Genomic DNA, 57,420 nt, shown 5'->3' with positions numbered 1-57,420 from the left:
TGTCGCCATGCCAGTCCAGGTGGTCCTGCGTGATGTTCAGCACCGCGCCGGCGCTCGGCTCGAAGCCCTTGACGCCGTCGAGCTGGAAGCTGGAGAGCTCCAGCACCCAGACCTGCGGCAGGACCTCGAACTCGGCCGGCTTCGGCGGCGGGGGCTTGATCGGCAGCGGCTGCTCGTCGAGCAGCTCGGCGACGGTCTCGAGCGCGCCGCGCTCGTCGGCGGCCGCGGCCGCGTCGACGACGGGTTCGTCGACCGGCGCCAGCAGCACCTCGGCGTTCGGCTCGGCGTCGTTCGATGTCGCCGCTTCCCGCGTGTCCGCCTCGGGCGCGTCGACCGAAGCCGCCGCGTCCGTGGTGGCGTCCGCCGCCATCGCGGACTCGACCCCCGGTTCGTCCGTGGGAGCCACCGCCTCGACGGCCAGGTCGACGATCGCCTCCTCGGCGGGATCGACCTCGAGCGCCGCGTCGGCGACACCCTCGTCCTTCGGCTGCGGCATCGGCTCCTTGTCGAGCGCGTCGCTCAAGGTGCCCAGCAGCGTCGGGCCGATGTTGCCGGCCATCGCGACGCGGCGGCCGGCGCGCTCGACCAGCAGCGCGGTCATGCTGGTGGTCGTCGTCTTGCCGTTGGTGCCGGTGATCGCCAGCACGCCCGGCTCATAGCGGTACAGCGTCTTCAGCTCCGCCAGCGCCTGCGCGAACAGCTCGAGCTCGCCGCGCACGCGCAGGCCGATCTCCTCGGCCCGCGCCAGCAGCGGCTTCAGCCGCGCGTCCAGCGGCGACAGGCCGGGGCTCTTCAGCAGCACCCAGCTGTGGTCGATCGTGTCCAGCAGCGCCGGCGCGAACTCGCCATGCACGAAGGCCGCGTCGGGCAGGCGCTCGCGCAGCGCGGCGAGCTGCGGCGGCTGCTCGCGGCTGTCCCACACGGTCACGCGCGCGCCCAGCCGCGCGGCCCAGGCCGCCATCGCCAGGCCGGAGTCGCCCAGGCCGAGCACGAGCGCGTGCCGGTCCTGGTAGAGCGCGGGGAACTGGAGGGAGCTCATCGTCGTCGCGTCCCGCTCAGCGCAGCTTCAGGCTGGCCAGGCCGACCAGGCACAGCAGCATCGTGATGATCCAGAACCGGATGACGACCTGCGTCTCCTTCCAGCCCGACTTCTCGAAGTGGTGGTGCAGCGGCGCCATCTTGAAGATGCGCCGGCCCTCGCCGTACTTCTTCTTCGTGTACTTGAACCAGGTCACCTGGAGCATCACCGACAGCACCTCGGCGACGAACACGCCGCCCATGATGCCCAGCACGATCTCCTGGCGCGTGATCACCGCCAGCGTGCCCAGCCCGCCGCCCAGCGCCAGCGCGCCGACGTCGCCCATGAACACCTGCGCCGGATGCGCGTTGAACCACAGGAACGCGAGGCCCGCGCCCGCGAGCGCGGCGCAGAAGATCAGCAGCTCGCCCGCGCCCGGGATGTAGGGGAACAGCAGGTAGCGGCTGTAGACCGACGAGCCGGTCACGTAGGCGAAGACGCCCAGCGCCGAGCCCACCATCACCACCGGCATGATCGCCAGCCCGTCCAGGCCGTCGGTGAAGTTCACCGCGTTGCTGGTGCCGACGATGACCAGGTAGGACAGGCCGATGAAGCCGAACACGCCCAGCGGGTAGCTGATCGACTTGAAGAACGGCAGCATCAGGTCGGCCTTGGGCGGCAGCTCGGTCGAGAAGCCGCTCGTGACCCAGCGGAAGAACAGCTGCACCACGCCCAGGAAGCTGGTCTCCGACACGCTGAAGGCCAGGTAGATCGCCGCGATCAGGCCGATGATCGACTGCCACAGGAACTTCTCGCGCGAGCGCATGCCCTCGGGGTCCTTGTTGACGACCTTGCGGTAGTCGTCGACCCAGCCGATCAGGCCGAAGCCCATCGTCACCAGCATCACCACCCAGACGAAGCGGTTGGACCAGTCGAACCACAGCAGCGTCGACACGCCGATGCCGATCAGCACCAGCACGCCGCCCATCGTGGGCGTGCCGCTCTTGGCCAGGTGCTGCTGCACGCCGTACTCGCGGATCGGCTGGCCGATCTTGAGCTCGGTCAGGCGGCGGATCACCCACGGGCCGAAGGCCAGGCCGATCAGCAGCGCCGTCAGCGCCGCCATCACCGCGCGGAAGGTGATGTACTGGAAGACGCGCAGGAACCCCAGTTCAGGGAAATAGGTCTGCAGCCACTGGGCCAGACTAAGCAGCATGGGGGTCTCCTGGGCCGCCGGACAGCAAGGCGGCCACGATCTGTTCCATCTTCATGAAGCGCGAACCCTTGACCAGGATGTTCTGCACTTGCGGCGCGTCCTTCAGCGCGGCGATCAGCTCGCCGACGGTGTCGAACGCGCGGGCGCCCGCGCCGTAGGCGGACGCGGCGTCGCGGGCGGCGGCGCCGGCGGTCCACAGCGCCGACAGGCCCTGGTCGGCCGCGTGCGCGCCGACCTCCTGGTGGAAGGCCGGGCCCTGCTCGCCGACCTCGCCCATGTCGCCCAGCACCAGCCAGGACGCGCCCGGCAGCTCGGCCAGCACGTCGATGGCGGCGCGGACGCTGTCGGGGTTGGCGTTGTAGCTGTCGTCGATGAGCGTGACGCGGCGGCCCTGCCACACCGCCGTCTGCAGCGCGGAGCGGCCCTTGACCGCCTTGAACGCCTGCAGGCCGTCGCGGATCGCGGCCAGCGGCGCGCCGGCGGCCAGCGTGCAGGCCGCGGCGGCCAGCGCGTTGCGCACGTTGTGCTGGCCGGCCATCGCCAGCGCGACCGGGATCGCGCCCGCGGGCGTCAGGATCTCGATCGCCCAGTGGCCGGCGGCGCCCTGCGCGGCGCTCGCGTCGGTCGGCGCGACCCATTGCGCGCGGCCCATCACGTCGGCCTGGCCCTGCAGCGCGAAGCTCAGCGTCGCGCGGCCGGCGGCCTGCTCCTGCCACACCGGCGCGCAGGGGTCCTCGGCCGGGAACACCGCCACGCCGGCCGTGCCCAGCGCGCCGATCACCGCGCCGTTCTCGCGCGCCACCGCCTCGACGGTGTGCATGAACTCCTGGTGCTCGCGCTGCGCGTTGTTGACCAGCGCCACCGTCGGCTGCGTCATCGCGGCCAGCGGCGCGATCTCGCCGGGGTGGTTCATGCCGAGCTCGACGACCGCGGCGCGGTGCCAGGCGGCCTCGTCCTGGCGCAGGCGCAGCAGCGTCAGCGGCACGCCGATCTCGTTGTTGAAGTTGCCTTCGGTGGCCAGCATCGCGGCCTCGCCCAGCCAGGCGCGCAGGATGGCCGCGATCATCTGCGTGACCGTGGTCTTGCCGTTGCTGCCGGTCACGGCGATCACCGGCAGGTGATGCCGCTCGCGCCAGGCCTGCGACAGCAGGCCCAGCGCCGCCTTCGCGTCCGGCACCAGCAGACCGGGCAGGCCGGCCTCGGCCAGGCCGCGTTCGGCGAGCGCCGCGGCCGCGCCGGCCGCCTTGGCCTGGGCCAGGAAGTCGTTGGCGTCGAAACGATCGCCGCGCAGCGCGACGAACAGGTCGCCCGCGCGCAGCGAGCGCGTGTCGGTGTGCACGCGCGACAGCACCGTCGCCGGATCGCCGACCAGCGCGACCGCCGGCAGCAGCGGCTGCAGCAGTTCATGCGCGCGGCCGAGCGTCATCAGCGGCGCCTCGGCCCCGCCCGCGGCGATCGACGGCGTGATGGTGTCGCTCACAGCCCCGCCCTCTCGATCAGCGCGGCACGCGCCGCCTGCACGTCGGAGAACGCGCGGCGCTCGCCGCGGATCTCCTGGTAGTCCTCGTGGCCCTTGCCGGCGACCAGCACCACGTCGCGCGCGCCGGCCTGGTCGACGGCCCGGGCGATCGCCTCGGCGCGGTCGGCGATGACCTCGCGCGCGGCGCCGGCGGGCAGGCCGGCCTCGATGTCGGCCAGGATCTTCGCCGGGTCCTCGGTGCGCGGGTTGTCGCTGGTCAGCACGACATGCGCCGCGAGCTTCGCGGCGATCGCGCCCATCAGCGGGCGCTTGCCCGGGTCGCGGTCGCCGCCGCAGCCGAAGACCACGCGCAGCTCGCCGCCGCGCGCGGCCGCCAACGGCTTCAGCGCGCCCAGCGCCTTCTCCAGCGCGTCGGGCGTGTGGGCGTAGTCGACGACCAGCTGCGGCAGCTCGCGGCCGCTGCCCACGCGCTGCATGCGGCCCGGCACCGGCGTGACCAGCGCGGCGACGCGCGCGATGTCCTCCAGGCCATGGCCCAGCGCCCGCAGCCCGGCGATCACGCCCAGCAGGTTGGACACGTTGTAGTCGCCGATCAGGCCGGTCTGCACCGCCACCGACGCGCCGCCCTCGCGCAGCGTGAAGGCCAGGCCGTGCGCGTCATGGCGCAGGTCGGTCGCGCTCAGCCGCGCGTCGTCGCGGTCCAGGCCGTAGGTCCAGAGGTCGAGCCGGCCGGCCGCGGCCAGTTCGGCGGCGAGCTCGGCGCCCTTCGCGTCGTCGATGTTGACGACCGCGGCCTTCAGGCCGTCCCAGTCGAACAGCTTGCGCTTGGCCACCCAGTAGGCGTCCATGCCGCCGTGGTAGTCGAGGTGGTCCTGCGTGAAGTTGGTGAACAGCGCGACCCGGATCGTCGTGCCGGTCAGCCGGTGTTCCTCGATGCCGATCGACGAGGCCTCGATCGCGCACGCGCCGAAGCCGTCGTCGGCCATGCGCTTGAACGCTTCCTGCAGGCGCACCGGATCGGGCGTGGTCAGGCCGGTGGCCTCGATCGAGGCGTTCGTCGTCGCGCCCGGCACCGGCGGCTGGCCGACGCCCAGCGTGCCGATCACGCCGCAGCGCGATCCGAGCAGCGTCAGCGCCTGCGCGATCCACCAGGCGCTGGAGGTCTTGCCGTTCGTGCCGGTCACCGCCAGCACGCTCAGGCGCTGGCTGGGCTCGCCATAGAAGGCCGAGGCGATGCGGCCGCAATTGGCCTTCAGGTCGGGCAGCGAGGCGATGCGCGCGTCGGTGAAGCCATGCTCGGCCGCGCCGGCGTGCTCGACCAGCGCGGTCGCGGCGCCCGCGGCCAGCGCGCCGGCGACGAACTGCCGCGCGTCCTTGGCATAGCCGGGCCAGGCGATGAAGGCGTCGCCGGCGCCGACGGCGCGGCTGTCCGTGCGCAGCTGGCCGCTCGGCGTCCATTCCAGCAGCCAGCGGGCAGCGGCTTCGGGGGATTTCAGGTGCATCAACATGGTTCGTGCCCGCTCAGAAACTCTCGTCCACGGCCTGCAGCTTCTGCTGCGCCACGATCTGCGGCTTGACCTCCAGGTCCGGCGGCTCGCCGATCAGGCGCAGCGTCTGCGCCACCACCTGGCTGAAGACCGGCCCGGCGACGGCGCCGCCGAAGTACTGGCCGTTCTTCGGCTCGTCGACCATCACCGCCACGATGATGCGCGGCCTGGAGATCGGCGCGATGCCCACGAACCAGGAACGGTATTTGTGGCTCGCGTAGCCCTTGCCTTCCTGCTTGTGCGCCGTGCCGGACTTGCCGCCGACGCTGTAGCCCGGGACCATCGCCTGCGGCGCGGTGCCGCCGGGGCCGGCGGCCATCTGCAGCATCGTGCGGATGTCCGCGGCCACCTTCGGGCTGAAGACCTTGATGCCGGTCACCGGCTGGTCCGCCGGGTGCTTGGTCATCGTGATCGGGATGATGTCGCCGTCGCGCGCGAACACCGTGTAGGCGCGCGCCAGCTGCAGCAGCGACGCCGACAGGCCGTAGCCGTAGCTCATCGTCGCCTGCTCGATCGGGCGCCAGCTCTTCCACGGCCGCAGCTTGCCGGTCACCGCGCCGGGGAAGTCGATCTGCGGGCGCTGGCCCAGGCCGATCGCGGTGAACATCTCGTGCATCTCGCGCGGCTGCATCATCAGCGCCATCCGGGCCGCGCCGATGTTGCTGGACTTCTGGATCACCTGCTGCACCGTCAGGTCGCCGTGCGCATGCGCGTCGGTCGGCGACCAGCCGGCGATGACCACGCTGCGCGGGCCGGTGCTCAGCAGCGTGTCCGGACGCACGCGGCCGGTCTCCAGCGCCAGCGCGGTGGTGAAGGGCTTCATCGTCGAGCCGGGCTCGAAGACGTCGGTCAGCGCGCGGTTGCGCAGCTGCTCGCCCGACAGGTTCTGGCGGTGGCCCGGGTCGTAGCTCGGGTAGTTGGCCAGCGCCAGCACCTCGCCGGTGTGCGCGTCCAGCACCACGACCGAGCCGGCCTTGGCGTTGTTGTCGGCCACCGCGTCGCGCACGCGCTGGTAGGCGAAGAACTGGACCTTGGCGTCGATGGACAGTTCGATGTCCTTGCCGTTGGCCGCGGGGATGCGCTCGCCCATGTCCTCGACGACGCGGCCCAGCCGGTCGCGCACCACCGCGCGCGAGCCGTCGCGACCCTGCAGGTCCTTCTGGAACGCGAGCTCGATGCCTTCCTGGCCCTGTTCCTCGATGTTGGTGAAGCCGACGATGTGCGCGGCGGCCTCGCCCTCGGGGTACTGGCGCTTGTACTCGCGGTCCTGGAACACGCCCTTCAGGCCGAGTTCCTTGATCTTGCGGGCGGTCTCGTCGTCGGCCTGGCGGCGCAGGAACACGAAGCGGTTGGCCGGGTCCAGGCGCTTGTCGAGCTCGGCGCGCGACATGTCCAGCAGCTTGGCGAGCTGGCGGCGCTTCTCGGGGTCGGTGTCGACCTCCTTCGGGAAGGCCCAGATCGACGGCACCGCGACGCTGGCGGCCAGCACCTGACCGCTGCGGTCGCTGATCTTGCCGCGCGAGGCCGGCAGCTCCATCTTGTGGGCGTAGCGGGCCTCGCCCTGGCGCTGGAAGAAGTCCTCGCCGATCAGCTGGATGTAGGCCGCGCGCGCCAGCAGCCCGGTGAAGGCCAGGCCCACCAGCGCGACCAGGAAGCGCGAGCGCCACGGCGGCGTCTTGGACGCCAGCAGCGGGCTGCTCGAGTAGCTGACGCCGCGCGTGGGCGCGTTGCGGGAGCCCTTGCGGAGCTTGCCGATCATCGGGCGGCTCCTGGCGCCGTGGCGCGGCCGCGCACCGCGCTGGCCTCGACCGCGGGCGCGTCGGGGTTGAAGGTGATGGCCGGCGAGATCGGGCGCATCTTCAGCCGCTCGCGCGCGACCTGCTCGACGCGCAGGTTGGTCGCCTGCGCCTGGCGGTCGGCCATCAGGCGCTGGTAGTCGGCCTCGAGCCGGCGGCCCTCGGTCTGCGCGCGGTCGAGCTCGGTGAACAGCCGGCGCGACTCGTAGGCGCTGCGCACCATGTAGATGCCGGACACCAGCACCGCCAGGATCAGCAGCAGGTTCAGGCGGCCGATCATCGACGGCCTCCCTTCTTCTGCTTGCCGCCGGCTTCCGGCGCGGGCGGGGGCAGCGGCGCGTCGGTGCGTTCGGCCACGCGCAGGATCGCGGAGCGCGAGCGCGGGTTGCCCTGCACCTCGGCCTCGCTGGGCTTGACGCGCGCGATGGCGCGCAGCGGCTGCGGCCGGGGCGCGGCGAACGGGGCGCGGCGGTCGAACTCTTCCTTGCTGTGCGCGGCGATGAAGTTCTTGACGATGCGGTCTTCCAGCGAATGGAAGCTGATCACCGCCAGCCGGCCGCCCGGCTTGAGCTTGGACAGCGCGGCGTTCAGCCCCTGCTGCAGCTCTTCAAGCTCGGCGTTGACGAATATCCGTAGAGCCTGAAATGTGCGCGTTGCAGGGTTCTGGCCCGCTTCGCGGGTTTTGACTGCACCAGCCACGACTTGGGAAAGCTCGGCGGTTGTCCGGACAGGGCGCCCGCTTTCCCGGCGAGCCACAAGCGCCTTTGCAATCGGGAGAGCAAACCGTTCTTCGCCATAGTCGCGGATCACCTGAGCGAGTTGAGACACCTCCGCGCGCGCGATGAAGTCCGCCGCGCTTTCGCCGCGGGTGGTGTCCATGCGCATGTCCAGGGGGCCGTCGAACCGGAAGCTGAAGCCGCGTTCCGGGTTGTCGATCTGCGGGCTGGACACGCCCAGGTCCAGCAGGATGCCGTCGACCTGGTCGACGCCCAGCGCGTCGAGCTGCGCCGCCATGTCGGCGAACGCGCTGTGGCAAATGTGGAAACGCGGGTCGTCGACCCGCGTCTGTCCGGACGTCGCGGCCGCGACCGCCTCGGGGTCGCGGTCGATGGCGATCAACCGCCCTTTCTCGCCGAGCCGCGAGAGCAGCAACCGCGAATGGCCGCCGCGGCCGAAGGTGCCGTCGACGTAGATGCCGTCGGGCGTCGTGAACGCGCCGTCCACCGTCTCGTGCAGCAGCACGGTCGTGTGGGTGAAGGCGGGGGTGGACGGCTCGGTGCTCATGGCGCTCAGAAGCTGAAGTCCTGCAGGGCCGCGGGCATCTCGGACTGCATGATGGCGGCCTCGTGGGCGGCGTAGGCCTGGGCGTCCCAGAGCTCGAAATGGCTGCCCATGCCCAGCAGCATGGTGTCCTTCTGCAGCCCGGCCGAGGCGCGCAGCTCGGGCGCGATCAGCACGCGGGCGGCGCCGTCGATCTCGACGTCCTGGGCGTTGCCCAGGAACACGCGCTTCCAGCCGGCCGCCGACATCGGCAGCGCGGCGACCTTGTCGCGGAACTGTTCCCACGCGGGACGGGGGAAGACCATCAGGCAGCCTTCCGGGTGCTTGGTCAGCGTGAGCTGGCCGCCGCACAGCGCCTGCAGGACCTCGCGGTGCCGTGCAGGGACGGTCAAGCGCCCCTTGGCGTCCAACGCCAAGGCACTCGCCCCCTGAAACACGACATTCGCCACTTTGCCCCACCGAATTGCACTTTCTCCCACTTTAATGGCGGGAGGCTGTCCGGTCAAGGAAATTTGGCGTTTTTCCCAATCAAATCAATTACTTAGCTCCTATATTGGAGTCATCATGCCAAAAAAAAGTTGTTCAAAATGAAGGACTTAACAACTGGTGTGGAAGTGATGGATCAACTCAAACCGATGGTCGTACCCACCTGAAACCGGGACACGCGCGCCGCGCCCGATGCCGCGATCAGTCCCCCCGGCGGTGGGCCGCAGGCCCCCAAATGGGCCGAAAACGTGCCCAGGGTGGTGGAAAAGTGGGAGGAATGCAAAAAGCCCGGCAGGGCCGGGCTCGGTGGGGGGAGATGGCGCGGCCAGGCCGCGCCCGTCATCGGGGTGGCGTCAGGGCGTCGCGGCCGAGGGCGCCGCGTTCGGCGGCAGCGGCGCGGCGGATCCGGCGCCTTCGGCGGCCCACCACTGCGGCGTCGCGCCCGGCTGCTCGATCGCCAGCGGCGCGCCGATCACCGGCGTCACCAGTTCCACGTTGCGCAGCCGCGCCAGCGCGCTGATGCGCTCGAACGGGTCCTGCCAGCGGTGCATCGCCAGGTCGAAGGTACCGTTGTGGATCGGCAGCAGCCGCTTGCCGTTCAGGTCGACGTGCGCCTGCATCGTCTGCTCCGGCTGCATGTGCACATAGGGCCAGCGCGGGTCGTAGGCGCCGGTCTCCATCAGCGTCAGGTCGAAGGGGCCGAAGCGCTCGCCGATCGTCTTGAAGCCGTCGAAGTAACCGGTGTCGCCGCTGAAGAAGATCTTCAACCCGTCGTCGACCAGCACCCACGACGCCCACAGCGTCGAGTTGCGGTCGCTCAGCCCGCGGCCGGAGAAATGCTGCGCCGGCGTGGCCGTCAGCTGCAGCCCGGCGATCGTCGTGCCCTGCCACCAGTCGAACTGCTGCACCTTGGCCGCCGGCACGCCCCAGTCGACCAGGCGCTGCCCCACGCCCAGCGGCGTCACGAAGTGGCGCACCTTGGGCGCCAGCGCCAGCACCGTGTCGTGGTCGAGGTGGTCGTAATGGTCGTGCGACAGGATCACGGCCTCGATCTCCGGCAGCTCGTCGAGCGCGATCGGCGGCGCGTGGAAGCGCTTCGGGCCCATCCAGGAGAACGGCGAGGCGCGCTCCGAGAACACCGGGTCGGTCAGCCAGAAGCGGCCGCGCAGCTTGAGCAGCACCGTCGAATGGCCCAGCCGGAACAGCGTCCGGTCGGGCGCCGCCAGCAGCTGGTCGCGCGTCAGCGCCCTCACCTCGATCGGCTGGTCCGGCGTCGTGCCCTTGGGCTTGTGGAACAGGAAGTCCCACATGATCCCGGCCGTCTTCCAGAAGCCCTGGTCGGGCTCCACCGCCGGGTTGTGGAACTTGCCGTCCGCCCATTGGGGCGAGGACTCGAGCGCCGGCTGGGTACCCTCCGGCGCGGGGGAGGACGAGCCCGAAGCCCCCGGAACGGGCAGCGGCGCGGGGGAGGACATCACGCGGGAAGCGGTCATGGCAAGGGCTCCAACAATCAGGACGGCGACCACGCCGCTCAGCGCGGTCAGCGACAGGCTCATCAGCGAGCGACGGGGGATCGAGCGGGCAGTCGGCATTTGAAAACTTGCACTACACGGTGTAGTTTTGACGCAGTGTAGACACCAGGAACGGAAAAGTAAACTCCCCGGTGTAAGATTGCATCCCATGACTTCCGACGTCCCCGCCCGCGCCCCCGCCGACACCCTGCCCTTGCCCGAGACCGCGCCTGGCGCCGCCTTGGACGATGAGGTGGAGGGGGCCGCCGCCGCGGACGCCGGCGGCGAGGCCGAACCGCTGCGCCTGACCGACCGCAAGCGCCAGGCGATCGTCGACGCGGCGATCGCGGAGTTCCGCGAGCACGGCTTCGAGGTCGCCAACATGGACCGCATCGCCGGGCGCGCGCAGGTCTCCAAGCGCACCGTCTACAACCACTTCAAGGGGAAGGACGCGTTGTTCGACGCGATCCTGGAGCGCCTGTGGGCCGCGACCGAGGCGCTGGTCAAGCTGCCCTACCGGGCCGACCGGCCGCTGCGGGAACAGCTGCTGACGCTGATCGAGCAGAAGCTCGCGATGAGCGGCGATCCGCAGTTCCTGGACCTGGCGCGGGTGTTGATCGCCGAGGCGATCCATGCGCCGCAGCGCGCGCGGGACATGCTGTGCCGGCTGGGCGGGCGCGAGGAGGGCCTGACCGTCTGGATCCGCGCGGCGATGGCGGATGGGCGGCTCAAGACCAGCGATCCGGCCTTCGCGGCGGCGCAGCTGCAGGCGCTGGTGAAGGGCTTCGCGTTCTGGCCGCAGATCACGATGGGCCAGCCGCCGCTGGACGCGGCGCAGCAGCGCCAGGTGGCGGACTCCGCCGCCGACATGTTCCTGTGTTTCCACGCCGCGGCCTGAACCGCGGCGCCGGCGTCAGCCCTGGCCGCCGCTGAGGCGGAAGGTGCCGACGACGTCGGCCAGCTTCTGCGCCTGGTCCTTCAGGCTCTCGGCCGCGGCGGCCGATTCCTCGACCAGCGACGCGTTCTGCTGCGTCACCTGGTCCAGCTGCGCGACCGCCACGTTCACCTGCCCGATGCCGTGGCTCTGCTCCTGCGCGGTGTGGCTGATCTCGCCGATCATCTGCGCCACGCGCTGCACGCTGCCCACGACCTCGTTCATCGTCTCGCCAGCGGTCGACACCTGGCGGGTGCCGGTCTCCACGCGCTCGACGCTGGCGGTGATCAGCGACTTGATCTCCTTGGCCGCGCCGGCCGAGCGCTGCGCCAGCGCCCGCACCTCGCCGGCCACGACCGCGAAGCCGCGGCCCTGCTCGCCCGCCCGCGCCGCCTCCACCGCGGCGTTCAGCGCCAGGATGTTGGTCTGGAAGGCGATCCCGTCGATCGTGCCGATGATGTCGGCGATCTGGCGCGAGCTCGCGCTGATCTCCTGCATCGTCGAGACCACCTGGCCCATCGCCTGGCCGCCGTCGCGCGCGACGCGGCTGGCGGTGTCGGCCAGCTGGCGCGCCTGGTCGGCGTTGGCGGCGCTGTTGGCCACGGTGCTGTTGAGCTCCTCCATCGAGCTGGCCGTCTCCTGCAGGTTGCTGGCCGTCTCCTCGGTGCGCTGGCTCAGGTCATGGTTGCCCGCGGCGATCTGGCGCGACGCCACCGCGATCGACTGGCTGGTCTCGCGCACCTGCAGCATCACCTGCTCGATCTTGTGGATGAACTGGTTGAAGCCGCGCGAGATGTCGGCGATCTCGTCCTCGCCGCGCACCTGCAGGCGCTGGCTCAGGTCGCCCTCGCCGGCGCCGATGTCGTTCATCGCGCGCTTGATGCCGGCCAGGCCCTGGAGCAGCGCGCCCACCGCGGCGGCCGCGACCAGCGCCGCCACCGCCGTCACGACGAGCATCGTCAGCCCGGCATTGCGCAGCACGTCCGACAGCGCGGCCAGCGCCTCGTTGCGCTCGGCCGCGGCGACCAGCACCCAGTCGGTGCCCGGCACGTCGATGGCCTTGAGGAAGAAGCGGTGATCGCCGACCTCGGCCAGCGTCGGCTCGTCGCCGTGCGCGGTGGCCAGCAAGGCGTCGTCGATGGCCGCCGACAGGTCCTTCACCGGCTTGAGCGTCAGCGCCGCGTCCGGATGGGCGATCACGGTGCCCTGCTTGTCCAGCAGCATCGCGAAGCCGCTGGCGGTGGGCTTGATCGACTTCATCGTCGCGACGATGTCGTCCAGCGCGACGTCGGTGCCGGTGACGGCCTTGAGCTCGCCGCCGGCGCGCACCGCGCTGGCGAAGGTCACGACCAGCTTCTTGCTCGACGCCGCCACGTACGGCGCGGTGATCACCGGCCGGTCCGAACCGGAGGCCAGCTTGTACCAGCCGCGGCCGGTGGGGTCGTAGTCCGACGGGCGCTGGCGGTCGGGGATCGAGATCATCCGCTTGTCCGCGCCGCCGACGTAGGCCAGGTCCAGCCGGCCCGACTGCTGCGCCTGCGTCAGCATGGCGCGCGGGTCCTCGAGCGTGGCCGCCGGGGCCATCGCGGCGACCACGTCCTTCTGCGTCTTCACCCAGGCGGCGACGCCCGAGGCGTTGGCGGTGGCGAGGTCGGTCAGCTGCGCCTGCACCTGGCGGCGCGCGTGATCGCGCACGGCCCAGTAGCTGGCGAAGGTGGCGAGCGCGACGGCCGCGACCACGATCAGGATGCTGATCGCGATCAGGCGCGACTTGATGGTCTTCAACACGATGGGGATTCCTGGGGGAGTTTTTGCGCGCACGTCCTTGACCAAGCTCAAGGCAAGCACCGGTCCCACGTGCGGCGGCGAGGATTTTGACGGCCCCGCGGCCCCAAACCAAGGGTTTCCACCAAGAAGAAGGCCGGTGCCGTGACGATCGTCACGGGCACCGGCCCAAAGCGGAAAACAGGATTCCCGCGGCTCAGTCGTCGCGCGCGAAGGCCCTCAGCGGGCCGTCGGCGGGCCCATGGCGGGCCTCAGTTCGATTCCTTGATCAGGCGGCCGGACTGCGCCTGCAGCGGCCGCGCGTTCATCGGGTACAGGTGCGAGAACACCGAGATCTGCTGGCCCGACACCGGCACCGGCTGGCGGAACACCATCCACAGCACGCCCTCGGTGCAGGGCGGCGTCGTCATCGAGCCCATGTAGGAGAAGTAGGCGCGGTCCTTGGGCAACAACTGGTTCAGGTCGATCGGCACCGGCGCGGCGTAGGTGTCGCCGCGTTCCAGCGGCAGGTGGTTCCAGACCGTCTGGATCAGCGCCTGGTCCTGGCCCCGCTCCAGCAGCACCGCCACCGTCGCCTGGCGGCCTTCGGCGTCCTTGTGGACCAGGTGGGCGACCATGTCGTACTGGCGGCCGTTGATGCGTTCCTCGCTGGGGCGATGGAAGTGGAACTGCTGCAGCTCGTAGCGGCGGCCCATCACCTGGATCGTGTTGCCCGGCGCGACGTTCACCTGGATCGTGTGGCCGGTGTCGACGACCGAGAAGCTGCTCGCCTTGTAGTCGAACTGGATCGCCTCCTGGTCGACCTTGATCGTGTCGCGCAGGTCGATCGGGCTCTGGCGGGTACCGATCGCGCATTGGCGGAACTCGGGCTGCAACTGGCCCCAGCGGTCGGGCGCGCCGTCGCCGGCGTAGGACCAGGGCGTGGCCGATTTCGCCGCGGAGGCCGCCGCCGCCGGCTTGGCCACGGCGCGGCGGGCGCGCAGGTCCACCGGGTTGCTGGTGCGCACGTCCTCCGGCGCCTTCTTCAGCTTGAGCGTCGCGGTGTCGTCCTTTAGGCGCTCGGCCAGGCGGTCGCGCAACTGCTCGGGGGCCTCGCCCTTGGGAGCGGGCGCGGGCGCGGACGCGGGCGGCTCGGCCGCGCGGGCGGCGCCGGCCAGCAGCAGGGACAGGCAAAGGGCGGCCGGCAGCAAGGCGCCGAGGCCGGGACGGTGAGGCATGGAACGGGCTCCGGGGCGGAAGGGAGAGCGGGCGGCAGCCGCGCGGGGCGCGGGCTCGTCCTGTCTATTTCGGAGCCTGGCGACGGTTCTTGAGCCCGGCGGCCGGGTCAGGCAGCGCGGACCGCACGCCGACCGTGACGGATCCGGCGCGCCCGCGGGCGGAGCGCGGAGCGCCGATTCAGGCGGCGGGCGCGGGCGGCGCCGGGATGTCGCGCTTGACCCAGGTCCAGGACACCAGCCCGATGCACATCATCGCGGCCGAGGCCAGCGCCAGCGTGACCGTCGAGTGCATCACCAGCGGCACCAGCACGCCGGCCACCAGGCCGTTGGCGGCGCTGCCGATGCAGGCCTGCAGCGAGGACGCCATGCCGCGGCGCTCGGGCGCCTGGTCCAGCACCAGCAGCGTCACCACCGGCACCATCAGCGCCCAGCCGAAGGCGAAGCTGCTGATCAGCGGGAAGGCCCAGTACGGGCTGGGCGCCAGCGTCAGGTTGCACGCGACGTTGGCGATCGAGGTGACGCCCATGATCAGGAAGCCGCGCCGGATCTGCTTGCGCGGCGTGATGTTGCCGGCCAGGCGGCCGCTGAGCCAGGCGCCGCCCATGATCCCGCCGATGCTGAACAGGAAGAAGATGAAGAACTGGGTCGGCTGCAGCGCCAGGTGCTCGCCCAGGAACACCGGCGCGGCCAGCACGTACAGGAACATGCCGTTGAACGGGATGCCGCTGGCCAGCGCCAGCAGCAGGAAGCGGCGGCTGCCCACCAGCGAGCGGTAGCCGCGCAGCAGCGAGCCGACGTGGAAGGGCTGGCGGTGGTCGCGGTGCAGCGTCTCGGGCATCAGGCGCCAGGTGACGGCGAACAGCAGCGCGCCGACAAAGACCAGGAACCAGAAGATCGCGTGCCAGTCGGCATGCACGTACAGGAAGCCGCCGATCATCGGCGCGATCGCCGGCGCCAGGCCGAAGAAGATCGTCACCTGCGACATCACCCGCTGCGCCTCCGACGGCGGGAACATGTCGCGGATGATCGCGCGCGACACGACCACGCCGGCGCCCGCCGACAGGCCCTGCACCGTGCGCCAGAACACCAGCTGGCCGATGCTGCCGGCCAGCGCGCAGCCCAGCGACGACAGCGCAAAGACCGCCATGCCCCACAGCACCACCGGGCGGCGGCCGAAGCTGTCCGACAGCGCGCCGTGGAACAGGTTCATCACCGCGAAGCCCAGCAGGTAGCCCGACAGCGTCTGCTGCATCTGCACCGGCGTGGCGTCCAGCGCCTTGGCGATGCCGGCGAAGGCCGGGATGTAGGTGTCGATGGAGAACGGCCCCACCGTGGCCAGCGCGGCCAGCAGGATGGCGAGGGCCCAGCGCGGCGCGCGCCACAGTTGGCTGGCTTCGGGATTCATGCGTGCGATGCGAGCGTGCGAGGAAGCCGCCGACGATACCCCCGGCGGGCCGCCGCGGCGACGGTCATGGCGGCCGGGAACGCCGCTTGCGAGGATCGCGTGCGCGGGTCGCCCGGTGCCGCCGGACGGCGTCGGCCAGTGTGGCGGGGCCCCTACACTGCGAAGCTTTGCGAACTTCGGGCGGAGACGGCGGTGCCAGGCGTGTTGAGCATTGGGGTGGTGGGACTCGGCGTGATGGGCCAGCGGATGCTGGCGCGGCTGGCCGGGCACGCGCGCCTGCGGGTCACCCGCGTCTGGGACGAGAACCCCGAGGTGCTGGCGCGGGCGCTGGCGCATTACCCGCTGCTGCGGGCCGCCACCGGCGCCGAGGCGCTGATCCGCGAGCCGGGCCTGCACGGCCTGTACATCGCCACGCCGCCGGGGCCGCACATCGCGCTGACCGAGCGCGCCTTCGACGCCGGGCTGGCGGTGCTGTGCGAGAAGCCGCTGACCACCGACTTCGCCGCCGCGCGCGCCTGCATCGAGCGCATCGGCCGGGAGCAGCGGCGCGCGGCGGTGAATTACTCGCTGGCGTCGTCGACCGGGCTGGCGCAGCTGCAGCTGGCCTTCGGCGCGGCCTCGCGCCGGCCGCTGGGCGCGCTCAACGAGGTCAGCATCGAGCTGCGCTTCGCCGCCTGGCCGCGGCCGTGGCAGGCCGGCGCGGGCGCCTGGCTCTCGCAGCGGGCCGAGGGCGGCTTCGCGCGCGAGGTGCTGTCGCACTTCATCTTCGTGCTGCAGCGGGTGCTGGGCCCGGCGCAGGTCGTGCGCAGCCAGGTCGACTATCCGGAGGACGGCATCGGCTCGGAGCGCGCGCTCGAGGCCGAGCTGGTCGCCGCGGGCGTGCCGGTGACGATCCGGGCGTCGCTGGGCGGCGATCGCGCCGACGACAACCGCATGCTGTGGCGCGCCAGCGAGGGCGAGATCGAGTTGCGCGACTGGTTCGGCGTCACCCAGCAGCGCCAGGGCGAGCGGGTGCAGAGCCTGGGCGACGCGGAGACGCTGCGCATGAACGGCATGACCGACCAGCTCTACCACTGGGCCGCGATGCTGGAGGGCCGATCGCACAGCCTGCCCGGTTTCGCCGAGGCGCTGGCGGTGCAGACGACGATCGAGGCGCTGCTGGTCGGGTAGACTCCCGCCCCGTGAAGCAAGCCAGACCGCCGCTGGTGCGATCGTGGAAACACGGCACTGGAGGAAGGTCCGGACTGCATAGAGCGGCGTAGCAGCTAACGGCTGCCCGGCGAAAGCCGAGGATCAGAGCAACAGAGACGAGTCGGAGCGGGCGCAAGCCCGCTCCGGGTGAAACGGGCAATCTCTACGCGCAGCAACACCAAGTAGGCCAGCGTCGATGCGGCTCGCAGAGCTGGCGGGTAGGTGGCACCGAGCCGGGCAGCGATGCCCGGCCCAGAGGAATGGCGGTCACGCGGGGAATCGCAAGAGGACCCGCGCACAGAATCCGGCCTATCGGCTTGCTTCACCCTTATGACGATTTGCAAGCGAACATTGGCTTGCAACCCCTTGCAGGACGTCGAGGACCGCTGGGCACATCGGTTGCTACCTTCGGGATCATGCAGATCCAACCCCTCGACCCCCGCAGCCCCGCCGCGATGTCCCTGCTGGCGCAATCGGACGCGTACCTGGCGGCCCTTCATCCGAACGGCAACCCCGCCCTCGAGGACCCGCACGCGCTGGCCCAGCCGCAGGTGCGCTTCATAGGCGTGTGGCTGGCCGAATGGCTGGCCGGATGCGCCGCGGTCAAGGTCGTGGACGGCGACGACGGCGCCTACGGCGAGATCCAGCGGATGTTCGTTCAGCCACAGTTCCGGGGACGTGGCCTGTCCAAGGTCCTGATGGAGGAGCTCGAGTCCCACTTGCGCGCGCGCGGCATCGAAACGGCGCGGCTGGAGACCGGCGTGCACCAGCCCGAGGCGCTCAGGCTCTACGAAACGCTCGGCTACGACCGCCGCGCGCCGTTCCGCGGCGACCCCGCGGACCCGTCGGCCGTCTTCATGGAAAAACGACTGACGGCCAACTGACCCGGCCGATTCCGACCGATTCCTGCCGCATCCCCGCGCCATTCCGGCGCCATTGCGGCGGTCTTGCGCCAGGTGCGGACGGCCCGCGAACGCGGTCGTCACGCGGTCGCCGCGCGGGCTGTCCCCTGGAAGGGTTCCCTCGTCCCAGGGGCCGTGCGGCGAGCGCACCGCGCGGCGGCGGCTTAACGTGCTGGCCTGCCCAGGCTCGCCGACCGCCTCCGCGCCATGCCCCCGACCCCCGACCACGCCCCGAAGCTGGCCTCGATCGAGGCCGCCCGCGCGCTCGCCGCGCTGGCGGTGGTGCTCATGCATGCGACGCACCTGATGCGGGTGCCGCAGTTCTCGGGACATGTCGCGCTGGGCGGGGTGTTCGACTTCGGTTACGTCGGTGTCGATTTCTTCTTCGTCCTGAGCGGATTCATCATCACCTACGTCCACCACGCGGAACTGGGACGCGGCGCGGCGCGCTGCCCCGGCTACCTGTGGAAGCGGTTCGTGCGCGTGTTCCCGATCTACTGGATGGTGCTGGCGATGACGGCGGCGCCGTCGATCGCCTCGCGCTGGCTGGCGGGACGCACGCCGGTGTCGACGCTGGGCGCGGACGACATCCCCGGCACGCTGCTGCTGTGGATCGGCGGGCAGGCGCCGGAGTACGTCGGCGTCGCCTGGTCGCTGCAGTACGAGGTGCTCTTCTACCTGAGCTTCTGCGTGCTGCTGCTCCATCTGCGGGCCGGGCTGGCGCTGTACGGCGCCTGGGCGGTGCTGGTGGTGGCGCAGGCCTTCGGCACCCTGCCCGGCCCGTTGCCGCTCAAGCTGGGCGATCCGCACTGCCTGCAATTCCTGATCGGCGTGGCCACCGGGCTCGTCGCGCGCCGCGGTCTGCTGCCGCTGGTGCAGCGTCAGGGGTGGCTGGTCGCGGCGGCCTTCGTCGCGGCCGTGATCCTGGAGCGCAGCGGGCCGTTCGGCGCGCATGGCTTCGGCGGCCGCGTGGCGCTGGGCCTGGCCTCTTCGGCGGTGCTGCTGACGCTGGTGGCGATGGAGCAGCGCCGCGCCGCGCGCACGCCGGCGTGGCTGTCGCGGCTGGGCGCGGTGTCGTACTCGCTCTACCTCGGCCACTGCCTGCTGATCAACGTGGTGCTGGGGCTGCTGGCCAAGGCCGGCCTCTACCGCGCGTTGCCGGAGGTCGTGGTCTTCGCGATCGCGGTCGCGGCGGCGGTGCTGGGCGGCTGGCTGATCGGCCGCTGCATCGAACTGCCGGTGGTCGCCTGGCTGCGCCGGCGCACCGCACCCCGGCGGGTCACGGCGCCGGCGGCCACCGCCTGATCGCTCGACGATTCCCTCGCACCGCCTCGCGAGGCCCCCCGAGAACTCCCTCGCCCCGCGTGCGGGGAGAGGGCCGGGGTGAGGGGTCTTCGGGGTGCATCAGCACCAGCCAGCAGCCCTCCCCCTCCCCCTCACCCTGCCCTCTCCCCCTCACGGGGGCGAGGGATTCTTTACCACGCGGCTCAGGGCGGGCCAGGGGTTGTTGGCCCCCGGCGTGAAGGTCACTCCTCGTTGTCCCCGCTCCCGCCGGCCTGGTCGTTGCGCTTCGCCGCCTGCTTGAGCAGCGGTGCCTCGAGCTTCTCCATGCCGTCGATGAAGCTGTCCACCGACTTGGGCGAGGCGACGCGCAGCGACGGCGGCGCCAGGGTGGCCATGTAGTTGGGGCCGAGCCAGTACTGCTGCTCGGTCCTGCGGCCGACGGTCAGCACGAGCCCGACCACGCACATCGCGCCGATGCCCACGGCCAGGCGCCGCGAGGCGCGTGGCCAGACGACGGTCGCATGCCACCACAGCAGCAGCGCCGCGCCGACCGACATCACCAGCGTCTCCAGCGCCAGCAGGCGCGGCGCGTTGAACGCATAGGCGCCCAGCGGCAGCAGCAGTTCGAGCAACTGCATCGCGACGGTCGCGACCAGCGCGCGCCACAGGTGCGCGCCGAACGCGAACCAGTGCCGGAACAGCTGCGTCACCAGCGCCCACAGCGCCGCCCAGATGAGCGCCACGCCCACCGGCGCCAGCAGCGCGCTGACGGTGTCGACCCAGGTCGCGGAGCCGTCGTTAGAGGCCCAGTTCGTGCCCCACAGGATCAGCGCCCACACCACCAGCATCGCCGGCAGCGACCACGACGGCCGCGCGTCGCGCTTGACCGGCTCGTCGGCGCGGTTCAGCGGCTTCTCGGCCGGCAACGCGTCCAGCGAGGTCCGCAGCCGCAGCCGCGTCGTGCCGATCTGCAGCAGCGCCGACGACGGCCACGCCGCGCGGCTGCCCGTCGCGAGCCGGCGCCCGTCGAGCCAGCCGCCGTTCTGGCTGGGCAGCAGCTCCAGCACCGGGCCGCCGGCGGCGGGCGCCGCGTCGGCCGCCTGCATCTCGTCGGCGCGTTCGGCGGCGGGTTCGCCGCGGTCCCAGTGCAGCAGCGCATGCGCGCCGGCCAGGTGCGGATCCGGCAGCACCAGGTCGCATTCCGGCGACCGCCCGATGCGCAGCGGCCACGCGCGCACCTTGTGGGATTCCCGGCAATGACCGTCCCGGTCGACGATCTCGATTACCGCGGCGTGGTCCATGCGAATCCTTGCAGGTAGTGGCGCGTCAGCTTGGTGGCATTCGCGAAGCTGACGCCGCGGGCGTCGAAGCGGCCCAGGGCGCCCTCGGTGGCGGCATCCACGTTGGTGACCAGCACCGTCAGGTCGAACAGCCCCTCCAGCTTGCGGTAGGCGCGCAGGCAGGCCACCGCGCGCAGCGGCGGGCCGTCCTTCTGCTGGACGAAGTCCTCCTTGCAGTAAGGCGCGGTGCGGTCGCGGTCGGGACCGCCCAGGCGCTCGTTGCGGAAGCTGGCGGAGTAGATGTTGGCGAAGCGGATCGCGCCGAGCTTGCTGCCGTCGTAGACCTCCTCGGTGACGCCGAAGTAACCGGTCTGCAGCGTCTCGCTGATGAACAGCGCGTGCTCCATCCGGCATTGCGTGCGCTGCATCTGCAGGCCCTGCGCGTCGGCGGAGGTGCCGCTGCCCCAGCAGCGCATGTACTGCTCCTGCGGGATCGGGAAGCGGTAGCGCGGGTGGGTCAGCGTGCGCCACGGCTGCGCCAGGAAGTTGCGCGAGAGCTCGTCCTGGTAGGCCATCAGCTGCTCGCGCAGCTTGGGCCAGGCGGCGCCCTTCATCGGCGCCGCGCCACGGCTGCGCGCCAGCAGCGCGGCCGCGTGCTGCGCCGGCACGAGGAAGCTCATCTGCTGCGCGAAGATCATCGTGGACACGTTGATGCCGACGATCTCGCCGTCCTCGTCGAGCACCGGCCCGCCGCTCATGCCCGGGTTGATCGAGCCGGAGTAGTAGATCAGCGGGTCGAAGCTGCGTTCCACCAGGCCGTTGTAGGTGCCCTCGACGACGGCGAACGCGACGTCGTGCGGATTGCCCATCGAATAGATGCGCTCGCCCTTGCCCAGCGGCTGGTCCGCCTTGCGGAACACCAGCGGCGTGCCGGTCATGCGCGCGACCACGCCCTTGGGATCGGCCTTCGGGTCGCCGCCCTTGGCCACGATGCGCAGCAGCGCCAGGTCGCGCCGGGCGTCGAAGTCCAGCAGCTCGATGTCGCCGCCGTCGCCCTCGGGGGTCTGGTATTGCAGCCGGTAGCGCTCGGGCTCGAGCGCGTGCTGGCTGACGACGTGGTAGTTGGTGATGACGTGGCCCTCGGCGCTGACCACGAAGCCCGAGCCCACCGAGGCCTGGCTGCCGTTGAACAGCGTGCGGACCTGCAGCAGCTGGGCGCGGCTGCGGTCATAGAGCCGGCGGGCGCTGGCCGAGACCGGTGCCGACGCCGTCGCCTGGCTGGCCGCGGCGGCCGGCGCGCTGGGGGGCGGGACCGGCGAGACCGGCGCGGGCTGGGGCTGCGCCGCGACGGGCAGGCCCAAGGCCGCCAGCAGCAGCAGGGCCGCCCCGAAGGCGGCCCGCCCGGGGGTGAGAAGTTTTCGCGACAACGCAGGAGACTCCAGGAAAGGGCGAACGCCGCATGCTAGCGGCTTTGCGCAGGCCGACAGCAATCGACATGCCGGGCGGTGCCCGGCACGGGCCCGGCGGCGCTCAGTCCTGCGAGGGGCGCTCGTCGGGCGGCGGTTCCTCGGGCGGCGCGGACTGGCGCGGCCGGCGGTCCGCCGGCCAGGGCGCGAACAGGGGCAGCGGCATGCGCACCGGCGTCACGTCCAGGTACAGGTTGACGACGGTGTAGTCCTCGGGCCCGAGTTCGTCGGTGCTCCAGCCGATGCTGCCCGGCCCCTTGTAGAGCCGGAACAGGAAACCGAGGTCGGCCAGCGTGTCGCCGGCCTTGGGCGCGGCCTCGAAGCTCAAGCCGCGGAACTCGGGCTGCACGCTGTCGATCAGGATCGACATCGCCGTGGAGATCGTCGAGTCGCCCAGCATGTCCGTGTAGAACTGCGGCAGCGTGTAGTAGGGCTTGTAGTCCGGCGCGCCAGGCTCGAGCCTCTGGCCTCGCAGCTTCAGCGCCGACGGCGTCACGCCGCGGGTGCGCAGGTTCATCCGGTCGCCGTGGTCGAGGTAGGTCAGCTTGGCGTTCTTCAGGTTGAACACGCCGAGCTGGCGGTCCGAACTCGCCTCGCTCAAGTCCACCAGCAGCGCGCCCTTGTGGCCCAGGATCTCGACCTCGTCGCCGCGGATCACGGCGGCGGAGTTCTCGTCGACGCCCAGCCCGAGCTTGTAACCCTTGGCCAGCATCAGCGGCACCATGCGGCCGAACCGCCCGCGCTTGAGGAAGTGCTGGTCGACGAACAGGCCCGGCCCGACGAAGCCCAGCCCGCGGTCGATCTGCTTGCCCTCCTCCCACTGGCCCTTGAGGATGCTGATGACGCTGGGCGCGTCGCGGAACATCACGGTGCTCATCACCGCGGCGCCGGCGGAGGTGCCGGCCACCACGCCGCCGCGGCGGTAGACGTCCCAGATCGCGTCGAGCATCGGCGTCGAGTGGCCGCCGGGGAACAGCACGTCGACGATGCGCTCCTGCGAGCCGCCGGTGAAGAAGATGCCCTTGGCGTTGCGCACCTTGGCGATCAGCGCCGCGTCGCGCACCACCTTGTTCAGGTCGACCCACGAGAACCGCGGCGCGACCGGCAGCGCCTCGGCCACCGCGCCGCGGCGCTGCAGCTGCTCGACGACCTGCTTGGCGCTGGCCTCCGGGTCCTCGGCCGCGGTGCCGAACACGACGAAGCGCGCGCCCCGGCCACCGGCCAGCGCGATCAGGCGGTTCCACACCTCGTCGTTGTCCGACTTCAGCGCGCCGCCGATGGCCATCGCGTGGCCTTTAATGGGGACATCGCGGTCGCCCGCGGGGGCAGGCGTTGCCCCGGCGTCAGGCGACGAGGCCGCGAGGTTCGCGGCAGGTGCGGAGGCCGGCTTGGCGGCGGGACGCGCGACCGGCTTGGCCGCGGCCGGCAAGGTGGGCGCGGCCGCCCGCGCGGTGGGCGGCGCCACCGCCGAGATCGCCGCGAGGGCCAGCATCACGGCGAACAGGCCGGCGGCGCGGCGCGGGAAACAGCGATCGATCATCGTCAAGGCCTCAGGCCGCGGACCGGCGGCATCGGGTCACCAGTTGAAACCGCCCCGGGAGGGGGACGGGTCGGACGAAGGGGGATGGCAGGGGGCAAAGATAGCGTCGCCCACCCCACGGCGGGTGACCGTTGGTCACATCGGAGTTGCCTCGTCGCGACGGCCCCGGGTCAACACCCTTGTCCGTGACGGGTCGCTCCCTAGACTGGTCCGTCAGAGCCACGCCAACCGCCGCCGCATCGGCATGACCGGCAACAGGGAGCCCGCCATGATCGTCCGTCCCCCGCGCGTTTCGCATCGTCCGCCGCGCCGGTACCGGCGCCTCGCGCTCGCGGCGCTGATCGCCGCCGCCGGCCCGGCGCTGGCGCAGGTGGCGCCGCCCGACCCCGCCGCCTCCGCGCCGGCGCAACGGCTGCAGCGGGTGGAGGTCACCGGCTCCGCGATCAAGCGCATCGCCGACGAGGGCGCGCTGCCGGTGCAGGTGCTGACCCGCAACGACATCGTCAAGGCCGGCGTCACCACCGCCGCCGAGCTGATGGCCACCGTCTCCTCGATGAGCAATGCGCTGACCGACGGCGTCAGCATCGGCACCGGCGGCTTCCGCGACCAGATGGGCTTCAACTCGGCCAACCTGCGCGGGCTGGGCACCTCGTCCACGCTGGTGCTGCTCAACGGCCGGCGCATGGCCAACTTCGCCTCGCCCGGCGACGACAACGGCGTCGACCTCAACAACATCCCCGCCGCGGCGATCGAGCGCGTGGAAGTGCTGCTCGACGGCGCGTCCGCGATCTACGGCACCGACGCGATCGGCGGCGTCGTCAACTTCATCACCCGCAAGGACTACCAGGGCGTGCAGCTCGACGTCTACGGCGGCAAGTCCGGTGAAGGCGGCGCCGGCAAGCGCACCGCGTCGATCGCCGCCGGCCATGGCGACCTCGCGCGCGACGGCTTCAACATCATGGGCGTGCTGGACTTCCAGAAGACCGGCGCGCTCAGGACCTCGCAACGCGACTTCATCTCCGACCTGCGCATCCCGGAGCGGTTGCCGCACCTGCTGTCCTCGGCGAGCTTCCCGGGCAACATCCGGCTCTCCACCGACCAGCGCAACTTCCTGAGGGACGCCGGCTTCTCGATCGGCGGACGGCCGATCTCCACGCGCACCATCAACCTGAGCGCGCCGAACTGCCAGCCGCCGCATTCGCTGTACCTGCCCGACGGCATCGGCGGCGTGGACGGCTGCACCTACGACTACATGCGCGACCTGGAGCTCTATCCGAAGTCGGACAAGGGCAGCTTCCTGGGCCGCGGCGTGCTCAAGCTCGGCGACCGGCACGAGGCCTTCGTCGAGGCGGCCTACACCCGCAGCAAGAGCTGGTACGTCGGCACCAGCAACCGGATCGACGCCGACCTGGACGTGTCGATGATCCCGCAGCTGGCCGCGACCGGCCTGGGCGGCCCCGACGATCCGAACGCCGAGGACAACCGCGTCATCACCGTGCGCACCCGCATGCTGGAGGCCGGGCCGCGCGCCAGCGAGATCGTCAGCACCGGCAGCCGGATCGTCGTCGGCATGACCGGCACGCTGGGCGCGTGGGACTACGACTGGGGCTACAACCACAGCACCAACCGCGTCGCCGACCGCGACGTGCGCGGCTACCTGCCCTACGACCTGACGATGCAGGCCTACGCCGACGGCGTGCTCAACCCGTTCGGTCCGTCGAGCCAGGCCGGCCTGGCCTTCCTGCGCGACAACAACATCAACCAGGAAGTGCGGCGCGCGCGCGGCACGATGGACAGCCTCGACGCGAAGGCCACGCGCAGCCTGATGAAGCTCGGCGGCGGCGACCTGGCGATCGCGCTCGGCGCGGAACTGCGGCGCGAGCGGGCGACCTCGGCGGCGAGCGACCTGCTCATCTCCGACAACATCGTCGGCGACCCGACGCCGGGCGACGCGCAGTTCACCAACAACTCGCGCAAGGTCTGGGCCGCCTACGGCGAGCTGCTGGCGCCGATCACCAAGGAGTGGGAGATCCAGCTCGCGCTGCGGCACGACCACTACCAGCGCGTGGGGGCGACGACCAACCCGAAGGTGGGACTGCGCTACGCGCCGATGAACAACCTGACCTTCCGCGCGTCGGCCGGCACCGGCTTCCGCGCGCCGTCGATGGACGACCTCTACCGCTCGGTCAAGACCTCGACGACGGCGACGCTGCCCGATCCGGTCTGCATGCGCGAGAACGACAACGACCTCGGCTTCTGCGCCAACAACTGGGACACGCGGACCTACTCCAACGCCAACCTGAAGCCGGAGAAGTCCCGCCAGTTCTCGATCGGCGTGCTGGCCGATCCGACGCCGGAACTCAGCCTCGGGCTCGACTACTGGCACATCGAGAAGCGCGACCTGATCAGCACGCTCGGCGACGACGTGATCCTCGGCAACCTCGCCAAGTACGAGCCGCTGGTCCACCGCTACAACGAGGACGAAGGCCTCGCGGGCTGCGACTACGACCCGGACGACTCGAGCATTTGCTACATCGAGCTGCGCAAGGAGAACCGCGGCAAGCAGAAGGCCTCGGGCCTCGACATGACGCTGCAGTACCGCTCGCCGGCGACGGCGCTGGGGCGCTTCGGCGTGAAGCTGGTCGGAACCTTGACGCTCAGTTCGAAGAAGCAGACCGGGGACGGGGATCCCTACGTCTCCAACCTCGGCCGCTTCGTCACCGACGGCGTCGTGCAGCGCTGGCGGCATCGGCTCAACCTCGACTGGTCGCAAGGACCGTGGAGCGTGAACCTCGCCAACACCTTCTACAGCGGCTACGACGACCAGAACTCGGCCATCGACACCAACACCGGGCTCATCGTCGGGAAGAACAAGGTCAAGGCGTATTCGCTCTGGGACCTGTCGGGCGGGTGGGACGCCACCGCCGCCCTCACCCTCCGCGCGGGGGTGAAGAACCTGTTCGACAAGGCACCGCCGTTCTCGAACCAGGCCTACTTCTTCATCTCGGGCTATGACCCGAGCTACACCGACCCGCGCGGACGGTTCTTCTACCTGTCCGCGCAGTACCGGTTCAAGTGAGGGTCAGTCCAGCTTCCAGTGCATGACCTCGCCGCCGCGCAGCGGCTTGAGCTGGGCCGCTTCGGCGAACGGGACGGACTCGGGGAGCGTCCAGTCGGTCTTGCGCAGCGTGACCTGCGTCGTGTTGCGCGGCAGGCCGTAGAAATCGGCGCCATGGAAGCTCGCGAACGCCTCGAGCTTGTCGAGCGCGCCCGCGGCCTCGAAGGCCTCGGCATAGAGCTCGATCGCGGACAGCGCGGTGAAGCAGCCGGCGCCGCAGACCGAGTTCTCCTTCATCACCGACGCGTGCGGCGCGCTGTCGGTGCCCAGGAAGAACTTCGGGCTGCCCGAGGTCGCCGCCTGGATCAGCGCGAGGCGATGTTCCTCGCGCTTGAGCACCGGCAGGCAGTAGTAATGCGGCCGCAACCCGCCCATGAAGATCGCGTTGCGGTTGTAGAGCAGATGCTGCGGCGTGACGGTCGCGCCGGTGAAGCGGTCGGCGCCGGTGACGTACTGCGCGGCTTCCTTGGTCGTGATGTGCTCGAACACCACCTTCAGCTCGGGGAAGTCCTTGCGCAGCGGTTGCATCACGCGGTCGATGAAGAAGGCCTCGCGGTCGAAGACGTCGACGTCGCCATCGGTGACCTCGCCGTGCACCAGCAGCAGCAGCCCGGCCTTCTGCATCGCCTCCAGCGTCGCGTAGGTCTTGCGGATGTCGGTGACGCCGGCATCGCTGTTGGTGGTGGCGCCGGCCGGGTACAGCTTCAGCGCGACGACGCCCGCGGCCTTCGCGGCGGCGATCTCGTCGGGCGTGGTGCGGTCGGTCAGGTAGAGCGTCATCAGCGGCTGGAAGTCCACGCCGGCGGGGACGGCGGCGAGGATGCGCTCGCGGTAGGCCAGGGCCTGCTCGGCCGTCGTGATCGGCGGCTTCAGGTTCGGCATCGCGATCGCGCGCGCGAACTGGCGCGCGGTGTACGGGACGACGCTCTGCAGCGCGGCACCGTCGCGCAGGTGCACGTGCCAGTCGTCGGGACGGGTCAGGACAAGGGTTTCGCTCATGGGGCGGGATTGTCGCACCCGGCCTCAGGGCGCACTCGCCGGCGCCGACGGCTCAGGCGCGACGCGCATCGCACGACCTGACCCCGGCGGGCGGATTCCCGCACGGATGACCTCGTGCCTCGTGCGATCCACCACACACCGGTCGAATCGCGAAGGCATCGATTGTTGGGAGCGGTTCACACCGCGTCACTGACCTCGACCAGGCGTCTTTTCGCCGTCCATGCCGTGGACGAGTGACAACCCGGCGGGAACCCGTGCCCGGCCCGGAAGGCCGGCTCCAGAAAGCAGAAGGCCCGCGCCTTACGGCGCGGGCCTTCCTGAGCGGACGCCGCGAGCGCGGCGCCGACGATCAGTGCTGCAGGATCTTCGCCAGGAAGTCCTTGGCGCGCGGCGAGCGCTCCTCGGGCTTGCCGAAGAAGTCGTCCTTGGCGCAGTCCTCGATGATCTTGCCGGCGTCCATGAAGATCACGCGGTTGCTGACCTTCTTGGCGAAACCCATCTCGTGCGTCACGCACATCATGGTCATGCCCTCGTTGGCCAGCTGGACCATCACGTCCAGCACCTCGCCGACCATCTCGGGGTCCAGCGCCGAGGTCGGCTCGTCGAACAGCATCACGATCGGGTCCATCGACAGCGCCCGGGCGATCGCCACGCGTTGCTGCTGGCCGCCCGAGAGCTGGCCCGGGAACTTGTCCTTGTGCGCCATCAGGCCCACGCGCTCCAGCATCTTCAGGCCGCGGGTCTTGGCGTCGGCCATGTTGCGGCCCAGCACCTTCACCTGCGCCAGCGTCAGGTTCTCCGTCACCGACAGGTGGGGGAACAGCTCGAAATGCTGGAACACCATGCCCACGCGCGAACGCAGCTTGGGCAGGTTGGTCTTGGGATCGGTCAGGCTGGTGCCGTCCACGACGATGTCGCCCGCCTGGATCGGCTCCAGCGCGTTGACCGTCTTGATCAGCGTGGACTTGCCCGAGCCCGACGGGCCGCACACCACCACGACCTCGCCCTTCTTGATGGTCGTGGAGCAATCGGTCAGGACCTGGAACGGGCCGTACCACTTGGAAACGTTCTTGATGTCGATCATGGAGCGGACCTCAGCGGATGATGGCGATCTTCTTCTGCAGCTGGCGGACCAGCATGGACAGGCTGAAGCAGATCACGAAGTAGACGACGGCCGCGACCAGGTAGGTCTCCATCGGCCGGTTGAAGTTCTTGCCGGCGACCTCGAAGCCCTTGAGCAGGTCGTAGGCCCCGATCGCGTAGACCAGCGACGTGTCCTGGAACAGCACGATCGTCTGCGTCAGCAGCACCGGCAGCATGTTGCGGAAGGCCTGCGGCAGCACCACCAGGCCCATGGTCTGCTTGTAGTTCATGCCCAGCGCGTAACCCGCGAAGACCTGGCCCCGGGACACCGACTGGATGCCCGCGCGCATGATCTCCGAGTAGTAGGTCGCCTCGAACAGCGTGAAGGTGATCAGCGCCGTCTTCTCCGCGCCCAGCGGCCCCGCGATGTAGGGGATCAGCAGGAAGAACCACAGGATGACCATCACCAGCGGGATCGAGCGCAGCGTGTCGACGTAGATCGCCGCGGGCTTCTCCAGCCACCACTTGCCCGACAGCCGCATCAGCGCCAGCAGCGTGCCCAGCACGATGCCGCCGATCATCGCCGAGACGGTCAGCTGGATCGAGAACAGCAGGCCCTTGGCCACGAAGGACGACAGGACGTCCCACGTCATGAACGAGAAATCGAGTTGCGTCATGTCACTTCGCCCCCAGGATGCCGGGCACGCGCACGTACCACTCGATGACCTTGGCCAGGCGGTTGATCGCATAGGCCGAGACGAAGTACAGCAGCGTCACCGGCAGGAAGATCTGCACGAAGCTGGACTGCTCCGACGCCTGCAGCGCGAACTGCGCCAGGTCGGGAATGCTCACCGCGAAGGCCACCGCCGAGTTCTTGACGATGTTCATGCTCTCGCTGGTCAGCGGGGGGATGACGATGCGGAAGGCCATCGGCAGCAGCACGTAGCGGTAGGTCTGCGGCAGCGTGAGGCCCACCGCCTGGCCCGCGTAGCGCTGGCCCTTGGGCAGCGTCAGGATGCCGGCCTTGACCTGCTCGGCGATCCGCGCCGAGGTGAACAGCCCGATCGCGATCACCACCAGCACGCTGGGCGGCAGGTCCAGCACCGGGAACAGGCGCGGGATCACGTGGTACCAGATGAACAGCTGGACGATCAGCGGGATGTTGCGGAACAGCTCCGTCCACGCCTCCCCGATCATCGCCACGCGCTTGTTCGGCACCGTGCGCAGCACGCCGATCAGCGAGCCGGCGATCAGCGCCACCAGCAGGCCCACGACCGAGACGAACATCGTCCAGCCCCAGCCGTGGATCATCGCGTCCAGGTAAGTCTCATAACCGGGGGCGCCGAAACACTTCGGCGCGACCTCCTCGGTCACCATGTCTGTGCAGTACAACTGCCAATCCCAGCTCGCCATGGCGTGCTCCATCCATCAAAGCAAAGGGCCGCCTCCCGTGCCGCGGCCCCCCGGTGCGCCAGGCCTCCCACGAAGGGAGGCTTCGCGCGATCTTGCGGCCTTTGCGACAAGGCGCCCCGCGGGGCGCCTTGCGCTCAGGTCATCGCGATCACTTCTTCGCGTATTCCTCGACCGGCTTGTCGTTCGGATTCGCCCAGGCGTGCTTGGTCGCTTCCGTCGCCGGCAGGCCGACCTTGGTGTTGGTCGGCGGGATCGCCTGGACGAACCACTTGTCGTACAGCTTGGCGATGTCGCCGGACTTCATCATGCCCTTGATGCTGTCGTCCACGGCCTTCTTGAAGGCCGGATCGTCCTTGCGGACCATGATCGCGATCGGTTCCACGGACAGGACTTCGCCCACGATCTTGAAGTCGGCCGGGTTGCGCGACTTGGCGATGTTGCCCGCCAGGATCTGGCCGTCCATCACGAACGCGTCGGCGCGGCCCGACTCCAGCAGCAGGAAGCTGTCGGCGTGGTCCTTGCCCAGCACTTCCTTGAAGTCCACGCCGTTGGCGCGCTCATGCTTGCGCAGCAGCTGGACCGAGGTGGTGCCGGTGGTGGTCGCGACGGTCTTGCCGTTCAGCTGCGCGATGGAGGTGATGCCGGAGTTGGCCTTCACCGCGATGCGCACTTCCTCGACGTAGGTCGTGACGGCGAAGGCCACGTCCTTGGCGCGGGTCATGTTGTTGGTGGTGGAGCCGCACTCGATGTCCACGGTGCCGTTCTGCACCAGGGGCACGCGGTTCTGCGAGGTCACCGGCAGGTACTTGATGTCCAGCTTGGCCAGGCCCAGCTGCTTCTGGACGTCGGCCAGCACGCGCTGGCAGATCTCGACGTGGTAACCCACGTACTTGCCGTCGCCGAGCGTGTACGACAGCGCGCCCGAGGACTCGCGCACGCCCATGGTCACGCTGCCTGTGTCCTTGATCTTCTTCAGGGTGTCGGCCTGGGCCACGCCCACCAACGCCGCGCCAAGGGCCAGGACTAGCAATGCCTTCTTCATAGTTGCTCCTGCTTGTTCGGATTCAAAAGCTTCAGGGAGGGGTTCGGGACGGCGAGCCGCCCAACCGGCGAAGCAGACCATGAGCGGCCGCTTCGCTGGGTAGGGAGTATCACGCATCTCGAGGTGTCACGCGGCTTACATATGCAGGTTTCATGCCCGCTCGCCGGCCGCGTCGGTCAGGAAGTTCCACAGCGCCTGCGCGACCGGCTTGACCCGCCGTGCCGAGCCCTGGCGCTCGCGGTACATCCGCAGCTCCATGTTCAGTTCGTACTGGCCCGGCTCGGCCGCCCGCACCAGGCGCCGCGCCTTGACCTCCTTCTTCACCGAGCTCGCCGGCAGGAAGGCCAGGCCGTGGCCTTCCAGCGCCATCGCCTTGAGGCTCTCGGCCATGTCGGTCTCGAAGACGGATTCCAGGTTGAGCGGCTGCGCCGCGTCCTTGACGATCAGCTCCACCAGCCGCCCGAGGTAGGCGCCCGAGGCGTAGCTCAGGAAGGGGATCTTCTGGCCCGGGTGTCCGGAAATCCGGAACATCGGGCCGCCGCCTGTGTCAGCTTTCGCATAGGCGGCCAGCGTCTCGTGGCCGAGCGAGACCGATTCGTAACGTTCCGGATCGAGCTGCAGCGGCTGGCTGGGGTGGTGGTAGACGACCAGCAGGTCGCAGTTGCCTTCGCTGAGCTGCAGCGTCGCGTCATGGACGTTGAGCGCGTTGAGCCGGCACTTCACCTCGCCGAAGCGCTGGCGCAGCTCCATCAGCCAGTGCGGGAAGAAGCTGAAGGACAGCGAGTGCGGCACGGCGAACTCGATCATGTCCTGCCCCGCCGACTGGTGGCTGCGCAGCATGTTGCGGGTGGCCTGCAGGTTGCCCAGCAGGTCCACGGCCTGGCCCAGCAGCGTCTCGCCGGCGGCGGTGAGCCGCGTCGGGTAGGACGAGCGGTCCACCAGGTCGACGCCGGCCCAGGCCTCCAGCGCCTGGATGCGGCGCGAGAAAGCCGGCTGCGTGACATGCCGCAGCTGCGCCGAGCGGGAGAAGCTGCGCGTCTCCGCCAGGCTCACGAAGTCTTCAAGCCATTTGGTTTCCACGGCGCGGGAGTTTAGCCGCGCGGGGTCGCGGGCGTATCCGTCGAAGGTGGCAGCGCCGCCGGCGCCGGGGTCTGGCGCGGCGCGTCCTGGCCGTCCTGCTGCAGCGCCCACATCTGCGCGTAGCGCCCGCGAAGCGCGAGCAGCGCGGCATGCGTGCCGCGCTCGACGATGACGCCGTGCTCCATCACCAGGATCTCGTGGGCGTCGACGACGGTGGAGAGCCGGTGCGCGATCACCAGCACCGTCTTGTCCTGGGCGGCGGCCTCGAGCTCGGCCTGGATCGCGCGCTCGTTGCGCGAGTCGAGCGCCGAGGTGGCCTCGTCGAAGATCAGGATCGGCGGATTCTTCAGCAGCGTGCGCGCGATCGCCACGCGCTGCTTCTCGCCGCCGGAGAGCTTGAGCCCGCGCTCGCCGACCATCGTCTGGTAGCCCTGCGGCAGCGCCTGGATGAAGTCGTGGATGTGGGCGGCGCGCGCGGCGGCCTCGATCTCCTGGACCGTCGCCTCGGGCCGGCCGTAGGCGATGTTGTAGGCGATGGTGTCGTTGAACAGCACCGTGTCCTGCGGGACGATGCCGATGGCGCGGCGCACGCTGTGCTGCGTCACCCCGGCCAGCGGCTGGCCGTCGATCTCGATGCGGCCGGACTGCGCGTCGTAGAAGCGGTACAGCAGCCGCGCCAGCGTGCTCTTGCCCGAGCCGCTCGGCCCGACCACCGCGACCTTCTTCCCGGCCGGGATCTCCAGGCTCACGCCCTTGAGGATCGGACGCTGCGGCTCGTAGGCGAAGTGCACGTCGTCGAAGCGCACCGCGGCGCCGGCGACCTGCAGCGGCCGCGCGCCGGGCGCGTCGGCGATCTCGCGCTCGCGCGCCAGCAGCCCGAACATCTTGTCCAGGTCGGTCAGGCTCTGCTTGATCTCGCGGTAGATCACGCCGAGGAAGTTCAGCGGGATGTAGAGCTGGATCATGAAGGCGTTGATCATGACCAGGTCCCCGAGGCTCATGTGGCCGGCCACGACGCCCTGCGTGGCGCGCCACAGCATCGCCACCAGCGCCGCGGCGATGATCACCTGCTGGCCGCTGTTGAGCAGCGACAGCGTCGTCTGCGCCTTGAGCTGCGCGCGGCGCAGCCGCTCCAGGCTCTGGTCGTAGCGGGCGGCCTCGAAGTCCTCGTTGTTGAAGTACTTCACCGTCTCGTAGTTCAGCAGCGAGTCGATCGCCTTGCTGTGGGCCTGCGAGTCCAGCTCGTTGAGCTGGCGGCGGAACTTGGTGCGCCACTCGGTGACGACGATGGTGAAGCCGATGTAGAAGACCAGCGCCGCGCCGGTGATCCAGGCGAACAGCACGTCGAACTTCACCGCCAGCAGGCTCAGCACCAGCACCACCTCCACCAGCGTGGGGAAGATGCTGTAGAGCGAGTACGAGATCAGCGCGTGCACCGCGCGCGTGCCGCGTTCGATGTCGCGGGTCATGCCGCCGGTCTGGCGCTCGAGGTGGAAGCGCAGGCTCAGGTCGTGCAGGTGGCGGAACACCTGCAGCGAGATGCTGCGCGAGGCGCCCTCGGTGGCCTTGGCGAAGATCAGCTCGCGCGCCTCGGTGAACAGCGAGGTGCACAGCCGCAGCAGCCCGTAGGCCAGCAGCAGCCCCGCGGGCACGACCATCAGCGCCTGCGGGCTGCCGGCGGGCAGGTCGAGGCTGTCCACCAACTGCTTGAGCAGCAGCGGCACGCCGACGTTGGCCAGCTTGGCGCCGACCATGAACCCCAGCGCGATGCCCACGCGCCAGCGGTAGCGCCAGAAGTACGGCAGCAGCCGGGCGATGGTGTGCCAGTCGCCGCGGGCCTCGGGCGCGGCGGAGGAAGCGGAGGCGGGGGTCGGCGCGGCGGTGCCGGCGAGCGTGGAGCGGCGCATGGGTCGGGGGGAAAGGGGTTGTCGCGGGGTCTGGCGCGCACCGGTCGGGCGCGCTGGACGACAATGCCGGCCATTGTCACCGTTGGCCGATCATGAGCGACTCCACCCTCCCCAATGCCCCCGCCGCCGCGCCGCTGTCCCCCGTGCTGTCGCCCGAGACCATCGGTCCGCGCGAACTGGTGATGCGCGTGATGCCGATGCCGGCCGATGCCAACGGCAACGGCGACATCTTCGGCGGCTGGATCATGGCGCAGGTCGACCTGGCCGGCTCGGTCCTGCCGGCGCGCATCTCGCGCGGACGGATCGCCACCGTGGCGGTCAACGAGTTCATCTTCAAGCAGCCGGTCTCGGTCGGCGACCTGCTGAGCTTCTACGCGCAGGTCACGCGCATCGGCCGCACCTCGATCACGGTGCACGTCGAGGTCTTCGCCGAGCGCAACCCGGCCAATCCGCATGTGGTGAAGGTGACCGAGGCCAACCTGACCTACGTCGCGATCGACCGCGAGGGCAAGTCGCGCGTCTTCGGCCAGACGCCCTGAAACCGCGATGGCCAGGGGCTTCGCGTCCGCGCGCGAGGCGCCCGGTTCACAGGGTTTGTACGTAGATCCCGCATCCCCTTGATTTTTGCGGGTGGGATACTGCCCGGCCTGGGGCGCAGCCACGCCGAGACGGCGTCCGCGGCTCCCCGCAACCGGAGCCGAACCCATGCTGTCCCCTTCCGCTTCCGCCGCGCCGGCCGCGCCCGTGCCGTGGTATCGCCACCTCTACCTGCAAGTCGTCGTCGCGATCGTGATCGGCATCCTGCTGGGTCACTTCGAGCCGCAGTTCGCGGTCAAGCTGCAGCCGCTGGGCGACGCCTTCATCAAGCTGGTGAAGATGATCATCGCGCCGGTGATCTTCCTGACCATCGTGACCGGCATCGCCAGCATGACGCAGCTCAGCCGCGTGGGCCGGGTGTTCGGCAAGGCGATGGCGTACTTCATCTTCTTCTCGACGCTGGCGCTGATCGTCGGGCTGGTGGTCGCGAACGTCGTGCAGCCGGGTCACGGCATGAACGTCAACGTCGCGGACCTGGACCAGAAGGAAGTGCACCGCTACGTCGAGAAGACGCATGACCTGACCCTGGTCGGCTTCCTGATGGACGTCATCCCGAAGTCCCTGGTGGGCGCGCTGGCGGACGGCAACATCCTGCAGACGCTGTTCGTGGCGGTGCTCTTCGGCGTGGCGCTGGCGCTGGTGGGCGATCGCGGCAAGCCGGTGCTGACCTTCTTCGAATCGCTGACCGCGCCGGTCTTCCGGATGGTCCACATCCTGATGAAGGCGGCGCCGATCGGCGCGCTGGGCGCGATGGCCTTCACCATCGGCAAGTACGGCCTGGCTTCGCTGCTCAACCTGGGCCTGCTGGTGGGCAGCTTCTACGTCACCTCGCTGCTGTTCGTGCTGGTGATCCTGGGCATCGTGGCGCGGCTGTGCGGCTTCTCGATCGTCAAGCTGATCCGCTACCTGAAGGCGGAGCTGCTGCTGGTGCTGGGCACCTCTTCGTCGGAATCGGCGCTGCCGTCGCTGATGGAGAAGATGGAGAAGGCGGGTTGCGAGAAGACGGTGGTGGGCCTGGTGGTGCCGACGGGCTACTCGTTCAATTTGGACGGGACCAATATCTACATGACGCTGGCGGCGTTGTTCATCGCGCAGGCGACCAACACCGAGCTGACGCTGGGTCACCAGATCACGCTGCTGCTGGTGGCGATGCTGAGTTCCAAGGGCGCGGCGGGCGTGACCGGCGCGGGTTTCATCACGCTGGCGGCGACGCTGTCGGTGGTGCCCGAGGTGCCGGTGGCCGGCATGGCGCTGATCCTGGGCGTGGACCGGTTCATGTCCGAATGCCGCTCGCTGACGAACTTCGTCGGCAACGCGGTGGCGACGATCGTCGTGTCCAAGTGGGAACGCGCGCTGGACCACGACGCGCTGGACCGCGCGCTCTCGGGCCGCGAGGTGGATCCGGATGATCTGCCGGTGCGCGTGGCGAGTCCCGCCGAGACCGCCTGACGACGCCCTCCCCCTTCCCCTTTCCCGTTCCCCTTCCCCTCCCCTCCCCTTCCTCGTCGCACCTCGGTGCGACAACGATGAGGCTCTCGCTGCACTGCGCGGTGCGGGAGAACGACAACAGGCCCCGGGCAGTGCCCCCTTGAAGCGAATGCCGAGCGTGCGGAGGCGATTGAGCTGAGAGGGGGCACTGCCCGGGGCCTGTTGTCGTTCGAACTGATACGGAGTTGAAACAACCTTGGGGATAGACCCACCCCCGTGATGCAAAAAAGTATCTCCTGAGGCGCTACTGGGTACCAACGCGGCAATTGCGAGTCGATATTGTTCGATTCCAAGTGCTGGCCCTGTGAAGAGGCTGGTGCGTGATACCCATAACAGGAGACTTCCGATGCGTCTTTTTGTCCGCAAGCACCGGTCCTTGCCGGCCGTGACGGTTGCTGTTGCCTTTGCCTTCACCGCGCTGGCTGGCGTGGTGCGGGCCCAGACGCCGACTGAGCTGGTGATCGCCACGGTCAACAACGGTCACATGATCGAGATGCAGAAGCTCAGCAAGCATTTCGAGGAAGCGAATCCGGACATCAAGCTCAAGTGGGTGACGCTGGAGGAAGGCGTGCTGCGCCAGCGCGTCACGACGGACATCGCGACCAAGGGCGGTCAATTCGACGTCATGACGATCGGCTTGTATGAAGCTCCGATCTGGGGTCGCAAGGGCTGGCTGCAGGAGCTGAAGACGGATGCGGCGTACGACGCCGACGATCTGCTGCCCACGGTCCGCAGCGGCGTGTCGGTGGACGGCAAGTTGTACGCCGCGCCGTTCTACGCGGAGAGCTCGATGCTGATGTACCGCAAGGACCTGGCGGACAAGGCGGGCGTGCAGGTCGGGGACCATCCGACGTGGACGCAGGTGAAGGAGCTGGCGGCGAAGATCCACGATCCCAAGCATGGTGTCTACGGCATCTGCCTGCGCGGCAAGCCGGGCTGGGGCGACAACATCGCCTTCATCACGACGCTGGCCAACACCTTCGGCGGCCAGTGGTTCGACATGCAGTGGAAGCCGCAGCTCGAGTCCAAGCCGTGGAAGGATGCGGTGGCCTTCTACGTCGACCTGCTCAAGCAGTATGGGCCGCCGGGATCGGCGTCCAACAGTTTCAACGAGATCCTGGCGCTGACCAGCGCCGGCAAGTGCGGCATGTGGGTGGACGCCACGATCGCCGCGTCCTTCGTCTCCGATCCCAAGCAGAGCCAGGTGGCCGCGCAGATGGCCTTCGCGCAGGCGCCGGTGATGAACACGCCCAAGGGCGCGAACTGGCTGTGGTCGTGGAACCTGGCGATCCCGGCCGGGTCGCGCAAGGTGGCCGCGGCGCAGAAGTTCATCACCTGGTCCACCAGCAAGGACTACATCCAGCTGGTGGCCAGGACGCAGGGCTGGGCCAAGGTGCCCACCGGCACGCGCAAGAGCACCTACGCGAATCCGGAGTTCCAGAAGGCCGCGCGCTTCGCCGCCGCGGAGAAGGCGGCCATCGACTCGGCCAGCCCGAACGACGCGACGCTGCCCAAGAGCCCGTACGTCGGCGTGCAGTTCGCGGCGATCCCGGAGTTCCAGGCCATCGGCATCGCCGTCGGGCAGCAGCTGAGCGCGGCGCTGGCTGGCCGCACGACCGTCGACGCGGCGCTCAAGGCCGGCCAGGCCACCGCCGAGCGCGAGCTCACCAAGGCCGGCTACTACCGCAAGTGACCGTCCGGCCCCGGCCGCGCGCCGGGGCGCTCGCAGGCCCGCTCGCCGGGCCGGTCCCCCGCCTGCGTCCCGAAACGCGGGCGCTCCATTCGCACCTCGCCATGAATCGTTCCATTCCGCGCCTGCTGCTGGCGCCCGCGGTCGGCACGCTGTTCCTGTGGATGGCCGTGCCGCTGGGCATGACGATCTACTTCTCGCTGGTCCGCTACAACCTGATGCAGCCGGACCAGGCGGGCTTCGCCGGCCTGGAGAACTTCACCTTCTTCGTCACCGATCCGTCCTTCGGCGTGGCGATCGCCAACACGCTGACGCTGCTGGCCAGCGTGATCGCGATCACCGTGGTGATCGGCGTGGCGCTGGCGCTGCTGATCAACGAGCCCTTCCCCGGCCGCGGCCTGGTGCGCGTGCTGCTGATCTCGCCGTTTTTCGTCATGCCCACGGTCAACGCGCTGCTGTGGAAGAACATGATGTTGAACCCGATCTACGGCGTGCTGGCGCAGGTCTGGATGTTCTTCGGCGCGCAGCCGGTGGACTGGCTCACCGACCACCCGCTGTTCTCGGTCATCGTGATGGTGGCCTGGCAATGGCTGCCCTTCGCGACGCTGATCTTCATGACCTCGCTGCAGAGCCTGGACCGCGAGCAGCTCGAGGCCGCGCGCATGGACGGCGCCAACGCGCTGCAGCAGGTGCGCTACCTGGTGCTGCCTCACCTGGCGCGGCCGGTGGCCGTCGTCGTGATGATCGAGTTGATTTTCCTGCTGGGCGTCTTCGCCGAGATCTACACCACCACCGGCGGCGGTCCGGGCGACGCCAGCACCAACGTCACCTTCCTGATCTTCAAGCAGGCGCTGCTGAACTTCGATGCCGGCGTGGCTTCCGCGGGCGCGCTGTTCGCGGTGCTGATGGCCAACATCGTCGCGGTCTTCCTGATCCGCCTGATCGGCAACAACCTGGACCGCTGAGGAGACGCGCCCCATGACCGCAAGACGACGTCCGCCTTTTCCCGTCGGCACCGCGCTGCGCGCCGTGACCGCCTGGGCCGTGGCGCTGCTGCTGTTCTTCCCGCTGGCCTGGCTGGGCCTGACCGCCTTCAAGACCGAGGCGCAGGCCATCGCCGTGCCGCCGCAGTGGCTGTTCACGCCGACGCTGGAGAACTTCCACGAGGTGCAGGCTCGCAGCGACTACCTGCTGCATGCCCGCAACTCGGTGGTGACCAGCGTGGTGTCGACGCTGCTGGGCCTGCTGCTGGCCGCGCCCGCGGCCTACGCGATGGCCTTCTTCCGCGGCCGCTGGACCCGCGACCTGCTGATGTGGATGCTGTCCACCAAGATGATGCCGGCCGTCGGCGCGCTGGTGCCGGTCTACGTGCTGGCGCAGAAGAGCCAGCTGCTGGACACGCAGGCGGCGCTGATCATCGTCTTCGCGCTGTCCAACCTGCCGATCATGGTGTGGATGCTGTACTCGCATTTCCGCGACATCCCGCCGGAGATCCTCGAGGCCGCGCGCATGGACGGCGCCACGCTGTGGCAGGAGGTGCGGCTGGTGCTGTTGCCGCTGGGCCTGGGCGGCCTGGCCTCCACCGGGCTGCTGTGCCTGGTGCTGTCGTGGAACGAGGCCTTCTGGAGCCTGAACCTCAGCGCCGCCAAGGCCGGCACGCTCGCCACCCTCATCGCCTCCTACTCCAGTCCCGAAGGGCTGTTCTGGGCCAAGTTGTCCGCCGCCTCGCTGATGGCCATCGCGCCCATCGTCGTGTTCGGCTGGTTCAGCCAGAAGCAGCTGGTGCAGGGCCTGACCTTCGGCGCAGTCAAGTAAACCGGGACACCCCATGGCATTCCTCCAACTCAACGGCATCGAGAAGTTCTTCGCCCAGCACCGCGCCATCCGCGGCATCGACCTGGGCATCGAGAAGGGTGAGTTCATCGTCTTCGTCGGCCCCTCGGGCTGCGGCAAGTCCACGCTGCTGCGCCTCATCGCCGGCCTGGAGCGCATCGACGGCGGCACGCTGCACCTGGACGGCCGCGACATCACGCACGCGCCGTCCAGCCGCCGCGACCTGGCGATGGTGTTCCAGAGCTACGCGCTCTACCCGCACATGAGCGTGTACGACAACATGAGCTTCGCGCTCAAGCTCGCCGGCGCGCCTGCTGCCGAGATCCGCGCCAAGGTCGAGCGCGCGGCTGCGGTGCTCGACCTCACGCCTTATCTCTCGCGCACGCCCAAGTCGCTGTCCGGCGGCCAGCGCCAGCGCGTGGCGATCGGCCGCGCGATCGTGCGTTCGCCCAAGGTGTTCCTGTTCGACGAGCCGCTGTCCAACCTCGACGCGGCGCTGCGCGGGCAGACGCGGGTGGAGATCGCCAAGCTGCATCGCGACCTGGGCGCCACCACGATCTACGTGACCCACGACCAGGTCGAGGCGATGACGCTGGCCACCCGCGTCGTGGTGCTGCGCGACGGCCAGATCGAGCAGGTCGGCACGCCGCTGGCGCTCTACGACCGGCCGGCCAACCAGTTCGTGGCCCAGTTCATCGGCACGCCGCGGATGAACGTCGTGCCCTGCGGCCAGTTGCCCGACGGGCTGCGGCGCCAGGCGCCGCGCGCCGCCGCGGCCGGCAGCATGGGCCTGCGGCCCGAGGCGGTCGGCGTGGCCGCGCGGGGCACGGCGCCGGTGGGCGGCACCGTCGAGCTGGTGGAGGCGCTCGGCGCCGAGACGCTGATCCACGTGCGCACCCGCGAGGGCGCGCCCTGGGTGGCGCGCCTCAGCGAGCGGACCCGCTGCCAGGCCGGCGACGAGGTGTCGCTGCAACTCGACGCCGCGCAGGCGCTGTGGTTCGACGACGCCGGCCGCGTCGTGCCGGCGGAGGCGGGCCTGGCCGCGTGAGCGGTCCGCCCTCGCCGCCTTTCCCGCTCTCGCCGCCCTTCCCGGCTTTCCCTCGACGTTCCGCCTCCCCTTCGCGCATGATCTCCGCCACCGCTCCCTTCACCCTCCTCCACCTCGGCCTGGGCGCGTTCCATCGCGCGCATCAGGCGCTGTACCTGCAGGCGCTGCACGACCGCGGCGACACCGGCTGGGTGCTGGCCGGCGGCAACCTGCGGCCCGACGCGCTCGAGACCATCGACGCGCTGCGCGCCCAGGACGGCGCCTACACGCTGGAGACCGTCTCCCCGCAGGGCGAGCGCCGCTACACCTGGGTGCGGTCGCTGAAGACCGTCGTGCCCCACACGCCGGACCTGGCCGGGCTGGTCGCCATCGCCGCCGATCCGCGGACCCGCATCCTGTCCTTCACCGTGACCGAGGCCGGCTACTACCTGGACAGCCGCCACCGGCTGGACTGGGCGCATGCGCCGGAGCTCGACGCCGACCTCGCGCTCGCGCGCCAGGGCCGGCCGGGCAGCACGCTCTACGGCGCGCTGACGGCGCTGCTGCGCGCGCGCATGGCCGCGCGGGCCGGCCCGATCACGCTGCTCAACTGCGACAACCTGCGGCACAACGGCGACCGCGCGCGCCAGGGCCTGCTGCAGTTCGTGCGCGCGCTCGACGACGAGCCGCTCGCCGCCTGGATCGAGTCGCACACGACCAGCCCCAACGCGATGGTCGACCGCATCACGCCGCGGCCGACGGCCGAGGTCGCGGCGCGCGTGCTGGCGGCCACCGGGCGCCAGGACGGCGCCGCGCTGATGAGCGAGGACTTCACCCAATGGGTGATCGAGGACCGCTTCGCCGCCGGCCGCCCGGCCTGGGAGCAGGTCGGCGTGGAGATGGTCGAGTCGGTCGCGCCGTACGAGGAAGCCAAGATCCGGCTGCTCAACGCGACGCACAGCTGCATCGCCTGGGCCGGCACGCTCGCCGGGCACCGCTTCATCCATGAAGGCGCCCGCGACGCGCGCATCCGACGCATGGCCTGGGACTACGTGACCCACGACGCCATCCCGGCGCTGAGCCCCAGCCCGCTGGACCTGGCGGCCTACCGCGACGTGGTGCTGGAGCGCTTCGCCAACCCGGCCATCGCGGACACCAACCAGCGCGTGGCGGCGGATGGCTTCAGCAAGGTGCCGGGCTTCATCGCGCCGACGATCCGCGAGCGCCTCGCGCGCGGCGAGTCCATCGCCAGCGTGGCGATGCTCCCCGCGCTGTTCCTGGCCTTCCTGCAGCGCTGGCATGCCGGCGCGCTGCCCGAGCCCTACCAGGACCAGGCGATGGACCCCACCGCCGCGCACGCGCTGTGCGACGCGGCGGACCCGGTCGCCGCCTTCGCCGCCGATCGCGTGCTGTGGGGAGAATTGGCCGGCGACGCGCGGTTGGAGGCGGCCTTGCGCGTGGCCACCGACGCGGTCCGGCACTTCATCGCCCAGATGCGGGAGCCCGCGTCGCGGTAGCCTCCAACCCGCCGCGCCCGATCCCTCGCCCCGCCCCCGCGTCCGCACCAGGAGCCCTTCATGCCGACGACCCCAGCCGCCCCGCGCCGGACCCGTCCCGAGCTGGAACACGCCTGCTCCCGGTCGCCGGAGCTGGGCTACGAGCCGACCGAGAACGCCGGCTTCATCCGCTGCCTCTCCCACGGCTTCCCGACGCCGCTGGCGCGCTGGCACTGCCATGACGAATACGAGCTGCACCTGATCACCGCGTCGTCGGGGAAGGTGTTCGTCGGCGACTGGATCGGCCAGTTCCAGCCCGGCCAGCTGGTGTTGACCGGCCCGCGGCTGCCGCACAACTGGATCAGCATGGACGTGCCCGAGGCCGGCGTGCCCGAGCGCGACCTGGTCGTGCAGTTCCCGCACGAGCCCTTCGCCGCGGCCTGCGACGGCATCCCCGAGCTGCGCGAGGTGATGCCGCTGCTGGAGCGCTCGCGCCATGGCATCGAGTTCTTCGGCCAGCAGGAACGGGCCACCGCGCACTGGCACCGCGTCAAGGAGCGCCAGGGCCTGGCGCGCTTCGGCGCGTTCTGCGAATGGATGGCCGAGCTGGCCCGCTGCAGCGACTACCGGCTGCTGTCCAGCGCGCCGCTGCGCAGCGACGACAGCGACCTGGAACTCGCGCAGGTCGATGCGCTGGTCAGCCGCATCACCGAGCAGTTGGGCCTGCCGTTGTCGGCCGCCGACCTGGCCAGCGAGATGGGCATGACGGAGAGCCGCTTCTCGCGCTTCTTCCGGCGCGCGACCGGCAACACCTTCACCGACTTCGTCAACCAGGTGCGGGTGAACCGCGCCTGCCAGCTGCTGCAGGAATCGGACCGGACCATCACGCTGATCGCCTACGAGGCCGGCTTCAACAACATGGCTAACTTCAACCGGCGCTTCCTGGACATCAAGGGCGTGACGCCCACCGAGTACCGCAAGCGCTCGGCCGGCCGCTTCGGCGTGAAGTGAGGAGATCGCCATGGCCTTCGCTCCCTTCCCGGTCGACGCGCCCTCGGGCGGCCGGTCCATCCAGGCCGCGGTCGCCGGCGAGGCGCTGATCGACCTGATCCGCCAGCCCGACGGCCGTTACCTGCCGTGCCACGGCGGCGCGCTGTTCAACCTGAGCCGGGCGCTGTCGCGGCAGGGCGTGGGCACGCATTACCTCAACCCGTTGTCGAGCGACCGCTTCGGGCGGGAGCTGGCGCGGCGGCTGACGGCGGACGGCGTGCGGCTGTCCGCGCCGGAACCGGTCCAGGCGCCGACCTCGCTGGCGATGGTCGATGTCGATGCCCAGGGCCATCCGCAGTACGCGTTCTATCGCGACGGCGTGGCGGACCGCGGCGTCGACGCCGACGGGCTGACCCGCCATTGCGACGCGCTGCCCGAGCTGCGCCTGGTGTGCACCGGCGCGCTGGCGCTGGACGCGCGCGACACGGACCGCTACCTGCCCTGGCTGCGGGTGCAGCGCCTGCTGCGCCGCTGCGTGGTGGTGGACGCCAACCTGCGACCGTCGGTGATGCCGGACCTGGACGCCTACCGCGCCTCGGTGCAACGGGCGCTGGCGCTGGCGGACATCGTGAAGGTCAGCGACGAGGACCTGCAGCACCTCGGCGTGCCGGGCGACGACGCGCTGGCCCGCTGCGGCCGCGTGCTGGACGCGCATCCGCAGATCAGCCTGATCGCGCTGACGCTCGGCGCGGAAGGCGCCTGGCTGCTGCATCGCAACGGCATCCACTGCTTCGCCAAGGAATCGCGGCGGCTGACGGTGGTCGACACCGTCGGCGCCGGCGACAGCTTCCTGGCCGGGCTGCTGGCCCACCTGCTGTGCCAGGCGCAGATGGCCCGGGCCGCCAACCTGGTGGCGGTGCTGGCGAACCTGCTGCACCACTCCTGCGACCAGGCGCTGCGCCACGCGCTGGGCAGCGCCAGCCTGTGCGTGCAGGCCAGCGGCGCGGCGGCGCCGACCTGGCAGGAGGTGCGGGACTGGGTGGCGGCGGACGAGCGCCGCATCGCCTGAAGCCGCCCCGGCCTCGCGGCCGGGGGGCGCGTCGCTCAGAACTTCGAGAAGTCCGGCTGCCGCTTCTGGAAGAAGGCCTGGAAGGCCTCCATGGCCTCGGGGCTGCGCAGGCGCGCGCCGAAGATCTCGGCCTCGGCCTGGATGGTCTCCAGCAGCTGTTCCTTGGTGGCGCGGCGCATCAGCTGCTTGCTCTCGCGCACGGCGCTCGGGGGCAGCTTGTTGAAGCGCTCGGCGACGCGGCGCGCGTGGCCGATCACCTCGCCCGCGGGCAGCACCGCGTTGGCCACGCCGCACTCCACCGCCTGCTCGCCGGTGAACGGGTCGCCCAGCAGGATCTTCTCGGCCGCGCGGCGCGGGCCCATCAGCTTGGGCACCAGCAGGCTCGAGCCGAATTCCGGCACCAGCCCCAGGCTCACGAACGGCATGGCCAGGCGCGCGTCGTCGGCCACGTAGACGAAGTCGCAATGCAGCAGCATCGTCGTGCCGATGCCGATCGCCGCGCCGTTGACCGCGGCCACGATCGGCTTGTCGCAGCCGACCATCGCGCGCATGAACTGGAACACCGGCGCGTTCTCGTCGCGCGGCGGGCTGCCCATGAAGTCCTCGATGTCGTTGCCCGAGGTGAAGATCTGCGGCTGGCCCTGGATCAGCACGGCACGCACGGTGTTGTCCGCGTTCGCGGCGACCAGCGCGTCGGCCATCTCCTGGTACATCGCGCGGGTCAGCGCGTTCTTCTTTTCCGGACGTGCGATCTCGAGGGTCTGCACGCCGTTGACGATGGCGGTCTTGATGCTCATGGGGAAGTCTCCTGGGGAATACCGGGTTCGGCGCGAGGTTCGCTGCCGCGTCGGGGGCCGTGTTGAGTGGGCGCGATCATGCCAGCCAGCCGCTCACCTGCGGCCACAGGCTGCGCTCGAAGCGGTCGCGGAAAAATCCGAAGTGGCCGATGCGGCGCTCGCCGATGTCCTTGGGCGCGATGCGGCGCATCTCCGGACGCGCGCCGGCGTAGAAGCCATGCAGCGATTCGGTGTTGCGGCGCGACATGAACTCGTCGTCGGTGAAGGCCAGCGACAGCATCGGCACCCGCAGCGACGCGTACTGCCGCTTCAGGGCCTCGCCGCCCTCGCCCATCATGTACTCGCGGTCCAGGCACCAGCGTCGCCATTGCGCCATCACGCCGCGCGGCAGGTCGCCGACCTTGCGCAGCTTGCGGCCCGGGAAATAACCGAACAGCGGCAGCGCCAGCGGCACGATCACGTACCAGAGCCACCACACGTAGCGGCGCAGGCCGATCGAGTTCTCGCGCCAGTAGCCGCTGCCGCAACCCACCGTCACGGCGCGGGAAACGCGCGAGCGGTTGGGAAGCAGGCCGAGGATCTGGCCGCCCAGGCTGTGGCCGAGCCAGTGGATCTCGCGGTCGTCGCCCAGCAGCCGGTCGAGGTGCGACAGCGCCGCGGCGGCGTCGCGTTCGGCCCAGGTGCGGATGTCGGCGTCCAGGCCCTTCAGCGATCGCTTCATCGACGCCGGCCGGGACGCGCCCATGCCGCGGTAGTCGAAGCTCAGCACCAGCCAGCCCTGCGACGCCATCCAGCGCGCGAAGGCGGCGTAGTAGCGCTGCTCGACGCCCATCGCGGGCGCGATCAGCAGGCCCGCTTTCGCGGTGGCGGGGTCGCCGTAGAGATGGCCTCGGAGCTCGAAGCCGTCTTCCGCTCGGAAACTGATCATGAGAGATCTCCCTGGCGAAGTCCTCGGCTAACGAGTCCGAGCAGACCGCCAGGGCGTGTCCGATCTAGGCGCAAAGCACAGCCGTAGCGGGGCTACGGCGAGCATTTGCAACGACGAGCGGGCGCGTCCTGGCGGGATGAGCGGGCTCGTTAGAGGCGCTCGATGATGCCGGCGGCCCCCTGGCCGGCGCCGACGCACATCGTGACCATGCCGTACTTGGCGCCGGTGCGGCGCAGGCCGTGGATCACCGAGGCGGCACGGATCGCGCCGGTCGCGCCCAGCGGGTGGCCCAGGGCGATCGCGCCGCCGTTGGGGTTCACCTTGGAGCGGTCCAGCACGATGCCCTTGGCGTCCAGGTCATTCAGCACGGCCAGCGATTGGGCGGCGAAGGCCTCGTTCAGTTCGACCCAGCCCAGGTCCTCGGCCTTGATGCCGGCCAGCTTCAGGGCGGCCGGGATCGCCTCGATCGGGCCGATGCCCATGATCTCGGGCGGCACGCCACGCACGGCGAAGGACACGAAACGCGCCAGCGGGGTCAGGCCGAAACGCTTCACCGCCGCTTCCGATGCCACGATCAGCGCGCCCGCGCCGTCCGAGGTCTGCGAGCTGTTGCCCGCCGTCACGCTGCCCTTGGCGGCGAACACCGGCTTGAGCTTGGCCAGGCCCTCCATCGACGTGTCCTTGCGCGGACCCTCGTCGATGTCGACCGTGCGCGTCTTGACGATCACGCCGTCGCCGTTCAGGTCCGGCTGGCGGTCCTTCAGTTCGAACGGGGTGATCTCGTCCTTGAAGAAACCGCCCTCGATCGCGGCCAGCGCGCGGCGGTGCGATTCGAGCGCGAACTCGTCCTGCGCCTCGCGGCTCACCTTCCACTTGTCGGCGACCTTCTCGGCCGTCAGGCCCATGCCGTAGGCCAGGCCGATGTTCTCGTCACGCTCGAAGATCGCGGGCGGGAACGACGGCTTGTTGCCGCCCATCGGCACCATCGACATCGACTCGACACCGCCGGCGATCATCACTTCCGACTCGCCGACGCGGATGCGGTCCGCAGCCATCGCCAGGGCGGTGATGCCCGAGGCGCAGTAGCGGTTCACCGTCACGCCGCCGACCGTGTTCGGCAGGCCCGACAGGACCGCCGCCACGCGGGCGATGTTCATGCCCTGTTCCCCTTCCGGGAAGGAGCAGCCGATGATCGCGTCCTCGATGACCGACGGGTCCAGGCCCGGGACCTGGGCCATCGCGGCCTGGATCACGCGGGACAGCATCTCGTCCGGACGGGTGTTCTTGAAGTAGCCCCGGCCCGACTTGCCGATCGGCAGGCGGGTGGCGGCGCAGATGTAGGCGTCTTGAACTTGCTTGCTCATGATGTGTTCCTTGTGTGCCGCTCGGATCAGTTGCGCACGGGCTTGCCCGTCTGCAGCATCCCCATGATTCGCTCTTGGGTCTTCGGATGCTCCAGCAGCGAGCAGAAGTGCTTGCGCTCCAGCGACATCAGGTATTCCTCGGTCACCAGCGAGCCGGCCTCGACTTCACCGCCGCAGACGACGTCCGCGATCAGCGAGGCCAGGTGGAAGTCGTGCGCGCTGATGAAGCCGCCGTCACGCATGTTGGCCAGCGAGGACTTCACCGTGGCGATGCCCGAGCGGCCCGCCACCGGGAACTTGGCCTTGAGCGGCGCGCGGTAGCCCGAGTCCGCCATCGCCTTGGCCTGCGCCGTGGCGACGAACAGCAGCTCGTCCTTGTTGGCGACGATGACGTCGCTGTCCAGCAGGTAACCCAGCTTCTGCGCTTCCAGCGCGGAGGTCGCCACCTTGGCCATCGCGGCGTTGGTGAAGCCGTCCTTCAGGAAGGCGAAGATGTCCGCGTTGGCGTTGCCGGCCGAGGCCATCTCCGCCGCGCGGCGCGCGATGTAGGTCAGGCCGCCGCCGCCCGGGATCAGGCCGACGCCCACTTCCACCAGGCCGACATAGGACTCCATGTGCGCGACGCGGCGGGCGCAGTGCACCGCCAGCTCGCAGCCGCCGCCCAGCGCCAGGCCGCGCATCGCGGCCACCACCGGCACGTTGGCGTAGCGCACGCGCAGCATCATGTCCTGCAGCTTCTTCTCTTCCGGCGCGATGCCCTTGGCGCCCTTGGTCATGAAGACCGGCATCAGCGCTTCCAGGTTGGCACCGGCCGAGAACACGTCGTCCGGCGACCAGATGACCAGGCCCTTGTACTTGGCCTCGGCGATCTCGACCGCCTTGAGCAGGCCCTCGGTCACCGTCGGGCTGATCAGGTGCAGCTTGCAGTTGATCGACGCGATCAGCACTTCGCCGTCCAGCGACCAGACGCGGACCTCGTCGTTCTTGAACTCCTCGGCGCCCGCCTTCAGCGGCTCGACCGCGCCCTCGCCGACCAGCGACTCGGGGAAGGCCTGGCGCTCATAGACCGGCAGCTTGGCGCGCGGCTTGAACTTGCCTTCCGCGGCGCTCCACGAGCCGTCCTTCGAATGCACGCCGCCGTTCTCGGCGACCGGGCCCTCGAAGACCCACGCGGGCAGCGGTGCGCTGGACAGCGTCTTGCCGGCGTCGATGTCGGCCTTGACCCACTCCGCCACCTGCTTCCAGCCGGCGGCCTGCCACAGTTCGAACGGACCCTGCTGCGAGCCGAAGCCCCAGCGCATCGCGAAGTCGATCTCGCGCGCGGTGTCGGCCACGGTGTCCAGGTGCACGGCCACGTACTGGAACGAGTCGCGCAGGATGGACCACAGGAACTGGGCCTGCGGGTTGGTCGATTCCTTGAGCAGCTTGATGCGGTCGGCAGGCTGCTTCTTCAGCATGCGCGCGACGATCTCGTCGGCCTTGCCGCCGCCGGTCACGTACTCGCCGGTGGCGAAGTCCAGGCGCTGGATGTCCTTGCCGACCTTCTTGTAGAAGCCCGCGCCGGCCTTCTGGCCCAGCGCGCCCTTCTCGATCAGGCCCGCCAGCACCTTGGGCGTGGCGTAGGTCGAATAGAACGGGTCGTCCTTCAGGTTGTCCTGCATCGTCTTGACGACGTGCGCCATCGTGTCCAGGCCCACCACGTCCGCGGTGCGGAAGGTGCCCGAGGACGCGCGGCCCAGCTTCTTGCCGGTCAGGTCGTCGACGACGTCCACGCTCAGGCCGAACTTCTCGGCCTCGATCATCGTGGCCATCATGCCGGCGATGCCGACGCGGTTGGCGACGAAGTTGGGCGTGTCGTTGGCGCGCACGACGCCCTTGCCCACCGCCGTGGTGACGAAGCTCTCGAGCTGGTCGATGACTTCGGGATTCGTGGTCGGCGTGTTGATCAGCTCGACCAGGTACATGTACCGGGGCGGGTTGAAGAAGTGGATGCCGCAGAAGCGCGGCTTGATCGACTCCGGCAGCACTTCCGACAGCTTGGTGATCGACAGGCCCGAGGTGTTGGACGCCACGATCGCGTGCGGCGCGACGAAGGGCGCGATCTTCGTGTACAGGTCCAGCTTCCAGTCCATGCGCTCGGCGATGGCCTCGATGATCAGGTCGCAGTCCTTGAGCAGCTCGAGGTGCTCTTCATAGTTGGCCTGCTGGATCAGCGCGGCGTTCTCCGCCACGCCCAGCGGCGCCGGCTTGAGCTTCTTCAGGCCATCGACCGCCTTGGCGACGATGCCGTTCTTCGGGCCTTCCTTGGCGGGCAGGTCGAACAGCACGACCGGCACCTTCACGTTGACCAGATGGGCCGCGATCTGCGCGCCCATCACGCCGGCGCCGAGGACGGCGACCTTGCGAACGTTGAATCGACTCATGGTTTCTCCAATGAACATCCCGGGGGATGTGGGAATGTGATTACTCGACGCGGATCCAGGTCTGTGTACGGCCCAGCAATGGCATGCCGATGAAACCGCGCACTTCCAGCTTCTTGCCGCCGTCCACCGGACGCAGGCGCACGCGGTAGACCTTGCCGTTGCCCGGATCGAGGATGTCGCCGCCGTCCCAGAGCTCGGCGTCGTTGCCGTTCTTCTTGACGCCGCGCAGGATCGTCAGGCCCAGGATCGGCTGGCCCTTGCGGTCGTCGGTGCACTCGTCGCACTTGGCGGCCTGCTTGGCCGGATCGGTGATCTTCTCGATCTTGCCGGTCAGCACGCCGCCCACCTCGCTGATGCGCACGGTGGAGCGCTCCTGCTTGGTCTCGTCGTCGATCGTCTTCCAGACGCCCACCGGCGACGTCGTGGCGGCCTGCGCCAGCGCGAGGTTGGCGGACAGGCCCAGTCCCAGGGCGACGGCGGTCGCGAACAGCGGTTTCATCGTGTCTCTCTCCGGTTTTCTTGTTGACGGCTCGTGAGGGGGAACGCGGGCGCCCCGCTCGAGGGGGCGCCCGTGACGCTGTTTTTAGAACAGCGCCTCGTCCATTTCCATCAGCGGGGACAAGCCCGCGCGCGCGGTGCGGATCAGGCTGGCCGTCTCCGGCAGCAGCTTGGCGAAGTAGAAGCGCGCGGTCGACAGCTTGGCGGTGTAGAACGGATCGCCGCCGTCCTTCTTCTCCAGCGCCAGCTTGGCCATGCGCGCCCACATGTAGGCGAAGCACAGGTGGCCCACGACGCGCAGGTAATCCACCGCGGCGGCGCCGACTTCATCGGGGTTCTGGAACGCCTTCATGCCGATCTCGGTGGTCAGCTTGGTGACCTTGTCGCCGATGTCGGCCAGCGGGTTGATGAACTCCTGCATCGCCTCGCTGGTGCCCTCTTCCTCGACGAACTCGGCGATCTTCTTGCCGAACTTCTTCAGCGTGGCGCCGTTGTTGCCCAGGATCTTGCGGCCCAGCAGGTCCAGCGACTGCACGGTGTTCGTGCCTTCGTAGATCATGTTGATGCGGGCGTCGCGGACGTACTGCTCCATGCCCCACTCGTGGATGTAGCCGTGGCCGCCGAAGACCTGCATGCAGTGCGAGGTCGCGATCCAGCCGTTGTCCGTGATGAAGGCCTTGATGATCGGGGTCAGCAGCGCGACCTCGTCCTCGCAGGCCTTGGCCTCGTCGGCGTCGTCGCTGGACAGCGCCTTGTCCAGCTGCAGCGCGACGTAGGCCGACAGCGCGCGGCCGCCTTCGGCGTAGGCGCGCGCGGTCAGCAGCATCTTGCGCACGTCGGGGTGCACGATGATCGGATCGGCCGGCTTGTCCGGCGCCTTCGGGCCCGACAGCGCGCGCATCTGGATGCGGTCCTTGGCGTAGGCCACGGCGTTCTGGTACGCGACTTCCGTCAGGCCCAGCGACTGGTTGCCCACGCCCAGGCGGGCGGCGTTCATCATCACGAACATCGCCTGCAGGCCCTTGTTGGCCTGGCCCACCAGCGTGCCGACGGCGCCGTCCAGCACGATCTGCGCGGTCGCGTTGCCGTGGATGCCCATCTTGTGCTCCAGGCCGCCGCAGTACACCGGGTTGCGCTCGCCCAGCGAGCCGTCGGCGTTGACCTTGAACTTGGGCACGATGAACAGCGAGATGCCCTTGGAGCCGGCCGGCGCGTCCGGCAGGCGCGCCAGCACCAGGTGGACGATGTTCTCGGCCAGGTCATGCTCGCCGGCGGAGATGAAGATCTTCTGGCCGGTGATCTTGTAGGTGCCGTCGCCCTGCGGCTCGGCCTTGGAGCGCAGCAGGCCCAGGTCGGTGCCGCAGTGCGGCTCGGTCAGGCACATCGTGCCGGTCCACACGCCCGAGGTCAGCTTGGGCAGGTAGGTGGCCTTCTGCTCGTCGGTGCCGTGCGCGTGCAGCGCCTCGTAGGCGCCGTGGCTCAGGCCCGGGTACATCGTCCAGGCCTGGTTGGCCGAGTTCATCATCTCGTACATGCACTGGTTCAGCAGCACCGGCAGGCCCTGGCCGCCGAAGGCCGGGTCGCACGACAGCGCGGGCCAGCCGCCCTCGACGTACTGCGCGTAGGCTTCCTTGAAGCCCTTGGGCGCCTTGACCTCGTGCGTGGTCTTGTCCAGCGTGCAGCCCTCGAGGTCGCCCGACAGGTTGATCGGGGCCAGCACCTCGGCGGCGAACTTGCCGCCCTCTTCCAGCACCGCGTTGATCGTGTCCTCGTCGACCTCGGCATGCGCGGGCAGCAGCTTCAGCTCGTCGACCGCGTGCAGCAGCTCGTGCAGCACGAACTGCATGTCGCGCAGGGGCGGGTTGTACTGGGGCATGGGGGCTCTCCTGAGGATGGTTCTATGAAGGGATCGAAAGGGGACTCGCCCCGCTCAGGCGCGCTTGCGGCTCGGGGCCGGGCTCGCGGGAGCGGGGTGAGGCGGGGTCTGCCGCGTCTGGGCGTCGGCCTTGCGGCCGGCCGGCGTGGCGAAGCTGTCGAGGATGCGTTCCAGCCCGGTGCGGGCCCGCGCCAGCGCGCCCGGGCTGCGCAGGAAACGCGCGTCGTGATGCAGCGACAGGATCAGGCCGTGCATCTCGAACAGGACCTGGTCCGGATCGGCGTCCGGCACCAGGTGGCCGACCTCCTGCGCCAGCAGGATGGCCTTGCGGATCGCGGCGTGCCAGTCGCGCACCATGCCCACCAGCGCCTCGCGCACCGGACCGGGCCGGTCGTCGAACTCGACCGCGCCGCTGATGTAGATGCAGCCCGAGTCGACCTCGACCGAGGTGCGGTGCACCCAGCGCTCGAACAGCGCGCGCAGGCGCGGCAGGCCGCGCGGCTGGCGGATCGCGGTGAAGAAGACCTCTTCCTCGAACTTGGCGTGATACTCGCGCACCACGGCGATCTGCAGTTCCTCGCGCGAGCCGAAATGCGCGAAGACGCCGGACTTGCTCATCTTCGTCACATCGGCCAGCGCGCCGATGGACAGCCCCTCCAGCCCCATGTGCGAGGCCAGCCCCAGCGCCGCGTCCAGGATCGCGGCGCGCGTCTGGGCGCCCTTCTGGAGCGAGCGCACGCCACGACGCGCGGCGACGGCGGACGGCTTGGCGGAGGTCAGGGAGGAGGTGGACACGGTGCCCGGAATAATAAAACGAACGATCGTTCTATTTTGATCAGTTCCGGGTCGGAAACGCAATCCTTGACCACCCTTTTTTAGTGGCGAAGACCTAAAAAAGCCATTGCGCCCGAAGCCGCTCTCCGGACCGGCCGGAGCGCCTTCAAGGGTTTACCCGAACCCGGCATCGCGCCTTCTCTGCGACGCTGGGCCATTCGCGGGCGTCCGGACCAGTGACCTTCGGCAACGCCTGTCCGCAAGACGCCGGCATAGACTGGCGCGAAAGGGAGCCGGAAGCATGCACAAGCCATCGAATGGCGTGGTTCGTGTCCTGGTGTGCCGCGTGCACTCCCGTCTGTGCGGCCTGCCGCTGGACGCGGTCGAGGAGACCCTGCGCCCGCAGCCGCTGCGGCCGCTGGCCGCGCCGGTGGCGCATGTCGCCGGCCTGGCGCGCATCCGCGGCGACTGGCTGCCGGTCGTGGACCTGGCCGCCGCGCTCGGCATGAGCGCCGCCGACCCCGCCGCCCCGGTGCGGCGTTTCGTCGTGCTGCGCGTCGGCGAACGCCGCGTCGCCCTCGCCGTGGGCGAGGTGCTCGGCCTGCATGAACTGCCCGCCGCGGACCTCCGCGCCCTGCCCCCGCTGCTGCGCGACCGCGAGCACGGCGCCATCGCCGCGCTGGCCGAGCGCGACGACGAACTGGTCGCGCTGCTCGATCAGGGCCGGCTGCTGCCGGACGGCACGCTGGCCGAGCTGGCGCTGTCCACGTCCGCTCACGGCGACGCCGGCCCGGCCGCCTCGAGGACCGCGCCATGACGCGGGCCGCGCCGGCCGAGTTCGCGCGGCCGAGCTGGCCGCCGCTGCTGCCGCGCCTGCGGGCGCTGCTGGCGGCGCGGCTGGGCCTGTTCTTCGACGACCGCCAGGACGACCGGCTGAGCGCGGCGCTCGCGCGCGTGGCCGGGCCCGCCGGCCCGGAGCGTTTCATCGACCAGATGGAGCTCGCGCCCACCCGCGCCGGCCTGGACGCGCTGGCCGCCGAACTGACCGTCGGCGAGACCTTCTTCTTCCGCCATCCCGAGCAGTTCGACGCCCTGCGGGTGGACCTGCTGCCGTCGCTGACGCGCGCGGCGGCGGCGCCCGGCCGGCTGCGGGTGCTGTCGGCGGGCTGCGCCAGCGGCGAGGAGGCCTACACCCTGGCGATCACGCTGCACCGCGCCGGGCTGCAGGCGCAAGGCGTCGCCTGGGACGTGCTGGCGCTGGACGTCAATCCGGCGGCGCTGGCCCGGGCGACCGCCGCCCGCTACGGCGAATGGAGCCTGCGCGCGACGCCGCCCGAGCAGCGCGCGCTGTGGTTCCTGCGCGCCGGTCCGGCCGAATGGACGCCGCTGCCCGCGATCCGCGAGCGGGTCCGTTTCGAGTTGCGCCAGCTCGGCGCGCCCGACGCGCGCTTCTGGGCGCCGGACAGCTTCGACGTCATCTTTTGCCGCAACGTGCTGATGTACCTGGAGCCGACCGCGCTGAACCAGGCGATCCGCCACCTGACCGGCAGCCTGGCGCCGGGCGGCGTGCTGTTCCTCGGCCATGCCGAGACGCTGCGCGGCCATGCCCAGGCGCGCGCCGCCGGGCTGGTGCTGCGCCAGGCGCACGGCTGTTTCTTCTACCGCCGCGAGACCGCCGGGACCGCGCCCGCCTGGCCCTTTCCCTGGCAGGCGCCATCGCCCGCGGTGCTGCCGGCCCTCCAGGACATCGCGGCCTTGGCCGCGGCGCCCCAGTCGACGCCGCCGGCCGCCGACGCCGCGCGCGCCGGACACATCGAGGAGCAGGCCCTGCTCGACGAGGCGCTGCTGCTGATCGAGGCCGGCCAGATCGAGGACGGCCTGCGCGCCTGCGCCCGGCTGATCGCGCCGCGCACGCCCGCGGCGCTGCAGGCCGAGGTGCTGTTCCTGCAAGGCCTGGCGATGGAGGAACGCGGCGAGCTGCCTTCCGCCGAATGGCACCACCAGCGCGCCGCGGCCAAGGACGCCGCCTTCGCGCTGCCGCACCTGCGGCTGGGCCTGCTGGCGCGGCGCCGCGGCGAGGTCGTGGCCGCGCGCCGCGAGCTGGGCCGCGCGCTGGCGCTGCTGGACGACGAATCGGCCGAGCGGCTGCGCCGCTTCGGCGGCGGTTTCGAGCGCGAGGACCTGCGGCGCCTGTGCCGCGACGAGATCCAGGAGGTCCGGGCATGACGGAAGAGACCCGCGCGCGGCTCAACGAATGGCGCGAGGCGTTCGACCGCTCGTTCGCCGAGCCGCTGCGCCACCGCGACGAGGAGGTCGCGCTGGACGTGCTGGGAATACGGATTGCCGGCGCCCCCTTCGCCCTGAACTTGGCCGACCTGGCCGGACTGACGCCCGCCATGCCCGCCGCCCCGTATCCCGCCACCGCCCCCGGGCTGCTCGGACTGGCCGGACACCAGGGGCAGGTCTTGCCGCTGTACGACCTGCAGGCGCTGATCGGCCGCGGCCCCGCGACGACGCTGCGCTGGTGGGCGATCGCCCGGGCCGCGCCGCTGGCGCTGGCCTTCGAGGGCTTCGACGGCCAGTGGCGGCTCTCGCCCGGCGACCGCCTGCAGCAGAACGACGCCGCCGGCACCGCCTGGGCGGTGCGCTGCGGCGGCGCGCTGCGGCCGCTGATCGAGCTGGAGGGCGTCATCGCCGCCGTGGCGGGCGGCCAGCTGGACGCCACGGACTTCACGACCTCGACGACCTCGACAACCACAACGACCGCCGGCGCCGCCGGCCGATGACAGGGAGCACCGTGCCATGTGGACCTTCGGAAGAAAGCTGTCGGTGGGCTTCGCGCTGTCCTTCGCGCTGCTGCTGCTGATCGGGACGCTGTCCTACCGCGGCGTGGACGTGCTGACGCAGACCAGCTACCAGGTCACCCGCACCCATGCGGCGGTGACGCACATCACGGCGCTGATGAGCCTGATGAAGGACGCCGAGACCGCGCAGCGCGGTTACCTGCTGACCGGCGACGAGTCGTACCTGGAGCCCTACCGCGGCGCGGTGACCAACGTGCCGCCGATGCTGTCGGAGCTCAAGCCGCTGATCCGCGACAACCCGGCGCAGCAGGGCCGGCTGGACCGGGCCACGACGATGATCGACGGCCTGATGGCGCTGCACAAGGCGCGCATCGAGACCCGCCGCAACGAGGGGCAGGAGGCCGCGCTGCGCAACGTCAAGCTGGGCGAGGGCAAGCAGCGCATGGACGACCTGCGCGCCGTCGTCGGCCAGATGGAGGAAGAGGAGAACGACTTGCTGCGCGAACGCGCCCGGGACGTCGAGACCACCGCCAGCACCGTGCGCGCGTCCATCGTCTGGGGCACCGTCGCCGGCGCGCTGCTGGTGCTGGTGGCGGCGCTGACCCTGAGCCGCGCGCTGACCGGCCAGGTCGGCACGGCGGTCAAGCATGTGCAGCGCTCGTCGGCGGAACTGCAGGCCGCGGCCAACCAGCAGGCCGCCGGCGCGCGCGAGACCGCGACCTCGATGACCGAGATCTCCACCACGATCTCCGAGCTGCTGGCGACCTCGCGCCAGATCGCCGACAGCGCGCAGCGCGTCGTCGCGATCGCCGAGCAGACCGCCGCCTCCGCCCGCGGCGGCGACGGCACGCTGCAGGCGGCGCGCGAGACGACCGCGGCGATGCGGCGCCAGATCGACCTGGTCGTCGACCACATGCTGGAGCTGGGCCGCAAGTCCCAGCAGATCGGCGTGGTGCTGGACCTGGTCGGCGAGCTGGCCGAGCAGACCAACATCCTGGCCATCAACGCCACGATCGAGGCCACCGTGGCCGGCGACGCCGGCCGGCGCTTCAGCGTCGTGGCCGACGAGATCCGCAAGCTCGCCGACCGCATGACCGCCACGACCAAGGAGATCCGCGTGCAGATCGACGACGTCCGCGGCGCGGTCAACACCACGGTGATGGCCACCGAGACCGGTTCCAAGGCGGTGGACGCCGGCGCGCGCCAGTTCGACGAGGTGGCCGCGACCTTCGCCCGCATCGCCGGCCTGGTCGTGACCACGACCGACGCGGCGCGCGAGATCGAGCTCTCCACCAAGCAGCAGGCCACCGCGGTCGAGCAGCTCAACGTGGCGCTGTCCAACACCGCGCAGGCCTCGCGCGAGACCGAGGCCAGTTCCGGCCAGACCTCGCAGACCGCCACCGAGCTGGCCGAGATGTCGCGCGACCTGCTCCGCCTGGTGCAGGCCCAGCCGACCTGAGCCGGCCCCACGCCCCCTTAACGGAGACACCGCGCGCCGTGGCAAAGGACCCCTACCGCTTCTTCCGCGTCGAAGCCCGCGACCTGCTGCGGCAGATGAGCGAGGCCGTGCTCGCCGCCGAGCAGGCGCCCGCGCCCGAGCTCGCGCCGCGCCTGCTGCGGCTGGCCCACACGCTCAAGGGCGCGGCCAGCGTCGTGCGCCAAGGCGGCATCGCCGCGCAGGCGCATGCGATCGAGGACCTGCTCACGCCGCTGCGCGACAGCGGCGAGGCGCCGGGCCGCGCCGAGATCGACGCGCTGCTGGCGCTGATCGACGCGGCCGGCGAC

48 protein-coding genes and 1 other RNA gene (1 of these 49 only partly in view) are annotated in these 57,420 nt (G+C 70.3%); 20 read left to right on the top strand and 29 right to left on the bottom strand.

What is annotated here, in order from left to right:
- The 9 genes from murD to N5D62_RS20670 form a co-directional block, all read right to left on the bottom strand.
- Positions 1-1,039 carry the 5' portion of a UDP-N-acetylmuramoyl-L-alanine--D-glutamate ligase gene (gene murD / locus N5D62_RS20710; protein ID WP_279759782.1) on the bottom strand. Its footprint begins 902 nt before the window's first position, so the window shows 1,039 of its 1,941 coding nt (coding positions 1-1,039); it begins with the start codon at positions 1,037-1,039; the stop codon falls past the left edge of the window.
- Positions 1,040-1,055: 16 nt separating this feature from the next.
- On the bottom strand, positions 1,056-2,234 hold the full coding sequence (mraY, locus tag N5D62_RS20705; RefSeq protein WP_279759781.1) for a phospho-N-acetylmuramoyl-pentapeptide-transferase: 1,179 nt from the start codon (positions 2,232-2,234) through the stop codon (positions 1,056-1,058).
- Entirely contained in the window at positions 2,224-3,660 is a 1,437-nt protein-coding gene (murF, locus tag N5D62_RS20700) for a UDP-N-acetylmuramoyl-tripeptide--D-alanyl-D-alanine ligase (protein WP_279759793.1), read from the bottom strand. The genes mraY and murF overlap by 11 nt, the downstream gene beginning before the upstream one ends.
- A gap of 50 nt (positions 3,661-3,710) precedes the next feature.
- A complete protein-coding gene (locus N5D62_RS20695) occupies positions 3,711-5,222 on the bottom strand; it encodes a UDP-N-acetylmuramoyl-L-alanyl-D-glutamate--2,6-diaminopimelate ligase (RefSeq protein WP_279759780.1) in 1,512 nt (503 codons plus the stop codon).
- A gap of 13 nt (positions 5,223-5,235) precedes the next feature.
- Positions 5,236-7,020, bottom strand: a complete 1,785-nt coding sequence (locus tag N5D62_RS20690) for a penicillin-binding protein 2 (protein WP_279759779.1) — start codon at positions 7,018-7,020, stop codon at positions 5,236-5,238.
- On the bottom strand, positions 7,017-7,337 hold the full coding sequence (gene ftsL / locus N5D62_RS20685; RefSeq protein WP_347881829.1) for a cell division protein FtsL: 321 nt from the start codon (positions 7,335-7,337) through the stop codon (positions 7,017-7,019). The genes N5D62_RS20690 and ftsL overlap by 4 nt, the downstream gene beginning before the upstream one ends.
- Entirely contained in the window at positions 7,334-8,341 is a 1,008-nt protein-coding gene (gene rsmH, locus N5D62_RS20680; protein ID WP_279759778.1) for a 16S rRNA (cytosine(1402)-N(4))-methyltransferase RsmH, read from the bottom strand. The genes ftsL and rsmH overlap by 4 nt, the downstream gene beginning before the upstream one ends.
- Positions 8,342-8,346: 5 nt before the next feature.
- Positions 8,347-8,775, bottom strand: coding sequence for a division/cell wall cluster transcriptional repressor MraZ (mraZ, locus tag N5D62_RS20675; protein WP_279759777.1), 429 nt, complete (start codon positions 8,773-8,775; stop codon positions 8,347-8,349).
- 402 nt (positions 8,776-9,177) lie between these two features.
- Entirely contained in the window at positions 9,178-10,416 is a 1,239-nt protein-coding gene (locus N5D62_RS20670) for an MBL fold metallo-hydrolase (RefSeq protein ID WP_279759776.1), read from the bottom strand.
- A gap of 88 nt (positions 10,417-10,504) precedes the next feature.
- Here N5D62_RS20670 and N5D62_RS20665 point away from each other — a divergent pair, with 88 nt between their 5' ends.
- Complete coding sequence (locus tag N5D62_RS20665) at positions 10,505-11,233, top strand: TetR/AcrR family transcriptional regulator (RefSeq protein WP_279759775.1); 729 nt, start codon at positions 10,505-10,507, stop codon at positions 11,231-11,233.
- Between the two features lie 15 nt (positions 11,234-11,248).
- On the opposite strand, the gene N5D62_RS20660 is transcribed toward N5D62_RS20665, so the two are convergent.
- The 3 genes from N5D62_RS20660 to N5D62_RS20650 all read right to left on the bottom strand — a co-directional run bounded on the left by N5D62_RS20660 (position 11,249) and on the right by N5D62_RS20650 (position 15,676).
- Entirely contained in the window at positions 11,249-13,057 is a 1,809-nt protein-coding gene (locus N5D62_RS20660) for a methyl-accepting chemotaxis protein (protein ID WP_279759774.1), read from the bottom strand.
- Between the two features lie 248 nt (positions 13,058-13,305).
- Complete coding sequence (locus N5D62_RS20655; protein ID WP_279759773.1) at positions 13,306-14,271, bottom strand: carbonic anhydrase family protein; 966 nt, start codon at positions 14,269-14,271, stop codon at positions 13,306-13,308.
- A gap of 178 nt (positions 14,272-14,449) precedes the next feature.
- On the bottom strand, positions 14,450-15,676 hold the full coding sequence (locus N5D62_RS20650; protein WP_279759772.1) for a multidrug effflux MFS transporter: 1,227 nt from the start codon (positions 15,674-15,676) through the stop codon (positions 14,450-14,452).
- A 201-nt stretch (positions 15,677-15,877) separates the two neighbouring features.
- Here N5D62_RS20650 and N5D62_RS20645 point away from each other — a divergent pair, with 201 nt between their 5' ends.
- From N5D62_RS20645 to N5D62_RS20630, 4 genes are all read left to right on the top strand, one after another.
- Positions 15,878-16,846 (top strand): Gfo/Idh/MocA family oxidoreductase, encoded by a 969-nt coding sequence (locus N5D62_RS20645; RefSeq protein WP_279759771.1) that lies wholly within the window; start codon positions 15,878-15,880, stop codon positions 16,844-16,846.
- A 13-nt stretch (positions 16,847-16,859) separates the two neighbouring features.
- An RNA gene (gene rnpB / locus N5D62_RS20640) (RNase P RNA component class A) lies at positions 16,860-17,195 on the top strand.
- Between the two features lie 88 nt (positions 17,196-17,283).
- Entirely contained in the window at positions 17,284-17,751 is a 468-nt protein-coding gene (locus tag N5D62_RS20635; protein ID WP_279759770.1) for a GNAT family N-acetyltransferase, read from the top strand.
- Positions 17,752-17,976: 225 nt separating this feature from the next.
- Positions 17,977-19,074, top strand: a complete 1,098-nt coding sequence (locus N5D62_RS20630; protein WP_279759769.1) for an acyltransferase — start codon at positions 17,977-17,979, stop codon at positions 19,072-19,074.
- 221 nt (positions 19,075-19,295) lie between these two features.
- On the opposite strand, the gene N5D62_RS20625 is transcribed toward N5D62_RS20630, so the two are convergent.
- The 3 genes from N5D62_RS20625 to N5D62_RS20615 form a co-directional block, all read right to left on the bottom strand.
- Complete coding sequence (locus N5D62_RS20625; RefSeq protein WP_279759768.1) at positions 19,296-20,354, bottom strand: FHA domain-containing protein; 1,059 nt, start codon at positions 20,352-20,354, stop codon at positions 19,296-19,298.
- Positions 20,336-21,760, bottom strand: coding sequence for a serine protease (locus N5D62_RS20620; protein ID WP_279759767.1), 1,425 nt, complete (start codon positions 21,758-21,760; stop codon positions 20,336-20,338). The genes N5D62_RS20625 and N5D62_RS20620 overlap by 19 nt, the downstream gene beginning before the upstream one ends.
- 103 nt (positions 21,761-21,863) lie before the next feature.
- Entirely contained in the window at positions 21,864-23,339 is a 1,476-nt protein-coding gene (locus N5D62_RS20615) for a cyanophycinase (protein WP_279759766.1), read from the bottom strand.
- Positions 23,340-23,607: 268 nt separating this feature from the next.
- Between N5D62_RS20615 and N5D62_RS20610 the strand changes: the two genes are divergently transcribed.
- The gene (locus tag N5D62_RS20610; RefSeq protein WP_279759765.1) at positions 23,608-26,418 is read left to right on the top strand and encodes a TonB-dependent receptor; all 2,811 of its coding nucleotides are present in this window, start codon (positions 23,608-23,610) and stop codon (positions 26,416-26,418) included.
- Between the two features lie 3 nt (positions 26,419-26,421).
- On the opposite strand, the gene pyrC is transcribed toward N5D62_RS20610, so the two are convergent.
- The 7 genes from pyrC to N5D62_RS20575 all read right to left on the bottom strand — a co-directional run bounded on the left by pyrC (position 26,422) and on the right by N5D62_RS20575 (position 33,981).
- Positions 26,422-27,456 (bottom strand): dihydroorotase, encoded by a 1,035-nt coding sequence (gene pyrC, locus N5D62_RS20605; RefSeq protein ID WP_279759764.1) that lies wholly within the window; start codon positions 27,454-27,456, stop codon positions 26,422-26,424.
- 349 nt (positions 27,457-27,805) lie between these two features.
- Complete coding sequence (locus N5D62_RS20600; protein ID WP_279759763.1) at positions 27,806-28,540, bottom strand: amino acid ABC transporter ATP-binding protein; 735 nt, start codon at positions 28,538-28,540, stop codon at positions 27,806-27,808.
- Between the two features lie 10 nt (positions 28,541-28,550).
- On the bottom strand, positions 28,551-29,216 hold the full coding sequence (locus N5D62_RS20595) for an amino acid ABC transporter permease (RefSeq protein WP_279759762.1): 666 nt from the start codon (positions 29,214-29,216) through the stop codon (positions 28,551-28,553).
- A gap of 1 nt (position 29,217) precedes the next feature.
- On the bottom strand, positions 29,218-29,952 hold the full coding sequence (locus N5D62_RS20590; RefSeq protein ID WP_279759761.1) for an amino acid ABC transporter permease: 735 nt from the start codon (positions 29,950-29,952) through the stop codon (positions 29,218-29,220).
- A gap of 148 nt (positions 29,953-30,100) precedes the next feature.
- Positions 30,101-30,994, bottom strand: coding sequence for an amino acid ABC transporter substrate-binding protein (locus N5D62_RS20585; protein ID WP_279759760.1), 894 nt, complete (start codon positions 30,992-30,994; stop codon positions 30,101-30,103).
- A gap of 150 nt (positions 30,995-31,144) precedes the next feature.
- On the bottom strand, positions 31,145-32,074 hold the full coding sequence (locus tag N5D62_RS20580) for a LysR substrate-binding domain-containing protein (protein ID WP_279759759.1): 930 nt from the start codon (positions 32,072-32,074) through the stop codon (positions 31,145-31,147).
- An 11-nt stretch (positions 32,075-32,085) separates the two neighbouring features.
- A complete protein-coding gene (locus N5D62_RS20575; RefSeq protein ID WP_279759758.1) occupies positions 32,086-33,981 on the bottom strand; it encodes an ABC transporter ATP-binding protein/permease in 1,896 nt (631 codons plus the stop codon).
- 92 nt (positions 33,982-34,073) lie between these two features.
- Between N5D62_RS20575 and N5D62_RS20570 the strand changes: the two genes are divergently transcribed.
- From N5D62_RS20570 to N5D62_RS20530, 9 genes are all read left to right on the top strand, one after another.
- Positions 34,074-34,520 (top strand): acyl-CoA thioesterase, encoded by a 447-nt coding sequence (locus tag N5D62_RS20570; RefSeq protein WP_279759757.1) that lies wholly within the window; start codon positions 34,074-34,076, stop codon positions 34,518-34,520.
- 169 nt (positions 34,521-34,689) lie between these two features.
- Positions 34,690-36,027 (top strand): dicarboxylate/amino acid:cation symporter, encoded by a 1,338-nt coding sequence (locus tag N5D62_RS20565; protein ID WP_279759791.1) that lies wholly within the window; start codon positions 34,690-34,692, stop codon positions 36,025-36,027.
- A gap of 523 nt (positions 36,028-36,550) precedes the next feature.
- The gene (locus N5D62_RS20560) at positions 36,551-37,759 is read left to right on the top strand and encodes a sugar ABC transporter substrate-binding protein (RefSeq protein ID WP_279759790.1); all 1,209 of its coding nucleotides are present in this window, start codon (positions 36,551-36,553) and stop codon (positions 37,757-37,759) included.
- 101 nt (positions 37,760-37,860) lie between these two features.
- Entirely contained in the window at positions 37,861-38,721 is an 861-nt protein-coding gene (locus N5D62_RS20555) for a sugar ABC transporter permease (RefSeq protein WP_279759756.1), read from the top strand.
- Between the two features lie 13 nt (positions 38,722-38,734).
- Complete coding sequence (locus tag N5D62_RS20550) at positions 38,735-39,571, top strand: carbohydrate ABC transporter permease (protein ID WP_279759755.1); 837 nt, start codon at positions 38,735-38,737, stop codon at positions 39,569-39,571.
- 13 nt (positions 39,572-39,584) lie between these two features.
- Positions 39,585-40,637, top strand: a complete 1,053-nt coding sequence (locus N5D62_RS20545; RefSeq protein WP_279759754.1) for an ABC transporter ATP-binding protein — start codon at positions 39,585-39,587, stop codon at positions 40,635-40,637.
- A 77-nt stretch (positions 40,638-40,714) separates the two neighbouring features.
- Entirely contained in the window at positions 40,715-42,133 is a 1,419-nt protein-coding gene (dalD, locus tag N5D62_RS20540) for a D-arabinitol 4-dehydrogenase (protein WP_279759753.1), read from the top strand.
- Between the two features lie 60 nt (positions 42,134-42,193).
- On the top strand, positions 42,194-43,123 hold the full coding sequence (locus N5D62_RS20535) for an AraC family transcriptional regulator (RefSeq protein ID WP_279759752.1): 930 nt from the start codon (positions 42,194-42,196) through the stop codon (positions 43,121-43,123).
- A 10-nt stretch (positions 43,124-43,133) separates the two neighbouring features.
- Positions 43,134-44,171, top strand: coding sequence for a PfkB family carbohydrate kinase (locus N5D62_RS20530; RefSeq protein WP_279759751.1), 1,038 nt, complete (start codon positions 43,134-43,136; stop codon positions 44,169-44,171).
- 35 nt (positions 44,172-44,206) lie between these two features.
- Here the strand turns inward: N5D62_RS20530 and N5D62_RS20525 are convergent, their stop codons facing one another.
- From N5D62_RS20525 to N5D62_RS20495, 7 genes are all read right to left on the bottom strand, one after another.
- Positions 44,207-44,968, bottom strand: coding sequence for an enoyl-CoA hydratase (locus tag N5D62_RS20525; RefSeq protein ID WP_279759750.1), 762 nt, complete (start codon positions 44,966-44,968; stop codon positions 44,207-44,209).
- Positions 44,969-45,044: 76 nt separating this feature from the next.
- Positions 45,045-45,896, bottom strand: coding sequence for an alpha/beta fold hydrolase (locus N5D62_RS20520; RefSeq protein ID WP_279759749.1), 852 nt, complete (start codon positions 45,894-45,896; stop codon positions 45,045-45,047).
- Between the two features lie 149 nt (positions 45,897-46,045).
- Positions 46,046-47,260, bottom strand: a complete 1,215-nt coding sequence (locus tag N5D62_RS20515; protein WP_279759748.1) for an acetyl-CoA C-acyltransferase — start codon at positions 47,258-47,260, stop codon at positions 46,046-46,048.
- Between the two features lie 26 nt (positions 47,261-47,286).
- Positions 47,287-49,683 carry a 3-hydroxyacyl-CoA dehydrogenase/enoyl-CoA hydratase family protein gene (locus tag N5D62_RS20510; RefSeq protein WP_279759747.1) on the bottom strand — a complete coding sequence of 799 codons (2,397 nt, stop codon included), beginning with the start codon at positions 49,681-49,683 and terminating at the stop codon, positions 47,287-47,289.
- A gap of 40 nt (positions 49,684-49,723) precedes the next feature.
- The gene (locus N5D62_RS20505) at positions 49,724-50,182 is read right to left on the bottom strand and encodes a DUF2147 domain-containing protein (RefSeq protein ID WP_279759746.1); all 459 of its coding nucleotides are present in this window, start codon (positions 50,180-50,182) and stop codon (positions 49,724-49,726) included.
- 84 nt (positions 50,183-50,266) lie between these two features.
- Positions 50,267-52,057, bottom strand: a complete 1,791-nt coding sequence (locus N5D62_RS20500; protein WP_279759745.1) for an acyl-CoA dehydrogenase C-terminal domain-containing protein — start codon at positions 52,055-52,057, stop codon at positions 50,267-50,269.
- A gap of 54 nt (positions 52,058-52,111) precedes the next feature.
- Positions 52,112-52,852: a TetR/AcrR family transcriptional regulator gene (locus tag N5D62_RS20495; protein WP_279759744.1), complete on the bottom strand. Its 741-nt coding sequence runs from the start codon at positions 52,850-52,852 to the stop codon at positions 52,112-52,114.
- Positions 52,853-53,132: 280 nt separating this feature from the next.
- On the opposite strand from N5D62_RS20495, the gene N5D62_RS20490 reads away from it, so the two are divergent.
- From N5D62_RS20490 to N5D62_RS20470, 5 genes are all read left to right on the top strand, one after another.
- Positions 53,133-53,648 carry a chemotaxis protein CheW gene (locus tag N5D62_RS20490; RefSeq protein ID WP_279759743.1) on the top strand — a complete coding sequence of 172 codons (516 nt, stop codon included), beginning with the start codon at positions 53,133-53,135 and terminating at the stop codon, positions 53,646-53,648.
- Positions 53,645-55,057 (top strand): CheR family methyltransferase, encoded by a 1,413-nt coding sequence (locus N5D62_RS20485; protein ID WP_279759742.1) that lies wholly within the window; start codon positions 53,645-53,647, stop codon positions 55,055-55,057. Before N5D62_RS20490 ends, N5D62_RS20485 begins: the two co-directional genes overlap by 4 nt.
- The gene (locus tag N5D62_RS20480) at positions 55,054-55,617 is read left to right on the top strand and encodes a chemotaxis protein CheW (protein WP_279759741.1); all 564 of its coding nucleotides are present in this window, start codon (positions 55,054-55,056) and stop codon (positions 55,615-55,617) included. Before N5D62_RS20485 ends, N5D62_RS20480 begins: the two co-directional genes overlap by 4 nt.
- A 16-nt stretch (positions 55,618-55,633) precedes the next feature.
- Positions 55,634-57,094 carry a CHASE3 domain-containing protein gene (locus N5D62_RS20475; protein ID WP_279759740.1) on the top strand — a complete coding sequence of 487 codons (1,461 nt, stop codon included), beginning with the start codon at positions 55,634-55,636 and terminating at the stop codon, positions 57,092-57,094.
- Positions 57,095-57,132: 38 nt separating this feature from the next.
- Positions 57,133-57,420, top strand: a 288-nt coding sequence (locus tag N5D62_RS20470) for an Hpt domain-containing protein (protein WP_279759739.1), incomplete at its 3' end; no start/stop codon positions are given.

It is taken from the genome of Mitsuaria sp. GD03876 (genome assembly GCF_029840635.1).
Taxonomy (GTDB): Bacteria; Pseudomonadota; Gammaproteobacteria; order Burkholderiales; family Burkholderiaceae_C; genus Roseateles.
Note: the sequence above shows the minus strand (reverse complement) of the source record. Positions and strands in the feature narration are given on the sequence as shown.

Excerpts from the sequence above, each read along its gene's own strand:
- N5D62_RS20650 (WP_279759772.1), bottom strand. The coding sequence starts at position 15,676 with ATGAATCCCGAAGCCAGCCAACTGTGGCGCGCGCCGCGCTGGGCCCTC.
- N5D62_RS20690 (WP_279759779.1), bottom strand. The coding sequence starts at position 7,020 with ATGATCGGCAAGCTCCGCAAGGGCTCCCGCAACGCGCCCACGCGCGGC.
- N5D62_RS20550 (WP_279759755.1), top strand. The coding sequence starts at position 38,735 with ATGACCGCAAGACGACGTCCGCCTTTTCCCGTCGGCACCGCGCTGCGC.
- N5D62_RS20575 (WP_279759758.1), bottom strand. The coding sequence starts at position 33,981 with ATGCGCCGCTCCACGCTCGCCGGCACCGCCGCGCCGACCCCCGCCTCC.
- N5D62_RS20530 (WP_279759751.1), top strand. The coding sequence starts at position 43,134 with ATGGCCTTCGCTCCCTTCCCGGTCGACGCGCCCTCGGGCGGCCGGTCC.
- N5D62_RS20695 (WP_279759780.1), bottom strand. The coding sequence starts at position 5,222 with ATGTTGATGCACCTGAAATCCCCCGAAGCCGCTGCCCGCTGGCTGCTG.
- N5D62_RS20510 (WP_279759747.1), bottom strand. The coding sequence starts at position 49,683 with ATGAGTCGATTCAACGTTCGCAAGGTCGCCGTCCTCGGCGCCGGCGTG.
- N5D62_RS20570 (WP_279759757.1), top strand. The coding sequence starts at position 34,074 with ATGAGCGACTCCACCCTCCCCAATGCCCCCGCCGCCGCGCCGCTGTCC.
- N5D62_RS20505 (WP_279759746.1), bottom strand. The coding sequence starts at position 50,182 with ATGAAACCGCTGTTCGCGACCGCCGTCGCCCTGGGACTGGGCCTGTCC.
- N5D62_RS20595 (WP_279759762.1), bottom strand. The coding sequence starts at position 29,216 with ATGACGCAACTCGATTTCTCGTTCATGACGTGGGACGTCCTGTCGTCC.
- N5D62_RS20485 (WP_279759742.1), top strand. The coding sequence starts at position 53,645 with ATGACGCGGGCCGCGCCGGCCGAGTTCGCGCGGCCGAGCTGGCCGCCG.
- dalD (WP_279759753.1), top strand. The coding sequence starts at position 40,715 with ATGATCTCCGCCACCGCTCCCTTCACCCTCCTCCACCTCGGCCTGGGC.
- murF (WP_279759793.1), bottom strand. The coding sequence starts at position 3,660 with ATGACGCTCGGCCGCGCGCATGAACTGCTGCAGCCGCTGCTGCCGGCG.
- N5D62_RS20475 (WP_279759740.1), top strand. The coding sequence starts at position 55,634 with ATGTGGACCTTCGGAAGAAAGCTGTCGGTGGGCTTCGCGCTGTCCTTC.
- mraY (WP_279759781.1), bottom strand. The coding sequence starts at position 2,234 with ATGCTGCTTAGTCTGGCCCAGTGGCTGCAGACCTATTTCCCTGAACTG.
- N5D62_RS20560 (WP_279759790.1), top strand. The coding sequence starts at position 36,551 with ATGATCGAGATGCAGAAGCTCAGCAAGCATTTCGAGGAAGCGAATCCG.
- N5D62_RS20655 (WP_279759773.1), bottom strand. The coding sequence starts at position 14,271 with ATGCCTCACCGTCCCGGCCTCGGCGCCTTGCTGCCGGCCGCCCTTTGC.
- N5D62_RS20590 (WP_279759761.1), bottom strand. The coding sequence starts at position 29,952 with ATGGCGAGCTGGGATTGGCAGTTGTACTGCACAGACATGGTGACCGAG.
- N5D62_RS20585 (WP_279759760.1), bottom strand. The coding sequence starts at position 30,994 with ATGAAGAAGGCATTGCTAGTCCTGGCCCTTGGCGCGGCGTTGGTGGGC.
- N5D62_RS20535 (WP_279759752.1), top strand. The coding sequence starts at position 42,194 with ATGCCGACGACCCCAGCCGCCCCGCGCCGGACCCGTCCCGAGCTGGAA.
- ftsL (WP_347881829.1), bottom strand. The coding sequence starts at position 7,337 with ATGATCGGCCGCCTGAACCTGCTGCTGATCCTGGCGGTGCTGGTGTCC.
- N5D62_RS20670 (WP_279759776.1), bottom strand. The coding sequence starts at position 10,416 with ATGCCGACTGCCCGCTCGATCCCCCGTCGCTCGCTGATGAGCCTGTCG.
- N5D62_RS20615 (WP_279759766.1), bottom strand. The coding sequence starts at position 23,339 with ATGATCGATCGCTGTTTCCCGCGCCGCGCCGCCGGCCTGTTCGCCGTG.
- N5D62_RS20635 (WP_279759770.1), top strand. The coding sequence starts at position 17,284 with ATGCAGATCCAACCCCTCGACCCCCGCAGCCCCGCCGCGATGTCCCTG.
- N5D62_RS20610 (WP_279759765.1), top strand. The coding sequence starts at position 23,608 with ATGATCGTCCGTCCCCCGCGCGTTTCGCATCGTCCGCCGCGCCGGTAC.
- N5D62_RS20545 (WP_279759754.1), top strand. The coding sequence starts at position 39,585 with ATGGCATTCCTCCAACTCAACGGCATCGAGAAGTTCTTCGCCCAGCAC.
- N5D62_RS20555 (WP_279759756.1), top strand. The coding sequence starts at position 37,861 with ATGAATCGTTCCATTCCGCGCCTGCTGCTGGCGCCCGCGGTCGGCACG.
- rsmH (WP_279759778.1), bottom strand. The coding sequence starts at position 8,341 with ATGAGCACCGAGCCGTCCACCCCCGCCTTCACCCACACGACCGTGCTG.
- N5D62_RS20665 (WP_279759775.1), top strand. The coding sequence starts at position 10,505 with ATGACTTCCGACGTCCCCGCCCGCGCCCCCGCCGACACCCTGCCCTTG.
- N5D62_RS20515 (WP_279759748.1), bottom strand. The coding sequence starts at position 47,260 with ATGAGCAAGCAAGTTCAAGACGCCTACATCTGCGCCGCCACCCGCCTG.
- N5D62_RS20525 (WP_279759750.1), bottom strand. The coding sequence starts at position 44,968 with ATGAGCATCAAGACCGCCATCGTCAACGGCGTGCAGACCCTCGAGATC.
- N5D62_RS20600 (WP_279759763.1), bottom strand. The coding sequence starts at position 28,540 with ATGATCGACATCAAGAACGTTTCCAAGTGGTACGGCCCGTTCCAGGTC.
- N5D62_RS20480 (WP_279759741.1), top strand. The coding sequence starts at position 55,054 with ATGACGGAAGAGACCCGCGCGCGGCTCAACGAATGGCGCGAGGCGTTC.
- N5D62_RS20500 (WP_279759745.1), bottom strand. The coding sequence starts at position 52,057 with ATGCCCCAGTACAACCCGCCCCTGCGCGACATGCAGTTCGTGCTGCAC.
- N5D62_RS20520 (WP_279759749.1), bottom strand. The coding sequence starts at position 45,896 with ATGATCAGTTTCCGAGCGGAAGACGGCTTCGAGCTCCGAGGCCATCTC.
- N5D62_RS20490 (WP_279759743.1), top strand. The coding sequence starts at position 53,133 with ATGCACAAGCCATCGAATGGCGTGGTTCGTGTCCTGGTGTGCCGCGTG.
- pyrC (WP_279759764.1), bottom strand. The coding sequence starts at position 27,456 with ATGAGCGAAACCCTTGTCCTGACCCGTCCCGACGACTGGCACGTGCAC.
- N5D62_RS20625 (WP_279759768.1), bottom strand. The coding sequence starts at position 20,354 with ATGGACCACGCCGCGGTAATCGAGATCGTCGACCGGGACGGTCATTGC.
- N5D62_RS20630 (WP_279759769.1), top strand. The coding sequence starts at position 17,977 with ATGCCCCCGACCCCCGACCACGCCCCGAAGCTGGCCTCGATCGAGGCC.